Source organism: Paenibacillus sp. lzh-N1 (genome assembly GCF_002872435.1).
GTDB classification, from domain to species: Bacteria; Bacillota; Bacilli; order Paenibacillales; family Paenibacillaceae; genus Paenibacillus; species Paenibacillus polymyxa_C.
In genome coordinates, this window is the sequence record NZ_CP025696.1 from 2,865,343 (window position 1) to 2,923,013 (window position 57,671).

The 57,671-nt window shown below is 47.4% G+C and carries 54 protein-coding genes and 1 riboswitch (1 of these 55 running past the window's edge); of the genes, 38 read left to right on the plus strand and 16 right to left on the minus strand.

Annotated elements, in window-relative coordinates; all coding sequences use genetic code 11:
* The first annotated feature begins 156 nt into the window (after positions 1-156).
* Positions 157-477, plus strand: coding sequence for a hypothetical protein (locus C0638_RS13030; protein ID WP_013372898.1), 321 nt, complete (start codon positions 157-159; stop codon positions 475-477).
* Between the two features lie 161 nt (positions 478-638).
* Here the strand turns inward: C0638_RS13030 and C0638_RS13035 are convergent, their stop codons facing one another.
* The 3 genes from C0638_RS13035 to C0638_RS13045 all read right to left on the minus strand — a co-directional run bounded on the left by C0638_RS13035 (position 639) and on the right by C0638_RS13045 (position 2,605).
* Positions 639-1,496: a 1,4-dihydroxy-6-naphtoate synthase gene (locus tag C0638_RS13035; RefSeq protein ID WP_013372897.1), complete on the minus strand. Its 858-nt coding sequence runs from the start codon at positions 1,494-1,496 to the stop codon at positions 639-641.
* A complete protein-coding gene (locus C0638_RS13040; protein WP_058712383.1) occupies positions 1,497-2,156 on the minus strand; it encodes a futalosine hydrolase in 660 nt (219 codons plus the stop codon).
* A 203-nt stretch (positions 2,157-2,359) separates the two neighbouring features.
* Positions 2,360-2,605, minus strand: a complete 246-nt coding sequence (locus C0638_RS13045) for a hypothetical protein (protein WP_025674119.1) — start codon at positions 2,603-2,605, stop codon at positions 2,360-2,362.
* 307 nt (positions 2,606-2,912) lie between these two features.
* Between C0638_RS13045 and ppk1 the strand changes: the two genes are divergently transcribed.
* Entirely contained in the window at positions 2,913-5,021 is a 2,109-nt protein-coding gene (gene ppk1, locus C0638_RS13050; protein WP_102163540.1) for a polyphosphate kinase 1, read from the plus strand.
* Here the strand turns inward: ppk1 and C0638_RS13055 are convergent.
* Positions 4,981-6,516 carry a Ppx/GppA phosphatase family protein gene (locus C0638_RS13055; RefSeq protein ID WP_013372892.1) on the minus strand — a complete coding sequence of 512 codons (1,536 nt, stop codon included), beginning with the start codon at positions 6,514-6,516 and terminating at the stop codon, positions 4,981-4,983. The genes ppk1 and C0638_RS13055 overlap by 41 nt on opposite strands.
* Positions 6,517-6,736: 220 nt before the next feature.
* Here C0638_RS13055 and C0638_RS13060 point away from each other — a divergent pair, with 220 nt between their 5' ends.
* Both C0638_RS13060 and C0638_RS13065 read left to right on the plus strand, forming a co-directional pair.
* On the plus strand, positions 6,737-7,393 hold the full coding sequence (locus tag C0638_RS13060) for a YheC/YheD family protein (RefSeq protein WP_013372891.1): 657 nt from the start codon (positions 6,737-6,739) through the stop codon (positions 7,391-7,393).
* A 282-nt stretch (positions 7,394-7,675) separates the two neighbouring features.
* Positions 7,676-7,819, plus strand: coding sequence for a sporulation histidine kinase inhibitor Sda (locus C0638_RS13065; RefSeq protein WP_007431918.1), 144 nt, complete (start codon positions 7,676-7,678; stop codon positions 7,817-7,819).
* A 159-nt stretch (positions 7,820-7,978) separates the two neighbouring features.
* Here C0638_RS13065 and C0638_RS13070 read toward each other — a convergent pair whose 3' ends face one another.
* On the minus strand, positions 7,979-8,983 hold the full coding sequence (locus tag C0638_RS13070) for an NAD(P)/FAD-dependent oxidoreductase (protein ID WP_013372889.1): 1,005 nt from the start codon (positions 8,981-8,983) through the stop codon (positions 7,979-7,981).
* Positions 8,984-9,219: 236 nt separating this feature from the next.
* Here C0638_RS13070 and C0638_RS13075 point away from each other — a divergent pair, with 236 nt between their 5' ends.
* The gene (locus tag C0638_RS13075) at positions 9,220-10,410 is read left to right on the plus strand and encodes an NAD(P)/FAD-dependent oxidoreductase (protein ID WP_058711979.1); all 1,191 of its coding nucleotides are present in this window, start codon (positions 9,220-9,222) and stop codon (positions 10,408-10,410) included.
* A gap of 123 nt (positions 10,411-10,533) precedes the next feature.
* Here the strand turns inward: C0638_RS13075 and hemQ are convergent, their stop codons facing one another.
* Entirely contained in the window at positions 10,534-11,313 is a 780-nt protein-coding gene (hemQ, locus tag C0638_RS13080) for a hydrogen peroxide-dependent heme synthase (RefSeq protein ID WP_058711980.1), read from the minus strand.
* Positions 11,314-11,657: 344 nt separating this feature from the next.
* Between hemQ and C0638_RS13085 the strand changes: the two genes are divergently transcribed.
* The 4 genes from C0638_RS13085 (at position 11,658) to uvrC (ending at position 16,906) form a co-directional block, all read left to right on the plus strand.
* Positions 11,658-13,175, plus strand: coding sequence for a replication initiation and membrane attachment family protein (locus C0638_RS13085; RefSeq protein ID WP_013372881.1), 1,518 nt, complete (start codon positions 11,658-11,660; stop codon positions 13,173-13,175).
* A gap of 98 nt (positions 13,176-13,273) precedes the next feature.
* Complete coding sequence (gene dnaI / locus C0638_RS13090; RefSeq protein WP_013372880.1) at positions 13,274-14,221, plus strand: primosomal protein DnaI; 948 nt, start codon at positions 13,274-13,276, stop codon at positions 14,219-14,221.
* A 124-nt stretch (positions 14,222-14,345) separates the two neighbouring features.
* Positions 14,346-14,663 (plus strand): thioredoxin, encoded by a 318-nt coding sequence (gene trxA / locus C0638_RS13095; RefSeq protein ID WP_010347861.1) that lies wholly within the window; start codon positions 14,346-14,348, stop codon positions 14,661-14,663.
* A gap of 158 nt (positions 14,664-14,821) precedes the next feature.
* On the plus strand, positions 14,822-16,906 hold the full coding sequence (gene uvrC, locus C0638_RS13100) for an excinuclease ABC subunit UvrC (RefSeq protein ID WP_058711981.1): 2,085 nt from the start codon (positions 14,822-14,824) through the stop codon (positions 16,904-16,906).
* On the opposite strand, the gene C0638_RS13105 is transcribed toward uvrC, so the two are convergent.
* The gene (locus C0638_RS13105) at positions 16,875-18,605 is read right to left on the minus strand and encodes a CPBP family intramembrane glutamic endopeptidase (RefSeq protein ID WP_058711982.1); all 1,731 of its coding nucleotides are present in this window, start codon (positions 18,603-18,605) and stop codon (positions 16,875-16,877) included. The two genes, uvrC and C0638_RS13105, sit on opposite strands and share 32 nt — an antisense overlap.
* Before the next feature lie 261 nt (positions 18,606-18,866).
* Positions 18,867-19,019, plus strand: a riboswitch (cyclic di-AMP (ydaO/yuaA leader).
* Positions 19,020-19,427: 408 nt separating this feature from the next.
* On the opposite strand from C0638_RS13105, the gene C0638_RS13115 reads away from it, so the two are divergent.
* Entirely contained in the window at positions 19,428-20,768 is a 1,341-nt protein-coding gene (locus C0638_RS13115; RefSeq protein ID WP_058711983.1) for a TrkH family potassium uptake protein, read from the plus strand.
* Between the two features lie 18 nt (positions 20,769-20,786).
* Entirely contained in the window at positions 20,787-21,464 is a 678-nt protein-coding gene (locus C0638_RS13120; RefSeq protein WP_013372875.1) for a potassium channel family protein, read from the plus strand.
* 5 nt (positions 21,465-21,469) lie between these two features.
* On the opposite strand, the gene C0638_RS13125 is transcribed toward C0638_RS13120, so the two are convergent.
* A complete protein-coding gene (locus tag C0638_RS13125; protein WP_058711984.1) occupies positions 21,470-22,375 on the minus strand; it encodes a LysR family transcriptional regulator in 906 nt (301 codons plus the stop codon).
* A gap of 226 nt (positions 22,376-22,601) precedes the next feature.
* On the opposite strand from C0638_RS13125, the gene C0638_RS13130 reads away from it, so the two are divergent.
* The 9 genes from C0638_RS13130 (at position 22,602) to C0638_RS13175 (ending at position 30,570) form a co-directional block, all read left to right on the plus strand.
* Positions 22,602-23,276: a succinate dehydrogenase cytochrome b558 subunit gene (locus C0638_RS13130; RefSeq protein ID WP_025674087.1), complete on the plus strand. Its 675-nt coding sequence runs from the start codon at positions 22,602-22,604 to the stop codon at positions 23,274-23,276.
* Between the two features lie 92 nt (positions 23,277-23,368).
* On the plus strand, positions 23,369-25,114 hold the full coding sequence (sdhA, locus tag C0638_RS13135; protein WP_013372871.1) for a succinate dehydrogenase flavoprotein subunit: 1,746 nt from the start codon (positions 23,369-23,371) through the stop codon (positions 25,112-25,114).
* Between the two features lie 19 nt (positions 25,115-25,133).
* Positions 25,134-25,901 (plus strand): succinate dehydrogenase iron-sulfur subunit, encoded by a 768-nt coding sequence (sdhB, locus tag C0638_RS13140; RefSeq protein ID WP_013372870.1) that lies wholly within the window; start codon positions 25,134-25,136, stop codon positions 25,899-25,901.
* A 169-nt stretch (positions 25,902-26,070) separates the two neighbouring features.
* Positions 26,071-26,880 (plus strand): AAC(3) family N-acetyltransferase, encoded by an 810-nt coding sequence (locus tag C0638_RS13145; protein WP_013372868.1) that lies wholly within the window; start codon positions 26,071-26,073, stop codon positions 26,878-26,880.
* Positions 26,881-26,946: 66 nt separating this feature from the next.
* The gene (locus C0638_RS13150) at positions 26,947-27,891 is read left to right on the plus strand and encodes a metallophosphoesterase (RefSeq protein ID WP_058711985.1); all 945 of its coding nucleotides are present in this window, start codon (positions 26,947-26,949) and stop codon (positions 27,889-27,891) included.
* Positions 27,892-27,996: 105 nt separating this feature from the next.
* Positions 27,997-28,737 (plus strand): metallophosphoesterase family protein, encoded by a 741-nt coding sequence (locus C0638_RS13155; protein ID WP_058711986.1) that lies wholly within the window; start codon positions 27,997-27,999, stop codon positions 28,735-28,737.
* 52 nt (positions 28,738-28,789) lie between these two features.
* Complete coding sequence (locus C0638_RS13160) at positions 28,790-29,398, plus strand: GNAT family N-acetyltransferase (RefSeq protein ID WP_058711987.1); 609 nt, start codon at positions 28,790-28,792, stop codon at positions 29,396-29,398.
* A gap of 294 nt (positions 29,399-29,692) precedes the next feature.
* On the plus strand, positions 29,693-29,968 hold the full coding sequence (locus C0638_RS13165) for an MFS transporter (protein WP_058711988.1): 276 nt from the start codon (positions 29,693-29,695) through the stop codon (positions 29,966-29,968).
* A gap of 233 nt (positions 29,969-30,201) precedes the next feature.
* Positions 30,202-30,570, plus strand: a complete 369-nt coding sequence (locus C0638_RS13175) for an alpha/beta fold hydrolase (protein WP_233902202.1) — start codon at positions 30,202-30,204, stop codon at positions 30,568-30,570.
* 53 nt (positions 30,571-30,623) lie between these two features.
* On the opposite strand, the gene C0638_RS13180 is transcribed toward C0638_RS13175, so the two are convergent.
* The 3 genes from C0638_RS13180 to C0638_RS13190 all read right to left on the minus strand — a co-directional run bounded on the left by C0638_RS13180 (position 30,624) and on the right by C0638_RS13190 (position 33,327).
* The gene (locus C0638_RS13180; protein WP_058711989.1) at positions 30,624-31,364 is read right to left on the minus strand and encodes a GTP pyrophosphokinase; all 741 of its coding nucleotides are present in this window, start codon (positions 31,362-31,364) and stop codon (positions 30,624-30,626) included.
* Between the two features lie 190 nt (positions 31,365-31,554).
* Positions 31,555-32,364 (minus strand): histidinol-phosphatase, encoded by an 810-nt coding sequence (locus C0638_RS13185; protein ID WP_025674075.1) that lies wholly within the window; start codon positions 32,362-32,364, stop codon positions 31,555-31,557.
* Between the two features lie 60 nt (positions 32,365-32,424).
* The gene (locus tag C0638_RS13190) at positions 32,425-33,327 is read right to left on the minus strand and encodes a LysR family transcriptional regulator (protein WP_013372859.1); all 903 of its coding nucleotides are present in this window, start codon (positions 33,325-33,327) and stop codon (positions 32,425-32,427) included.
* Between the two features lie 424 nt (positions 33,328-33,751).
* Here C0638_RS13190 and C0638_RS13195 point away from each other — a divergent pair, with 424 nt between their 5' ends.
* The 5 genes from C0638_RS13195 to C0638_RS13215 all read left to right on the plus strand — a co-directional run bounded on the left by C0638_RS13195 (position 33,752) and on the right by C0638_RS13215 (position 38,534).
* On the plus strand, positions 33,752-34,210 hold the full coding sequence (locus tag C0638_RS13195) for a chemotaxis protein CheX (RefSeq protein ID WP_025365744.1): 459 nt from the start codon (positions 33,752-33,754) through the stop codon (positions 34,208-34,210).
* A 40-nt stretch (positions 34,211-34,250) separates the two neighbouring features.
* Positions 34,251-35,030: an SDR family NAD(P)-dependent oxidoreductase gene (locus C0638_RS13200; RefSeq protein ID WP_013372857.1), complete on the plus strand. Its 780-nt coding sequence runs from the start codon at positions 34,251-34,253 to the stop codon at positions 35,028-35,030.
* A gap of 121 nt (positions 35,031-35,151) precedes the next feature.
* A complete protein-coding gene (locus tag C0638_RS13205) occupies positions 35,152-36,543 on the plus strand; it encodes a DEAD/DEAH box helicase (RefSeq protein ID WP_040102951.1) in 1,392 nt (463 codons plus the stop codon).
* An 18-nt stretch (positions 36,544-36,561) separates the two neighbouring features.
* Positions 36,562-37,308: an ABC transporter ATP-binding protein gene (locus tag C0638_RS13210; RefSeq protein ID WP_013372855.1), complete on the plus strand. Its 747-nt coding sequence runs from the start codon at positions 36,562-36,564 to the stop codon at positions 37,306-37,308.
* Between the two features lie 2 nt (positions 37,309-37,310).
* Positions 37,311-38,534, plus strand: coding sequence for an ABC transporter permease (locus C0638_RS13215; RefSeq protein ID WP_058711990.1), 1,224 nt, complete (start codon positions 37,311-37,313; stop codon positions 38,532-38,534).
* A 121-nt stretch (positions 38,535-38,655) separates the two neighbouring features.
* Here the strand turns inward: C0638_RS13215 and C0638_RS25690 are convergent, their stop codons facing one another.
* Positions 38,656-38,772, minus strand: coding sequence for a hypothetical protein (locus tag C0638_RS25690; RefSeq protein WP_013372853.1), 117 nt, complete (start codon positions 38,770-38,772; stop codon positions 38,656-38,658).
* A gap of 206 nt (positions 38,773-38,978) precedes the next feature.
* On the opposite strand from C0638_RS25690, the gene C0638_RS13220 reads away from it, so the two are divergent.
* Complete coding sequence (locus tag C0638_RS13220; RefSeq protein ID WP_102163542.1) at positions 38,979-40,256, plus strand: ATP-binding protein; 1,278 nt, start codon at positions 38,979-38,981, stop codon at positions 40,254-40,256.
* A gap of 104 nt (positions 40,257-40,360) precedes the next feature.
* Here C0638_RS13220 and C0638_RS13225 read toward each other — a convergent pair whose 3' ends face one another.
* Entirely contained in the window at positions 40,361-41,659 is a 1,299-nt protein-coding gene (locus C0638_RS13225; RefSeq protein WP_025674060.1) for an aminotransferase class I/II-fold pyridoxal phosphate-dependent enzyme, read from the minus strand.
* A gap of 185 nt (positions 41,660-41,844) precedes the next feature.
* On the opposite strand from C0638_RS13225, the gene C0638_RS13230 reads away from it, so the two are divergent.
* Positions 41,845-42,630 carry a helix-turn-helix domain-containing protein gene (locus C0638_RS13230; RefSeq protein WP_102163544.1) on the plus strand — a complete coding sequence of 262 codons (786 nt, stop codon included), beginning with the start codon at positions 41,845-41,847 and terminating at the stop codon, positions 42,628-42,630.
* 141 nt (positions 42,631-42,771) lie between these two features.
* Here C0638_RS13230 and asd read toward each other — a convergent pair whose 3' ends face one another.
* Together asd and C0638_RS13240 are read right to left on the minus strand one after the other, a co-directional pair.
* On the minus strand, positions 42,772-43,569 hold the full coding sequence (gene asd, locus C0638_RS13235; protein WP_013372848.1) for an archaetidylserine decarboxylase: 798 nt from the start codon (positions 43,567-43,569) through the stop codon (positions 42,772-42,774).
* An 88-nt stretch (positions 43,570-43,657) separates the two neighbouring features.
* Positions 43,658-44,785, minus strand: coding sequence for a YheC/YheD family endospore coat-associated protein (locus C0638_RS13240; RefSeq protein WP_102163546.1), 1,128 nt, complete (start codon positions 44,783-44,785; stop codon positions 43,658-43,660).
* Positions 44,786-44,991: 206 nt separating this feature from the next.
* On the opposite strand from C0638_RS13240, the gene C0638_RS13245 reads away from it, so the two are divergent.
* From C0638_RS13245 to C0638_RS13260, 4 genes are all read left to right on the plus strand, one after another.
* A complete protein-coding gene (locus C0638_RS13245) occupies positions 44,992-46,155 on the plus strand; it encodes a glycosyltransferase family 4 protein (protein ID WP_102163547.1) in 1,164 nt (387 codons plus the stop codon).
* A 114-nt stretch (positions 46,156-46,269) separates the two neighbouring features.
* Entirely contained in the window at positions 46,270-47,052 is a 783-nt protein-coding gene (locus C0638_RS13250; protein ID WP_058711994.1) for a WIAG-tail domain, read from the plus strand.
* A gap of 337 nt (positions 47,053-47,389) precedes the next feature.
* Positions 47,390-47,980: a sensor domain-containing protein gene (locus C0638_RS13255; protein WP_025675933.1), complete on the plus strand. Its 591-nt coding sequence runs from the start codon at positions 47,390-47,392 to the stop codon at positions 47,978-47,980.
* A 4-nt stretch (positions 47,981-47,984) separates the two neighbouring features.
* Positions 47,985-49,775, plus strand: coding sequence for a helix-turn-helix transcriptional regulator (locus tag C0638_RS13260; protein ID WP_040102955.1), 1,791 nt, complete (start codon positions 47,985-47,987; stop codon positions 49,773-49,775).
* A gap of 161 nt (positions 49,776-49,936) precedes the next feature.
* Here the strand turns inward: C0638_RS13260 and C0638_RS13265 are convergent, their stop codons facing one another.
* On the minus strand, positions 49,937-51,715 hold the full coding sequence (locus tag C0638_RS13265; RefSeq protein ID WP_040102956.1) for a M4 family metallopeptidase: 1,779 nt from the start codon (positions 51,713-51,715) through the stop codon (positions 49,937-49,939).
* A 556-nt stretch (positions 51,716-52,271) separates the two neighbouring features.
* Here C0638_RS13265 and C0638_RS13270 point away from each other — a divergent pair.
* The 7 genes from C0638_RS13270 to C0638_RS13300 all read left to right on the plus strand — a co-directional run.
* Positions 52,272-53,210 (plus strand): glycosyltransferase family 2 protein, encoded by a 939-nt coding sequence (locus C0638_RS13270; RefSeq protein WP_016324685.1) that lies wholly within the window; start codon positions 52,272-52,274, stop codon positions 53,208-53,210.
* Positions 53,207-54,142 carry a glycosyltransferase family 2 protein gene (locus tag C0638_RS13275; protein ID WP_040102958.1) on the plus strand — a complete coding sequence of 312 codons (936 nt, stop codon included), beginning with the start codon at positions 53,207-53,209 and terminating at the stop codon, positions 54,140-54,142. The genes C0638_RS13270 and C0638_RS13275 overlap by 4 nt, the downstream gene beginning before the upstream one ends.
* Positions 54,139-54,939 carry a glycosyltransferase family 2 protein gene (locus C0638_RS13280; protein ID WP_013372837.1) on the plus strand — a complete coding sequence of 267 codons (801 nt, stop codon included), beginning with the start codon at positions 54,139-54,141 and terminating at the stop codon, positions 54,937-54,939. Before C0638_RS13275 ends, C0638_RS13280 begins: the two co-directional genes overlap by 4 nt.
* The gene (locus C0638_RS13285; protein ID WP_013372836.1) at positions 54,936-55,667 is read left to right on the plus strand and encodes a sugar phosphate nucleotidyltransferase; all 732 of its coding nucleotides are present in this window, start codon (positions 54,936-54,938) and stop codon (positions 55,665-55,667) included. The genes C0638_RS13280 and C0638_RS13285 overlap by 4 nt, the downstream gene beginning before the upstream one ends.
* Positions 55,668-55,739: 72 nt before the next feature.
* Positions 55,740-57,203: a glycosyltransferase family 2 protein gene (locus C0638_RS13290; RefSeq protein WP_040102960.1), complete on the plus strand. Its 1,464-nt coding sequence runs from the start codon at positions 55,740-55,742 to the stop codon at positions 57,201-57,203.
* A 118-nt stretch (positions 57,204-57,321) separates the two neighbouring features.
* Entirely contained in the window at positions 57,322-57,609 is a 288-nt protein-coding gene (locus C0638_RS13295) for a hypothetical protein (RefSeq protein ID WP_013372834.1), read from the plus strand.
* A gap of 29 nt (positions 57,610-57,638) precedes the next feature.
* Positions 57,639-57,671, plus strand: the start of a protein-coding gene (locus tag C0638_RS13300) for an alpha-helical endospore appendage domain-containing protein (protein WP_013372833.1). 300 nt of this gene lie beyond the right edge of the window; only the first 33 of its 333 coding nucleotides appear in the window; its start codon is at positions 57,639-57,641; its stop codon lies off the right edge, out of view.

The window sequence follows — 57,671 nt, forward strand, 5'->3', positions numbered from 1 at the left end:
CAAGTTGGGAAATGAAAACGGACTTAATGTGTTATACTTAGTATATCAAAGGACAAGAGTCTAAAACGACCGGTAAGGCCCTTTCTTTGAAGAGCCTCTGAAGGGTTCAACGTTTATCCAAAATAAATGGTCAAAAGGAAAAGGGGAAATGCTAACGTGAGAGTGAATTTGAAATTTACGAACAAAGGGCAAGTTGCAGTTGAGAAGTTCAACAATGAGGAGCTTATCGAAATCTTTAGCCGCTACATTAAAACGTTATGCAAGAAGTATGATATCTCGGTTACGGTACCTGAGGATCTGAATGAGCAGATTTTGGAAGAGGGCACCGTAAAGGTCGTGTTGGATAAGATTAATTGTGACATGGACGCTTTTTTCAAGGAGCTGAGTCGGGATATCAAGGTCCCCCTGGTCAAACGATTGGGTACCAAACTGGATAACGTGTTTAAGACCGAGGTCGTGGAGCAAGAACAGAGCTAAGAATAGAGATCAAGCGAGATCTCATGAAGATTTGCATCATGAATTGAAATCATAAAACCTCCCGAATGGGGCGCATGGCTAGGCAATGTGCTCGTTCGGGAGGTTTTATATGTTTAAGCTGCTTTATTCAGGAGATAACATGCATGGCATGTCTGCGCCTTTTAACGTGTTGTTGTGGACGTAAGGCGCAGTTTGGCTAAATCAAACGAAGGCACCAGCCCTTCCTGTGCGGCGCGACCGAGCAAGGCTTCGATGGCGGCATAACCGCTATCGCCCAGATTAGCGGTAAAATCGTTCACATACAGGTCGATATGCGATTGGGCAACATCGGGTGATAGCTCTTGCGCATGAGACAATACATATTCACGCGAAGCTTCGGGATGTTTCCAAGCATATTCGACAGAGGCGCGTATCCAGTTGGTGATCGCATCCAGATCCAGCGTACGACGGGCAATAATAGCTCCGAGGGGAATTGGCAGTCCTGTATCTTCTTCCCACCAGTTCCCCAGATCAACTTGCTTGCTAAGTCCATAGGACGGATATGTGAAGCGTGCTTCATGAATCACCAATCCCGCATCTATATGTCCGTCACGGACAGCAGGCATAATTTGGTCGAACGGCATCACGACAATCTCGCCGACACCCCCAGGCACATGCTTGGCCGCCCATAGGCGGAACAGCAGATAAGCAGTGGAACGTTCACTTGGAACAGCTACACGCTTGCCGGACAGGGCTTCCGGACCTTTGACGGTGGAATCTTCCTTGGTCAGCACGAGCGGCCCGCAACCCCGGCCCAGTGCGCCGCCACAAGGCAGCAGGGCGTACTCATCCAGCACCCAAGGAAGTGCAGCGTACGAAATTTTCATGATATCAAGTCCGTCTGGTGTGATCGCCAGATTGTTGGTGATGTCGATATCGGCGAATGTAATGTCCAGCGCGGGTGCGCCCGGAATTAATCCATGAGCCAAGGCATGGAAGACAAAAGTGTCGTTAGGACAAGGTGAAAAAGCAATTTGCATCTATATAACCTCCGTTAATGTAGAAAATGCGGCTTCCAACGCTTGCAAAGCCTCTTTAATTCGCCAGGCTGCACGGTCACGCGGACCAACAGCATTGGAAATCGTGCGAATCTCCATCATCGGCAGCTCGAACCTGTTGGCCGCCACGGCAACGCCGTAACCTTCCATCGCTTCGACAGCAGCTCCGGGAACGCGTTTGGCTAGGCGTTCCGCTGTTGCCGCCGTGCCGGTGGCCGTCGAGACGGTCAGGATCGGTCCGGCGACGGCCGTCTGGCCAGCGTCACGCAGCGCCTGAACGAATCGCTGCGTGGTGGCAGCGTTCACGGCAATGCGGCTGGAGCCAAAACCCAGCTCGTCCACGCTGCTGAAACCCTCTGCCGTCTCTGCCCCCAGGTCGGCGGCAATAATCGCGTCAGCGACGACGACGCTCTCCAGTGCAGCGGCCTCCACGAAGCCGCCCCCAATTCCGGCGCTAATGACCAGACGGTAATCGCCTGTAGCTAGTGCCAGCGCGGTTGAAGCCGCTGCGGACGGAGCGCCTACACCAGCCAGTTCGACCACAAAGCGTGTGTCGCCTTTCAGGCCGCGCAGCACAGCCTCCCGTTCGCCTTCAACCGCGGTCATGACCAGGATGCGCCCATCTGATGTTGTATGCTCCATCGGTTGATTCCCCTTTAAATTTAGGTAATATGCTTTCTTATCATACTGCTTTTCCAAACGATGTTCAAAAAAAAGTCGACAAAAAAAGCGCTCTATGGCGCTTTTTCGGAGAAACCTGCAAGATTCAACAGATATGAAAATTGGTAGTTTAAACATATAACCATTCTAATCTGGAAGAACAGCGCAGACATAGCATATAATAATTATATCGGCTGATCCTTCGTGATTAGCTGAAACATTGTGATATTGCGGTCATAATGGCTTGGGGTCCCATTCTGATTGCGCACCCGAATCATCTCGCTGCTGAACAATTCGATATAGCCACAGCCTATCTCACAGTATACGCCTGCAGGGTCTTCTTGCCAGACCGAAACGAGGTGTTGAGACAGCGCCGCGGTAAAAAATTCGATGTTTTTTTGCAGTACACGTGGCGTTTTCTTGGGTTCCATAACGTAAATCCTCCCTATATCATGCCATTTGAAAATCAGCAATTGAACGTGGCTACTAAGTGGTTATTAGACATCATAATGAACTTAAACAACTGAAAAAGGTACGGTTCGTCCTTCTACTCTATGAAACAGACGTAAACACTGTACCGCTTAATGCTATTTTTGTAAAGCATCCGTTTGACCTTTTCGACATCCATTGTGTGTTTACACACATTTTACATTGCGTTTACACTTCTGTGATGCTAGTGCGTTTCATCTAATAGTACAATAAAGGGTAACTATACTGCATGAAATTGATGGAGGCCATATGTTGATAGAGAGTCAGAAGAAGGATAAAGCCGGGTCAGAACGTTACTTTAACCGAGATTTAAGCTGGATTGAATTTAATCGCCGTGTGCTCCAGGAGGCTCAAGATGCAGATACACCGTTGCTGGAGAGAGCCAAATTCTTAGCAATTGTGTCCAGCAATTTGGATGAGTTTATGGCTGTTCGTGTTGCAGAGACGCGCGAGAAGATCAAGGCTGGTTTTATGCAAAAGGATTTTACGGGATATACCCCCTCCGGTTTGTACAAGCGGCTGATCAAGCGTACCGTCTCGATGGTATCCGAGCAATATCGAACCTATCGTGATATTTCTCGCCTATTGACGAAAAAAGGTCTTTTGCTACTTGAATATAATGACTTAAATACGACACAGCGCAAGTCGCTGGATGCATATTTTCATGAAATTATATTTCCGGTGCTCACACCGATGGCGGTCGATCAGAGCCGTCCTTTTCCACTAGTTCACAATAAATACGTATATTTGGCAGTTGTCTTGAGACGTCCGGGAGATACGGAGGAGGATAAGCCGCTTTTTGCCATTGTGCAGGTGCCTTCCAATATTCCGCGTGTTGTTTCGGTACCGTTACGTTCGAATAGCAAGAAGAAATCATTTATTTTAATTGAGGAACTGATTAAGCATCATATACAAACGCTGTTTTCCGGATATATCCCCGAGGCGGTTCATGCCTTTCGGGTTACGCGTAACTCTGATTTGTCCATTAATGAAGAAGAGATCGAAGATTTGCTCGAAGAGATTGAAAAAGAGCTGCGTCGAAGACGGCGGGGAGCACCGGTCAGACTGGAAGTGGAGAAAGGGATTAACCCGTTTGCTCTGATGGAGCTTCAACGCGAATTCAAGCTGTTCGATCATGTATTTGAGATCGACGGGCCGTTAGATCTGACGTTTTTATCGTCTTTTGCCGATCATTTGGAGGGGTATTCGCATCTGAAGTTTCCGGCAATCAAACCATTGTATCCGGAAGAACTGCCTCCGCAAGAGGATATCTTTAACGTACTTCGCAAACGGGACGTGCTCGTGTACCATCCGTATGAATCATTCGATGCGGTAACTGATTTTATCATTGAGGCATCGGAGGACCCGGATGTAATGGCCATTAAGATGACCCTGTATCGTGTCAATGGAGAATCGAAGCTCATTCCGGCTCTGGCACGTGCAGCCGAATCGGGTAAGCAGGTGACGGTAGTGGTCGAGCTGAAGGCACGTTTTGACGAAGAACGTAATATTGCTTGGGCGCGTACGCTTGAAAAAGCTGGCTGTCATGTAGTCTACGGGTTGGTCGGCTTGAAGACGCACGCCAAAATTATTCTAATAGTACGCCATGAACGTAATGTGCTCAAACGATACGTGCATGTGGGAACTGGCAACTACAATGAAAGCACAGCTCGTGTATATACGGATATCGGGTTATTCACTGCGGATCCGGTGCTGGGTGAGGATGCCTCTGAGCTGTTTAATGAAATCACGGGTTTCTCGGCGCTCAAGACTCCGCAAGCTTTCACCGTAGCCCCGACGGGAATGAAAAATAAGCTGTTTGAGCTGATCCGCAGGGAAGCGGAGCACGCACTTGCAGGCAAGCCAGCCCGTATTATTGCCAAAATTAATTCTTTATCCAATCAGGAAATGATTGATGAACTATATGCGGCTTCTCAAGCAGGTGTAAAGATTGATTTAATCATTCGAGGGGTCTGCTGTTTACGCCCTGGCGTGGAGGGCTTTAGCGAGAACATTCGGGTTATCAGCATTGTCGACCGTTTCTTGGAGCATTCCAGACTGTTCTACTTTGAAAATGCAGGTCATTCGGAGCTATTCTTATCCAGCGCCGATTGGATGACTCGCAATCTGACTCGCCGGATTGAGCTGATGTGCCCGATTTATGACGACCGAATCAAAGAAATGCTGGTGGATATTTTACGTTTATCCTTGAAAGATAATGTAAAGGCGCGCCAGCTTTTAACTAATGGTAGCTATCAATTTGTAGCAAGAAACAACGAAGAGGCTCCCATTAGGAGCCAATTCGAAGCGATGAAGGTTAAAAACTGGAAGAAGGAAGAATGGACCACGACAACGTAAGATTCCAGGCCTTTTGGAAATCTTTTGCGACAGCCACCAGATCTCGTTGTTCCAGAATCGGTTCACTCCTGCTTTCCAGACGAATATGCAGCGCATCGTCTCCTGTTGTGGGATGGATGCTGGTGATGATGCCGGATTCGCTACGATCCATGCCGATTGCTAGCTGGAGCAGCGAGCCGAGCCGATGTACACGTTCTTCGTCGGAAGGCTCCAAAATATCTGCATGTGTACGCAGCAAGCGGGGGGTCCGATTTTTGGGGTGGTAATCAGCGATCAGCGCGGCTAGCACCGTTTCCCGGTGAGATAAACCGCCAATGCCTGCGTGCAAGATCCAGAACACGGAATGCTGGCGGAAATGATAGTAATTCAAGGCTGCGCCTGTTTTGTAAAGAGTTGCTGCAGTTAGTAACAAGCGTTTGTCCATAGCGATTGAGGTTCCCTCAGCTAAAGTGTCATAGAGCCGGACGGCGTACTCGTTAACCCGCTTGACATGCGCTTCGCTAACCGGGACAGCAAACGACAGGATATTGCGAATGGACGCGATGAGCGGGTTAGCCACCACAGGTTGCTCAGCGTTGACTAGCTCATGAAACAGGCCGTCTCGCAGACCCGCTCCACTGACCAAATACGCGGAGCCTTGAGCAGCTTCAAAGATCGTTTTCAATATAATGAGCCCCGGTACGATAATGTCGGCTCTGTCTTTGGACAGGCCGGCTGTTTTTTTGCGTTTTTCATAGGGCAGATGAGGCAGACTACTATAGAAATAATCGACATCTTCTATTGTCATTTCGTAATGGTGTGTCACAGGAAGCGAGTAATCCCGACGTTTCTGATTGATTTTAGCCAAAGTACGGAGAGTTCCACCCAACCCGATAAACGGCAGACCCGGATTGGAGAAGATCCAATCATGGTTTTGCAGTGAAGAACGGACAAAGCTCTCCATTTCCTCAATCTGTCCAGGAGACCATTCGCCATTCTTGACCTCACGTCCAAAGCGCCAATTCATATTGACTGCGCCAAAGGGAAATGAAACTGTATGCAGTCGTGTCCGATCACGGAACAGCGTAATTTCGGTACTGCCGCCCCCGATGTCAATAATAATTCCGTCACTCACATTCATTGTATTCACTACGCCCAGAAAACCGGCATAGCCCTCTTGCTCCCCGCTCAGTATTTCCAATGTTAGATCTGTCTCTTCCGCAATCCATTGAACGATTTCGTCCGAATTCGCCGCATTGCGGATGGCCGCTGTTGCTGCTGCACGCATTCGGACAACCCCGTGCATACGGCACACTTCCATAAATTGGCGTAACAATGGAGCGATGCTGCGTATTGCTTCTCGTTCCATACGACCGTTGGCCCCAACCTTTTCGCTCAGCCGGGCAGCTTCTTTGCATTCCTGCACAATTCGATAAGCTCCTGTCTCTGTCATTTCATAGATCACGAGACGTATAGAGTTTGAGCCAATGTCCATGATGCCAATTTTGCTATTCATGAGTTGACCTCCTTGTTGAAAGAAACCATTTGCCAGCAAATTCAACTGCTCCGTTCTAAATGGTATTCAGATTATTGTCATTGTACCAGTGTTGTCCGGTGCATGCTACCGTTCACCATGATCTTGTCGAAATAGACACATGATCCTGACAAACATCCAAGAATAGCACACCCCTATTGAGTATGTATAAGTATACCTGACGGCGAAAGGAGAGAATTAGATGAGACAACTTGCAAGCAAATGGCTAAAGACGAAGGCCCTCCTCCATCATCCACATACCGCCGTTTATATACCGGAAACCTGTCTATATAGTGAAGAACAATTGCGCATGATGCTGCGGCGGCATGCTTTTGTATTTATAAAACCCGTAAAAGGAGGCGGAGGGGGCGGAGTCATGCGCGTGGCAAAGGAGGGGAGGGGCTATACCTGTACGCGTATGGAACAAACACATCGGTTCAGCCATTTTAGTGCGCTTGTAGTCGGAATCGATAAGCTCCGAATCCAACGTCCGTATCTCATTCAGCAAGGTATTCAACTAGCAAGTATCCAAGGTAGACCTGTTGACTATCGAGTCAAAGTCGTAAAGGAAGGGGGAAAATGGGAGTTTCGTGCAGTGGTGGCGCGTCATGCTCGCCCCGGACTGGTCATAACGAATTTGTGCAAAGGAGGAACTTTGTTGAAGGGAACCGAGGCACTTCGGATGATATATCCGCGACGGCTAGCTATACGAAAGCGGCGGGAGATCGTTGAACTTACACAGCACTGTATTCCTATACTCGAAAGGAGATTTCCCGGGATCGGACAACTGGGATTTGATTACGGGCTTGATTGGAATGGACGGATATGGATTTTAGAGGTAAACACAAGACCTCAATAAATTCATGTTTTTTTCAAAAAGTTACCATTATAATCTATTAACAAGATGCTAAATATAATATATTTGTATAAACATAAAAAAAATTTTTTTTGCGTTTAATCGCCAAAATTCTGTGTATAAATATTGTCCACATTATCCCCTGTCACATATAAGGGTTAACGACACTTACCAACAATTTATACACAGGATTTCCACAATTGACTGTGGATAACAGAACGCTTGTTCCGTTTTTGGTATTTTGATAGAATAGATTTTGAAATAAAAGGAAAGGTTGTGTCGAGGATGGCTATGCTGACGGATGAAATGCTTTTGGATTCCTATCAGATGGCAATCGAGCTTAAACTTGAATGTGACTTCATTGCACTGTTGCTGGCTGAAATTCACAAAAGAAATCTAGAGATGAATACAGCCGTAGTCCTTCATTAGACCGGACAAGCTCTCGTACTGCGACTGTAAAGTCATTCAGGGTTCGGATGACTTTACGGACAATCACTGCAACGAATAGGCACACCGTAAAAAAGGGTATTTCACTCCAGAGATTCAAACCTGGAGTAAAATACCCTTTTTTGTCATAGTCTAAATTAACTACATTTTCATGTTACTGCTGTGACCGGGAGACAACTTGGCGTCAGGATCTACATAGACCTTGGCGTTGTTGACTGCCGTAGGGGCTTCACCAAAGCCAACCGCGATCAGCTTGAGCTTGCCTGGATAGGTGGTGATGTCTCCTGCAGCGAAAATGCCAGGAATATTCGTCTCCTGACGAGAATCGACCACGATGGAGTTACTTTCGATTTCAATTCCCCATTCAGCAATCGGGCCAAGTGTGGATACAAATCCAAAGTTAACAATGACATCGTCCACTTCGATTTCCTGAGTTTCTTTGGTTTTTACATGAGCAAGAGTGACCTTCGTAATCGTATCTTCCCCATGCAATTCTGCAATTTCCGTTGGTGTAATAACGTTTACTTTGGAAGCGAGGAGGTTTTCGACACTGTGTTCATGCGCGCGGAATTTGTCACGGCGGTGAATCAATGTAACCTGTTCTGCAATCGGTTCCAGCATAAGGGCCCAGTCTACAGCAGAGTCACCGCCGCCACTGATTAGCACCTTACGGCCTGCAAATTTGCTCAGGTCGCTGACAAAGTAATGCAGGTTCGTTTTTTCAAAACGATCGGCACCTGGAAGCTCCAGTCTGCGCGGCTCGAAAGCACCCACGCCAGCGGTAATGATAACCGCTTTACCATGATACTCGCCACCTTTGTCTGTTTTGACGATGAAGTGGCGTTCTTCTTTCTTCTCTAACGATACAACTTTCTCTTCTAGCTGCACCTCTGGATTAAAATGGTTCATTTGTTGAACCAAATTGTTGACCAGTTCCTGTGCAGTCACTTTAGGAAAGCCAGCAACGTCATAAATATATTTTTCAGGATAAAGGGCTGCAAGCTGGCCGCCCAGTTGGGGCATACTTTCAATTAAGGTGACGGATGCCTGACGCATTCCTCCGTAAAAAGCGGCGAAAATACCGGCTGGACCGCCTCCGATTATGATCAGATCGCGGATCTCCGCACCTGTGGATTGAGCTGTCACTCTAAAAACACCTCCGAAAGGGATAGTATGAATTGTAGATATTGAATCAGCCGCATAGAGGTTCAGATAGCCGCCGAACGTATGATTCACTGCTTATCATTATAAACTGCCGGGTTCCTCTTGCAAAGTTAAAGCGATTAATATTTGATGAAGACTTTCCTATGAGTATAAATTAACCGTGTTGAGAGAAAAGCTGTGAATATTGAATGATTATGTATATCGGAAGGGGTAGAAGCATGAGCAGTATTCCCAAAATTGTCATTGTGGGCGCTGGATATGGCGGAATATTGACGGCTCAGCAATTGCAAAAGGAGCTCAAGCACAATGAGGCAACTGTCACGCTAATCAACCGTCATGATTACCACTATATTACGACTCATCTTCACATGCCTGCGGCAGGAACGGATACGATTGAGCATTCGAGGATTCCGATTGCGCAGCTCATCGATGAGTTCAAGGTGGATTTAGTCAAAGGAACAGTTAAGGAAATCATACCAACGGAGAAAAAAATCGTGCTGGAGGATGGCTCGCTATCCTACGATTATTTGGTTATCGGACTAGGTGGGGAGCCGGAAACATTCGGTATTCCAGGGATGGATCAATTCGCGCTGACGATTCGCAGTATTAACTCTGTGCGCCTGATTCGAGAGCATATTGAATATCAGTTGGCCCTATATAAAAATGATGGTAAACCAGGTCGCCTAAATTTCGTCGTAGGGGGCGCTGGTTTTAGTGGCATTGAGTTTGTAGCGGAGTTGGCGGATCGTCTGCCACAGCTGGCTAAAGCTTACGATATCGATTTTAATCGAATTCAAATCATTAACGTTGAGGCAGCTCCTACAGCATTACCAGGGTTTGATCCTGAACTGGTGGAGTATGCGATGGATGTCCTCAAACGTAAAGGGGTTAACTTCCGTATTGGAGTTCCGATTAAGGAATGCCTGCAGGATGGTGTAATCGTTGGTGAGGGTGAGAAAATTGAAGCCTGCACGGTCGTCTGGACGGGTGGGATCCGTGGGAACGGTTTGATCGAGAAAGCCGGATTCGAAGTGATGCGTGGAAGGGTGAAAGTCGACGATTTTCTGCGTGCACCGGGTCACGATGATATTTTCATTATCGGGGACAGTTCTCTGATGTTTAATCCGGAAGGACGCCCTTATCCACCGACTGCCCAAATTGCAATGCAGCAAGGAGTGCTTTGTGCCAAGAATCTGGCCGCTACGCTCCGCAAAAAGGAGCTGCACAAGTTCGTATTCTCCAATAAGGGTACAGTTGCATCTCTTGGAAAGGGCGAAGCCGTCGCCGTAGTAGGTAAACGCAAAATCAAAGGCTGGGTGGCCGCACAGTTGAAAAAGATCGTAGATCTACGCTATCTGTTCATCATTGGCGGCATTCCACTGGTATTGAAAAAAGGGCGATTTTTCTAATCTCAGCCAAGTAGTCAAGATGCACCTAAAACAATAAGAACAGAAAAAGGTTTCCACGACTCCTACCAGAGCCTGGAAACCTTTTTTCTATTGCTTTGCTTTTCTTTTCTATTATTAGAGTTCCTACAGCTTCAGCATGTCTTCAAATGTTTCTTCGTTCAACACGCTGCCGACATAGAAGGAACCAAATTCACCGTAACGGGCACTTACTTCATCAAAACGCATTTCATAAATTAGCTTCTTGAATTGAAGTGCGTCGTCGGAGAACAGGGTTACGCCCCATTCCCAATCATCGAAGCCGATGGAACCTGAGATGATTTGCTTTACTTTGCCAGCATAGCTGCGCCCAATTAAACCGTGGCTGCGCATCAAGGTGCGACGTTCGTCCATCGAAAGCATGTACCAGTTGTCATCCAGGTCACGTTTCTTGTTCATTGGATAGAAACAAATATAACGAGCCTTGTTTAATACAGGTTTCAGGCGTGCGACAATTTGTGGATTTTGCATTGGATCTTCTTCCTTGCTCAAATAATTACTCAGTTCGACCACACTTACATAAGAATAAGTTTTGGTCGTATATTTGGCGAAGGTTGTTTTGTTGAACTCATTTTCCAGTTTATTGAGGTCTTCCAGCGTTTCACGCAGGTGCAGCATAACAAAATCAGCCTTTTGTCCGACTATAGTATAGACAGCCGAGCTGCCCAGGCCTGCTTCCTCGGTAACGCTCCATTCCTTCATAAACTCTTGAAGCTCGTCCAGTGCTCCCGCGCGCTCTTCATCGTCTGCGGTTTTCCATTCCGTCCAGTTGATGGACCGGAAATCGTGAAGCGCATACCAGCCTTCCAGTGTGGAGGTTACTTCGTTGGGTGTTGCTGGGGTTTGTTGAGGTTGATGTTGATTCACGATCTACACTCCTTTACGATCTGTAAATGTAATCGGCTTAGCCGAAATATGTGTACTTCCGTATATCGTTCCTGTATCCAATACGTGATGTTTAACCATTATATTGTAGCTCAATTTGGAGCTTTTCACCAATGAAAGAAGTGTGAAGAATATTATTTTTCCATGATGCAGGTCACAAAAGTCATAAAATAGTTAGTATTCTCGAAAAAAGAAGAACTCGGACGAATACGGCTGCCAAAAAGGAGGACAATTGCCCTTATTTTGTTGGTCCCACCCGAGGGCAAGTATGATAGAATAGTAAAACATCTTGGAGAACGTTATGTCAGGAAAGGAAGAATGTCGGAATGCGGATGAAAAACCTGCTGCACTATACTGAGAACCACCGCTACTGCGTTTATCGGGAATTTGGCTTGAGCGCACTGGATGAATTGATGCTGGGAAGTGTCTATCAGCCGATGGTAGGCGCATTTGCGGTCAGTCTATATCGACTGTTGTTCCAGCATGTGCCAGTCGGACAGATCGGTTATTCGCCGTTGGAACAGCAACGTCGACTTTTTCTGACACTGGGACTGGAGCCAAGTGAGAAGGGACGCAAGTATTTGATTGAACAGACCTCCAAGCTGGAGGCTGTCGGTCTGTTGCAGACGTCCAGGCTGTATGCGCCTGAAACGGACGATTATATGTATGAATATGAGATGCAGCCACCGCTCGCACCTGCTGAATTTTTCAGAACGCAGCACCTCACCCTTTTGTTGAGAGACAAAATCGGTAAGTTTGCAGTGCTTTCTCTGAGAGAATCGTTGTGGAGCAGGGAATCTAGCGAATGGTCGCAATCTTCCCATAATAAAGAGAATATTTCGGTTCCGTTTTATGAGCTGTTTGAGCTGAACACCCATGTTATCGATTATGAGCTGGAACAGGCGCTGTCCGAGGTGTCCACGAGCCGTCAGACTGGAGCATTAGCGTCCGAATCGGAGGAAGCATTGAACTATGCCGATATTATTCTTCGTTTTCCGCGTGAATCCGCCAATCGCAAGCACGTGGAACGTCTTCGATTTGAACACGAGCAATTAGGTATGGTCAATTACGTGGTCCGTAAATTTGATCTCTCTGTACAGGATATTAGCCGCTTGCTGGATGAGGACGGCATTTTTACCGAAGCAGGTGACTTATTGCTCGACGAGCTTCAGCTTCGGGCTAGCCAGCACTCCAGGCAGGAACGGAAGCGTCAGGAGGAACAGCAGGTGCAGGCCGCCAAGGTGGTTGCCTTGCGCCAGAGGGAAACTTCCACACCTGAAGAGCCGCCTGCAGAGCAGGCTGTGGAAATGGAATTTTATGTAGAGGTACCACCACAATTCACAGCCAAGTGTGACATTCACCAATATAATATGATGCTGCGCAACGAGCCTTATCGCCGTTTGCTGCAAACTTTTTTCCCCGGCACGGTTCCCGGTAACCTGCTGGATATATTCGAGAAGATAGATATCAGCTATAAGCTGCCTGGTGAAGTCATCAATGTGCTGATCCATTATTTAATGTCACTGCTCGTATCGGGGAGCGATCAACGGATTAACCGCAACTTTGTCGAGGCCGTTGCCTCCAACATGCTGTTAAAGCAGGTAAACACTTACGAAAAAGCCGTTCAATATATAAGGGATCAAGCCAAGGTAAAAGGAAAACAGTCTACTGCTTCTTCTTCCGGAGGCAGATCCCGCACGTATGCCAAAAACAATGGGCCTGCCAAGCCGTCTATTCCGATCGTACAAGATCAACCTTCCGAGGAATCCGTATCCGAGGAAGAACTGGATGAACTGCTTCGCCTGGCCGAACGATTGCAATCCGGCAAGCAAAAAAAGGTATAGTGGAAGCCAATTCAATAATGTGTCGACTTTATGGCGGTCGGCAGCGAAGCGTCTCTCCCGCTCCATAACTCTGCACATTTTAGAAAGGAGGAGTGTCCTTGGAATCACTCGGTGATTTGCTACAGCAGATGCAGAACCCCTCGTTTCGCCAACGCACTCGCAGCGTAGCCGATCAGGTTCTAAATGATCCGTTGGTGAAGGAATTTTGTGCTGCCCATCCTGATGTGGACGAAACGCAATTGCGACTTAATATGAGTATGCTCTTTCAGTATACCCGGGATCGTCGAAATTGCGACAACTGTCCGGGATTGGAACGGTGTCCTAACGATTTTCAGGGTCACTTTTGCAAGCTGGGCGTGGAGTACCCAAATGGAACAGCGGAAATGGTGGACATTCGGACCCCGTGCGCCAAGCTGGTTGCTTCTCAGCATGAACAACGGGTGCGCGAGCGAATTAAAAGCTTTTATGTAGATGAGCGCGCGCTGTTGGAAGGCTATAATGCCGTTGAAATTGCGCGCAAGGATTTGCAACGCGTGCCTGCAGTAAATCAGGTATTCCGCTATATTGAGGAAACCAAAAGTCAGGGTTTATTAAAAAAAGGGCTGTACCTAGAAGGTACGTTTGGTACGGGAAAAACCTTTTTGATGGGCTATCTGTTGCACGAGTTGGCTCTGTCGGGTTTCAACGGTGTGATTGTGTACATGCCTGATTTTGTTGAGGACTTAAAATCCATGATTCAGGATGGACAGAAGCTCAAAGAAACGACTGAAATGCTTAAAAATTGTGATCTACTTGTATTTGACGATATTGGTGCTGAAAATTTGAGTCCATGGGTACGGGACCATGTAATGGGCTCCATTTTGAATTACCGAATGAACCGCAAACCGACCTTTTATACTTCCAATTACTCGCTGCAAGGGCTAGAGAAGCATCTTAGCTTTACAAGCAAAGACGGAGAGGAAATGTACAAGGGACAACGCTTGATGGACCGGATTCGTCCTTTTGTAGATGTCATTACCGTCAAGGGGAAAAATCAGCGAGGATAAGCGGTTATCTGCCTGCTCTTTTGATATCTTACAATTAAAAGACTATTGTGATATAATTAAAAGTGTCGAAACAGACATTACAGGTTATAATAATGTTGACTTTTCTATAAAGGAGGAACATACAATGGCAATTGTTAACGTGTCCGATCAATCCTTCAACGCAGAAGTCGAAGGCACAGGAACCGTTTTGGTTGATTTTTGGGCGCCATGGTGCGGTCCTTGCAAAATGATCGCTCCAATTCTGGAGGATCTGTCCACAGAAGTTGGCGATAGTGTCAAAATCGCGAAGGTGAACGTGGATGAAAATCCAGAGTCTGCTTCCCGTTTCGGCGTGATGAGTATTCCTACCCTGATCGTCTTCAAAGACGGACAGCCTGTTGATAAAGTGGTAGGCTTGAACTCTAAAGAAGCATTGAAAAGCATGCTTACTAAACACCAATAATCATGGAATGTGACCCATGCTCCTGCGGGGGCTTGGTGGAGCGCCATGAACAGTCAATGCCTCCGGTTATATATACCGGGGGCGTTTTTGTGCATTATTCCTATATAATATAAGTATTAGTTGAGCAGTCATTAAGAATGGAAGGAGGAACCGGGCGAATGAAATCCTATGCGGAGGACTTGCAGAACCAGGAGAAGGCGCTGGAGAATATACGGCACAAATTAGCATTACTGCCGGATGCATCAGGCTGTTATCTGATGAAGAACAGTGAAGGCACCATCATTTATGTCGGCAAGGCCAAAGTGTTGAAAAACCGGGTCCGTTCCTATTTTACAGGTAGCCATAACGGCAAGACGCAACGACTGGTTGCCGATATTCGTGATTTTGAATATATCGTTACAGGCAGTAATATGGAGGCGCTCATTCTGGAGTGCAACCTTATTAAAAAGCACCAGCCGCGTTATAACGTGCTGTTGAAGGATGATAAAACCTTTCCGTACTTGAAAATTACGAACGAGGCACACCCCAAGCTGGAGGTAACCCGTCGCGTTCTGAAAGATAAAGCGAAATATTTTGGACCGTACCCTAATTCCTACGCGGCACATCAGACGAAAAAGCTGCTGGATCGTATGTATCCGCTGCGCAAGTGCGGTGTGATGCCAAAAGAAGTGTGTCTGTATTATCACATGCATCAGTGCTTGGGACCTTGTGTGAAAGAGGTTGAGAAGGAAACATATGACCAGATCAGTCAGGAGATTGGTTCCTTTTTGAGTGGAGGACATGAGGAAATTAAAAAGGATCTCCAACGTAAAATGCAGGAGGCCGCAGAGGAATTGTACTTTGAGCGTGCCAAGGAGCTGCGGGATCAGATTATTAGCATCGACGCGATGATGGAAAAGCAGAAAATCACCACATCTGATGCGAAGGACCGGGATGTATTCGGCTTTTCGGTAGATAAGGGCTGGATGTGTGTACAGATTCTATATGTCCGTAAGGGTAAAATGATCGAGCGCCATATGTCGACTTTCCCTTTCTACGGTGAAGCTTACAGTGATTTTATGTCCTATGTGACGCAATATTACAGTGACAACCCGGCAGTACCGCAGGAGATATTGTTGCCGGATTCTCCTAAGCTGATGAAAGCAAAATCGGCTGATGTTGATCAACCGATTGCAACAGAAACTGAGCTTTACAGTGCAACTACAGCTGAGACTACCGGGATTACAGATGAGGAAGCAGTACAAACGGAGTCAGACCGTTCTGCTGACCCACTGCGGGTAGCCGAAGCACGAGCAGCTTATGCAGAAGGAACGAATCAAGCTCAAGTTGGTGACCAAGAAACCGGGGAAACAGAAACAGAAACTCAACTATCCGGTGGACTGGAGGACCCATCTACGGCAGCTCTCGCTCTGGCTGAATGGTTGGATATAAAAGTACTTGTGCCACAGCGTGGGCTGAAAAAGCAAATGACGGGTATGGCGACGGAAAATGCACGTGTTGCTCTGGATGAGAAGTTTAAGCTGATCGAGCGGGATGAGGAACGGACATCCAAAGCTGCAAGCAATCTGGGACGTGCCATTGGGCTGGATAGTCTGCATCGGGTAGAGGCGTTCGATAATTCCAACATTCAGGGTTCTGATCCAGTCTCGGCCATGATCGTCTTTATTGATGGCAAGCCTGCCAAGAAGGAGTATCGAAAATACAAGATCCGTTCCGTGCAGGGACCAGATGATTATGAGACGATGCGTGAGGTTATTCGGCGTCGATATGAACGTGTGCTGAAGGAAAATCTTGAACGTCCCGACTTGATCATTGTCGATGGTGGGCGTGGACAAATTAAAGCGGCAACCGATGTATTGGAAAATGAGTTGGGTTTGTTTATACCTGTGTGTGGTTTGGTGAAAGATGCCAAACACAGAACTTCCCAACTACTGATGGGAGAAACATTTGAGGCCGTGACACTTGCACGCAATAGCGAGGAATTTTATCTGCTGCAACGGATCCAGGACGAGGTTCACCGTTTTGCCATTACGTTCCACCGCGAGCAGCGCGGCAAATCTATGGTAACTTCCCAGTTGGACTCCATTCCAGGCATCGGCGAGAAACGGCGTAAGTTGCTGCTCAAGCATTTTGGATCGCTCAAAAAAATAAGAGAGGCCAGCGTCGAAGACTTCCGGCCTCTCTCTATTGGGGATAAGCTTGCTCGTCAAATTATAGCTGCCCTTCGGGAGGAGGAGTCGTAGAATACGGCTCCTCTTTTTTCATGGGTTCAAACATGATTCGATTAGGCTTTTTGGGACTAAACCAGTAAATGATGTAGCCTACAATAGCCGGAAGTAAGATCCAGAATAGGCCGGCGCTCACATTCACGGTGTCTCCCAGACTTATCACACTAAGTCCCATTAATATGCTGTCAAAAATAACGTGGCTGAACATAGCAGCGATAAAGCCGTAACGCAAGAACACGAAACTAAACAGCAAACCAAGAAAAGTCAGCTCAATAGGTCTGGAAATCACCGGATAGATCGGATAAAGCGTATGTCCCAGTGCCCAAATAAGCGTAGTGATCAGACAAGCAACAAACGTATTCTTGACTATTTTTTTTACCATCGGAATACCAAATAGACGGTAAACAGTTTCTTCTCCAATACCTGCCATCCAAGCCATAATCGGCAATAGCCATGGATAAGCCATATTGTAAGGGGACTGCGTGGCGTCTGTAGTGGAGAACGTATTAAATGTGCGCTCCAATACAAAGAACAAAATGGATTGTACGCCCAGTAAAATGAAGGCCCACAAGTAACCGACATACATACTGCGAAGCACATACAGTCCGTAGCCTGGCTCTTTAGCACGTGGCCATGCATTTAGTCCAACCTGACGCATAAGCCCGTCACCGCCTACCAAGGAGAAATAGATAGCTACAGCCATGAAGAAGGTAACACCAACCTGGAATACCATAAGAAATAAAAGCATGCCCTTACTGCCTGCTTCAGCTTGCAATAAAGGTAGCATGTTCATTGTCCCAGCTATACTAGCAATAAAGTATACAATGGACAGAGAAATACCACGAACAAATGAAGTATGTCGTCGAGTGAGTGACGCATACACAATGGCAAGTACGCCCAGGACAAAGCTAAATAGGGCATAACCCGCATAAGTCATCCAATTCGCCCAGTATGTTTGCTTTTTAACATAGTCGGTATAGGACGAAGGGGCCGAAAAGCTTTGGGTAAACGAGCGAACATCCCCGTCTTCAAAAGTAAAAGCCAGCGTAAGTACCGAGGCGCCGATTTTCTTTTCGTCCACGGTATATTTTAATCCACCTTCCCCCTCAGTGGTCGCGAGCTTCAATTCAGATGGCTTAAAGCCAAAGCGTTTGATCCATATTGCTGCAGCCTGTTCCTTGGCTTCGAGCGTCATGTCACCCTCAGCTACACGTACAAGTCTGCTTCGTGCTTGTTCATCTGTAGAAACATCAGCCTGTGTGTAATTGGTGCTGGAGGTGATCCGTTTAAAGCTAACGACCTTCCCAGTGGATAAATCCACATGGATTTGCAGCTTGCCCTTCGCTGAGGAGTCAGGCAAATCAACCCGAAAGGTTTCATAAGGATAATTTTTTTTCCATGTACGATCGTACTCTTGAACCAATTTTTCTCTGGATAAATAACCGTACAAATCTGTTTCAGCCTGATAGGTTACGACGGGCTTCTCTGGCTGTGATTCCGTATAGCCCAGCTCGGAACGGGCAAAGTCCAGGGCGTGTATGACCGCTTCTTGTTTGCTGATGACCTTTGCATTCATCAATGATTCCGGACTTGGATTGCTAATTGAGGGAATAAGCAATTGAAAGATAAAAAAGCAAATCAGGCCAACCCCGCCCAGCAAGCCTAATTTTTTGAAGTTGGCCGTGAGCACGACCGGTTTCCCGATAGGATTCATGAGTTTCCTCCTTAATCTGTAAATAAGAACATCCATTAAAGATATCATACTGCACAGGTTCCCGCCAACAGACCAGCGATATTCATGAAAATAGAGTGAAAGCACTTTAAAGTTTTAATAAAATTAGATAAGCTGTGATTAATCGATGTCTATTCGCGAATTAAAGCCAATTTCACGTTTTTTCGGCGAAATCGGTTTTGTGATCTGGATAGAGAAGGATTATAATCTTGAGGCAATGCCTATGAAATATATGGGTAATGATATACATTTAAGCCGAATTTCTATGAGAAAACGGGGGAACCATGTTACTGGGGTGAATTTTACAGCCGATCCTGATGGACCGGAAGTGTAAATAGGGCATACTGTGCTGTCCGAATCCGTCAGCTAACCTCGTAGGCTGTGGGCAGGAACCAAGTCAGGCACTCGGTTTTCCGGTGTCTTTTTTTGTGTGTATAAAAGTGTTTGGATTGGTTAGACCGCTGCGGGTTCAGATTATTCTTCCAATTGCAGTTATCCCCGGATTTTTTTGATTGTATAAACCCTTTAATGGTTAAAATCCGGAGATAAAGGCAAACGCTTCGCTTCTTCAGAACAATTCTGCCCCCTTCGCTGCTGCTCGCCAATAGCACAGGGAGCCGAGTAGTGTTTGACATGCATTCTTCCTGTATTCAGGGAATGCTAATTATAGCTACTTAAGGTTTGGAAAATCAAAAAAATCAGGGGCAACGACGATCGGAAGATAAATGGAACGCGTAGCGGGCTTACACCGTATTAAGTCACTGTTTTTATAGTTTTAAGGATTAGGAGAGAAGTGATGAATAGATGAATCCCAATGCACGCTGGCTTCGGCTTTCTCCACCGCAGATATTCGTTGCAGGCTTTGCCATTATCATTCTAATAGGTAGTTTATTGTTAATGCTGCCCATCTCTAATACAACAGGAAAACCACTTGCGTTTATAGACGCTTTGTTTACTGCCGCATCCGCGACCTGTGTAACCGGACTTGTCGTTAAGGATACAGGGCTCTTTTTTACAACCTTTGGTCAAATCGTTATCGTTGCGCTGATCCAGATCGGTGGTCTTGGCTTTATGACCATGGCTACCTTGATCGCGCTGGTGTTCAAACGTCGCATTTCCTTGCGGGAGCGCCTTATTTTGCAAGAAGCGATGAATCAGACCTCTGTCGAAGGAATTGTTGGATTGATCCGCAAGGTGCTATGGTACTCGCTGATGATTGAGGGAGTATGTGCAGCTATTTTTTCGATTCGCTGGTCATTTGATATGCCTGTCGGCAGGGCGATTTATTTTGGAATTTGGCATGCCATTTCCATGTTTAATAATGCTGGTTTTGATTTATTCGGTGAATTTCGCAGCCTGACAGGTTATGTATATGATCCGATTGTTAATTTTACAGCCATGTTTCTCATTATTTCGGGTGGTATTGGTTTTGTAGTGATGTCAGACCTGGCAGATTATCGTAAGCGTAAGAGACTATCCTTACATACCAAGGTGGTACTCAGCATGACAGCTGCTCTGATTGTCGTCGGGACGCTCGTCATTTTTGTATTTGAGTTTACGAATCCAAAGACGCTTGGCTCGCTTGATTGGGGTGGTAAAATGCTGGGTTCTTTATTCCAGTCCGTTACTCCACGTACCGCAGGTGCCAACACGCTGGACATTGCAGGCTTGCGGCAGGCTACGCAATTTTTTATCATCATACTCATGTTTATTGGAGCTTCGCCTGGCTCCACTGGGGGCGGGATTAAGACCACTACATTTGCCCTGCTCATTGGAGCGGTGTTTTCGATGCTGCGGGGACGGGAAGATATTGTGTTGTTCCGGTACCGACTTGCGCAGGCACGAATTTATAAGGCTTTGACCATTACCTTGCTGGGGCTGCTGTTCGTGATTGGGGTGACGATGATTCTGTCCGCAACCGAAGATCATCATTTTCTAATGATCTTGTTCGAGACAGTGTCTGCATTTGGTACAGTAGGGCTGTCTATGGGGCTTACACCTGATTTGTCAGTTGTAGGCAAGCTGGTGATTACTCTGACGATGTTTGCAGGCAGGCTGGGTCCACTCACGCTAGCTTATGCACTGGGACCGAAAAAGGGTAAGGAATTGTATCGTCATCCAGAAGGTAAAATAATTATAGGGTAAGGGAGTTTTCGAGTAGATATGAAAACGCAGCAGTTTGTAGTCATTGGCTTGGGACGGTTTGGCTCAAGCCTGGCTTTGCAATTGGTGGATATGGGGTGCGAGGTGCTGGGCATTGATCGGAATGAGGATGTTGTAGACAGTATGAGTGAGATCCTGACACATACTGTCGTGGCGGACGCTACAGATGAGGATGCGTTGCGGTCACTGGGCATCCGTAATTTCGATTGCGGCATTGTTGCAATTGGTGATGATATTCAGGTAAGCATCCTGACCGCCATTTTGCTGAAGGAGCTGGGTGTGAGAAAAGTCGTAGCCAAAGCTATATCTGTACTGCATGGGCGTGCGTTAGAGAAGCTTGGGGTGGACCGAGTCATTTATCCGGAACGAGATATGGGTATTCGGGTAGCGCATCAGCTGGTCACGCCTAATCTGCTCGATTATTTGGAGCTGTCCAAGGAATACAGCATTGTGGAACTCAATGTGCCTGCATGTCTGAATGGCAAAACGTTAGCAGAATTAAATGCTCGTACCCGCTTTGGTTGCAGCATCGTGGCACTTCATACGGCGAATGGTATCTTGATCGCGCCGACAGCTATGGATCGGCTGAAAGCAGACGATATTATGGTCATTATCGGCTCCAATGACAATATCGGCCGCTTTGAGGATGAGGTCGTTAATGTCAATGAAGAGGGTTAAATTCTCTACACCATACGGTAGCCTGCAAACGATGCACGTGTCTCGCTAATCCAGCGTCGTGCTGTCGGGCCGAGATCGGCCGTTTCTGAGTATATGAGGGAGGTCGTTCGGCGTGTCTCCTTCAAATCAGGCAAGTACAATGCAGTAAGTCCATTATCTCGCAGTAGTTCGCTGCGCAAGTAGGATTTGGGCAGCAAAGCGGATGCCTTGCAGGTTGGAAGCAGGCGTACAATCGCCTCGAAGGAGTCGATTTCCATGCGGATATCCGGCATAATGCCGCTGCGCTGGAACAAGTCATCCGTCAGGCTGCGGTACCAGGTTCCTTTGGAGAAAATGATCATCGGCAATCCTTGCAGGTCCTTCATTGAAGCCGTTCCTGTCTTGACAGTTAATTCATGTCCGATGGGGACGACTAGCTCCAAATGATCGTCAAATAACGGAATGCAGCGTAATCCAGCTTCATGAATGGCAGACCCGACCACGCCGGCGTCTGCTTTTTTGTCGCGTACAAAGGCGACGATTTCATGCGTTTTGCCGGTGAGCAGCTTTAGCTCAGTCTGAGGATGCTTGCTCATGAAAGCCTCGACGAGGGTAGGCAACGTCGTTTGGAGTGTCGTAAGACTTGCGCCCAGAGTAAGCATGCTCTGGGCTTCATTTTTGTGCTGTGACAGCTTTTGTAAGAAGCGAAGCTGACGTTGCCGTTGCTCCAGCGCGAAAGTATATACAAATCGGCCAGTCGATGTAATTTCGAGCCGTTTGCCCCGACGATCAAAGAGATGGACACCCAGCTCTTCCTCCAGCTTGGCAATTTTGCGAGACAGGGCGGGTTGGGACAAATTCAGCAGTTTGGAGGCTTTATTCAAGCTGGACTGCTCGACAACGACGGCAAAAGCGTTCAAATCCTCAAACAAATCTTCCACTTCCTCTCTATATGCAAAAAAGACATAATAATTAATACGTATATTGCAATTCCATTATAAGCCGAAAAGGAGTAACATGAAAGCGACACAAGATGTTCACACTTTTGTTTTTCCTTATAAGGGACACCTTGTTGAACATTCCCTGTCGGGAACTGTCATTTTATATGTTATATTACTATTGAAAACGCTATTATTGGGAGAAGGGAGCATGACCTAGATGAGAGGATTTTATTCCAGAAAGCTGCATTCGCTTCTTGGCGTCATTCCGTTGGCTCTATTTTTTGTTGAGCATTTGGTGACGAACTTCACAGCGGTGGAGGGCGGTAAGGAAGGTTTTAATCGCAGCGTGGCCTTCCTGAATGGTTTGCCGCTGGTTATTGTGTTAGAAACGTTATTCATCTACTTGCCATTACTGTTCCACGGAATCTATGGCTTGTATATTGCTTATCAGGCTGATCCGAATGTCAAAAGGTTTGGCTATTCGCGTAACTGGCGCTTTTTGTTCCAGCGTATTTCCGGAGTCATTACGTTTGTATTTATTATCTGGCACGTATACGACACACGCTTTCAGGTGGCCCTGGGTAATGTCACTCATGAGGAGCTAGGCGGCGTAATGCATGGCATAGTGACGAACCCGGTCTATTTTATTTTGTATTTAATCAGTGTCGTTTCGGCATCATTTCACTTTGCTAATGGACTGTGGGCATTTATGGTCAGTTGGGGGATTACCGTGGGACCACGTGCCCAAAAAGTATCTTCCTATATCTGTATGACCCTGTTCGTGGTGGTGTCGATTGGCTTCGTTGCTTCCCTGCTTGCATTCCGTAGCGCGGAATTCCAGGAAACGGCAACAGCCTTGGTGCATTGCAGCGCTTTTAAACAGCTACTGTAAACGAGTTATTTAAATTATACATTGTGTTGAGATTCTATTCTGAATGGTAAAGGGGATTTAGTACAAATCCTGAAAAGAAGGAGTGAGCAGAAATGGCAGCATCCAATATTATTGTCGTGGGCGGCGGTCTGGCAGGTCTAATGGCTACGATCAAGGCGGCAGAGGCGGGAGTCCACGTTCATTTATTTTCTTTGGTTCCGGTCAAAAGATCCCACTCCGTTTGTGCGCAAGGTGGCATTAACGGTGCGGTAAATACCAAAGGTGAGGGAGACTCACCCTGGATTCACTTTGACGATTCAGTCTACGGCGGTGACTTTCTGGCAAACCAGCCGCCGGTAAAAGCGATGTGCGAAGCGGCTCCGGGAATCATCCATCTCATGGACCGTATGGGTGTTATGTTCAATCGGACACCAGAAGGACTGCTGGATTTCCGCCGTTTTGGCGGTACCCAGCATCATCGCACAGCCTTTGCTGGTGCGACGACAGGACAGCAGCTCCTGTATGCTCTCGATGAGCAGGTACGACGCTGGGAATCTGCTGGTTTGGTGACCAAGTACGAAAACTGGGAGTTTTTACAGGCTGTACTGGATGATGAAGGCATCTGTCGAGGGATTTGTGGGCAAGATTTGCGTACGATGGAAGTGAAGACTTTTGCAGCGGATGCCGTTATTCTGGCATCTGGTGGTCCCGGGATTATTTTCGGTAAAACCACAAATTCCGTCATTAATACCGGCACGGCTGCCGGTGCAGTGTATCAGCAAGGCGTTCGCTATGCGAACGGTGAGTTTATACAGATTCATCCAACGGCTATACCTGGTGACGACAAGCTGCGTCTCATGTCCGAGTCGGCACGGGGAGAGGGCGGTCGCATTTGGACGTATAAAGACGGAAAGCCATGGTATTTCCTTGAAGAAAAATATCCGGCTTATGGAAATCTGGTCCCTCGCGACATTGCGACACGTGAAATATTCAGCGTATGCGTTGATGATGGACTGGGTATTAACGGCGAGAACATGGTCTATCTGGATCTGTCTCACAAGGACCCGAAAGAGCTGGATGTAAAGCTGGGCGGCATTATTGAGATTTATGAAAAATTTGTCGGCGACGATCCGCGTAAAATCCCAATGAAAATATTCCCGGCTGTTCACTATTCAATGGGCGGCATGTGGGTCGATTACAACCAAATGACAAATATACCGGGTCTGTTCGCAGCTGGTGAATGTGAGTTCCAGTATCACGGAGCGAACCGCTTGGGTGCAAACTCACTGCTGTCGGCCATTTATGGCGGGATGGTGGCTGGACCAAAGGCTGTGGAATATATCAAGGGCTTGAAAAAGTCTGCACAGGATGTAGCTTCTTCGGTATTTGATGCCGCAGTCAATCAGCAGACGGAGAAGTATGAGCGTATTTTGCATATGGACGGAAAAGAAAATGCCTATGTTCTTCACAAAGAGCTGGGTGAGTGGATGACGAACAATATGACCGTGGTTCGTTATAATGACAAGCTGGAAGCTACGATTCACAAGATCAAGGAGCTGAAGGAACGTTACTCGAACATTAACATTAATGACGCTTCGCGCTGGAATAATGCGGGTGCGGCGTTTACACGGCAGTTGTGGAATATGATGGAACTGGCTGAAGCGATGACCAAAGGGGCGCTACTGCGCAACGAAAGCCGCGGGGCCCATTACAAGCCGGACTTCCCGGATCGCAACGATGAAGATTATCTGAAAACGACGATTGCAGATTGGACACCGGAAGGACCACAAATTTCGTATGAAGAGGTCGACGTTTCACTGATCAAGCCGCGTGTTCGAGATTATTCCAAGAGCAAGTAACAGAAGGGAGTGTATTTAGATGTCGGAGCAAGCAGTGAAGTCGAATAAAACAGTGAAGTTCGTGGTTACTCGTCAGGATGAGCCTAATGCTAGTTCCTATACGGAAGAATTTGAATTGGCCTACAGACCGGGAATGAACGTGATCAGCGCGCTGATGGAAATTCAGCGTAACCCGGTAGACAGCCAAGGTAAAGAGACGGCTCCGGTGTGCTGGGAGTCAAACTGCCTGGAGGAAGTATGTGGAGCTTGTTCTATGGTGATTAACGGCAAGCCACGTCAGGCGTGCGCAGCGCTCGTCGATAAGCTGGAGCAGCCGATTACGATTGCGCCCATGAGTACATTCCCGGTAGTACGGGATTTGGTCATTGACCGCAGCCGGATGTTTAACGCGCTCAAGAAGGTCAAAGCGTGGATTCCGATTGACGGTACCTACGATCTGGGACCGGGTCCTAGAATGGCAGAGAAAAAGCGTCAGTGGGCATATGAGCTGTCCAAGTGCATGACCTGTGGTGTCTGTCTGGAAGCATGCCCGAACGTCAATGAGAAGACGACGTTCATCGGTCCTGCGGCGATATCTCAGGTTCGCCTGTTTAACAGCCATCCGACAGGGGAAATGAATCAGGAAGAGCGCCTGGATGCATTGATGACGGACGACGGGCTAGAAGGCTGTGGTAATTCGCAAAACTGCGTACGCTCTTGCCCGAAAGGCATTCCGTTGACAACTTCTATTGCCGAAATGAACAAGCAAACGACTAAGCATATGTTTAAGCGCTGGCTGACTGTGTAGCAGAGTCAGCCCATAGGTTGTACTCAAACAGGCTTCTTCCCAACCGGAGAAAGCCTGTTTTTTTGCGCTCAGGAATGATGGAGGGTAACATGGAGGAAGGAGCGAGGGACAGCACTTATGGTATAATTATAATATTGTGTATCGTTTTGGAGAAAAGGAGGCTGGACAGGTGACTGTGCAACCGATAACGAATCGACCTGTCACGAGGTCGGATGTAATGAAAGGATTAAAGGAGCTGGGAGTTCAGAGCGGCATGACATTGCTTGTTCACTCGTCGATGCGCAGCTTTGGGCGCTTTGTTCCAGGCGGGGCCTCCACCATTCTTGCCGCATTAACCGAAGCGATTGGCCGGGAAGGGACGCTGGTGATGCCAACACAGTCACACGACTTGACAGATCCGTCCACCTGGATGAACCCGCCTCTGGATGAGTCATGGTGGGAACTGGTACGTGAGGAAATGCCTGCTTATGATCCGGCCTGGACGTTGACCGGAGGGATGGGCGTCATTGTAGAAACGTTCCGTGGCCTGCCGGGAACAGTGCGCAGCGGACATCCGCACGTTTCTCTGGCGGCATGTGGACCTGCTGCTATAGGCTTGCTGGAAGCGCATGAGCTTGATTTTGGGCTGGGTGAGCATTCGCCCTTGGCGAAGCTGTATGAGGCAGATGCCTATGTACTGCTGCTGGGCTGCGGACATGACAGCAACACCTCCTTACATTTGGCAGAATATCGAACAGCCTACAATGGACGTGAAGTTGTCACGCATCAAGCCCCTATGATGGTGGATGGGACCAAAACGTGGGTGTCTTTTCAGGATTATAATATTACCTCGGATGATTTTGAGCAGCTGGGACTTGATTTTGAACGGGAATGTCCCACATCCTTTATGCGGGTGAACATTGGAGAGGCTTCATGTTTTTTCGCAAGGCAACGGGATTTAGTTGACTATGCAGAGCAGTGGTTGTCCACTCATCGCTAAAGCTTCTGAACAGTAGGGGATTCTGAGAAAATGAGATAGAGGAATAGATCGCAAGGGGGAACGCATATGGAAAAGACGCCGCAAATCCGCCGCGAGAGTCAGGATGGCCCACATCAGGAGGCCGCTATCCCTCCCGGTTCTTCGCGGCGTTCCTTATCAAATGAGCCAGCCAATCCTTCCCGCCGCCGTTTTTTGAAAAAGGCGGCTTTAGCCACAGCAGGAACTGCACTATTGGCTGGAGGATATGCCTCCTTATGGGAGCCTAATCATTTGGAGATTACACGCTTCAACTTGTCTCTCCCTCGTCTTCCGTCTGCATTTGACGGAATTAGGGTGGTGCATTTCAGCGATGTGCACTTGGGGTTTCACATGGATGAGCAAGATCTGAGCGAGCTTGCGGACCGAATAGCAGGTCTGGAGCCGGATTTGCTCTGTTTTACAGGCGATATTGTAGATGATTATTCCGTATCGATGAAGGCTGCTGTTCCAGTTATGGCTTCCATGCACGCTACCCTTGGTAAGTTTGCTATTCTGGGCAATCATGATTATAGAGGCTTACCCGCCGGCGTTCAGGAGCTATATCCAAAAACCGGATTTACACTGCTGAGAAATGAGCATGCGGTTGTAGAGCGCGCGGGACAACGTGTGGCCATTGTCGGCTTGGAGGATAACATCATGGGCAAGCCCAATCCGCAGCGTGCAATCCACGGACTGCCTGATGGGATGTGCAAGCTGCTACTGATGCATGAGCCGGACTATGCAGATGTGGCGGCACAAATGTCCTTTGATCTTCAATTGTCAGGACATACACATGGGGGACAGGTACGTTTGCCTGTCATTGGAGCACCGATGCCGCCCCCTGGTGGACGCAAGTACATTCAGGGATTATTTCATGTGGGAACGGATAGAATGCCACTGTATGTCAGCCGAGGCATTGGTATGACACATTTGCCAATACGGGTAATGTGCAGACCGGAGCTTAGTGTTATTACGTTAAAATCTGGAAAATAGGTCATAATCTTTTTTTCATCTTCATCATATATGTTGGAACTACATAATGTTGGCTTGAATGTAGTGTAGAGATGTAGCCGTTTCGGACAAAGGAGTGAGATTCAGATGGATCGTATTGCTGTCATTTCAGATATTCATGGCAATTGGCCTGCTTGTGAGGCGGTGCTGGAGGATATTGCTTCCCGAGGCATTAGCCGTGTGTTTTGTTTGGGGGATCTGATCGGCAAAGGGCCTAGCCCGTGCGAGGTTCTGGATGCTATCCGTCAACATTGTGAAGTCGTCGTTCGGGGCAATTGGGATGAGCTGGTTAGCATAACGGATGATCTCAATTTTAGCTGGCAAGCCGAACGTTTGGGTGCAGAGCGAGTGCAGTATTTGGCGCAGTTGCCGTTTCATTATGATTTCAGAATGAGCGGACGTCGTATCCGCTTGGTGCATGCCTCGCCGCAAAGTGTGTATCACCGCGTACAGCCATGGGATGAGCCAGCCAAAAGGCTTGCCATGTTCGATCCGCTAGCTGAAGAAAGTGGAAAAGTACCTTTTGCTCCAGAGGTTGTGGGATATGGGGATGTGCATAATGCCTTTATCCAGCATTTTCAGGGAAAAACACTTTTTAACGTTGGGAGTGTCGGGAATCCGTTGGATATTACCCAGGCTTCCTACTGCATTTTAGAGGGGCGATGGGGAGAGGAGCAGCTCACGCCTTTTTCCATTCATTTTGTACGCGTACCCTATGATATAGAATTGGCAGTAAAACAAGCAGAGGAGGCAGATGTGCCTTCTTTGGCATATTATATTCGAGAGCTGCGTACCGGAATTTACCGGGGAATTCAGGACCTGGTTTAAGTATGGAAATATGCATGGCTAAAAGCAGAATCCATCCGCAGGAGGGAACATTGTGCTGACCAGAGAAATGCTTCGTCTCGGATTGCCGGAGCTTTACACTCGCCGAGTCCGATTGCGCCAGCTAAAAGCGGAGGATTATCCTGCGCTGGAGCGGATCTTATCCGATCCATTGGTAATCCAATATGTGAATCGAATTCGCAAGCCAGTCTATGCAAGAATGAGACGCCTGGTTGCGCAAATTAAAATATCAGCTGACTCACTGGATTCCCTGCATTTTGCGGTGGAATGTCATCGGAGAATTACAGGAGAGAGCAATCTGCATGATGAATTCAACGAACGGTCCTCCTCATCGTTGCTCGGTATTGTTTCTTTTCAGCAATGGAATGAAAGAACGGGTGAGGCACAACTGGGCTATATTCTGGATCGGCCTTTTTGGGGACAGGGACTGGCTACAGAAGTCGTAGGAGAAATGCTGAAATTTGGTTTCGAGTCTTTGAAGCTCAAGCGGATCGAAAGCCGTTGCCAAGAGAATAACCAGGCTTCTATGCGTGTGCTTATGAAAAATAAGATGCGCCTGCTGCGCACCATTGGTGCCTATGATCCCTCAGGAGAGGTGCCGAGTGTATTGGTATTTTCGCTGACCCAAGGGGATTATGCGTAGAAATAACATTGGAATATTTTGTTACAAAGATGAAATATAACTGCAAAACAACTCTAACACAGGACGGGTACAATACAGACATGACCCCCTTTTGAATAATATATGTTGCTGGGACCCGATCATTCGGGTCCTCTTTTTTTTGTTATCCTATAGTTAGAACCAATCAGGAAAGAAGGGCTAACTCACGATTCCGCCTCATTTGGGTAAGGGAAGGGATCGTTACATCTAGATACAATCCATTTATGTCATATTCAAAATATCATGCTACTAGGTGTATAGAGTCTAGGTCTCGGGATGAACACAACGCCACTGGCCCATGTCGCCCTTGGTGCTGTATCGGCTGAAGAGGCAGGAACGGGTTTAGGCTTGTTTACGACCTTTATGTACTTGGCTAATTCGTTGGGTGTCGCTTTGATCGGTATCTTGTTCTTATCCTCGCTCAATCACACGCTTTCAGATGCTAATCTGTCCGATTATATCAGGGCATTCATTATTTCTGTGGCGGTGAGTGGCCTTCTTGCCTTGGCTGCGCTCATTTGTATTTCATTTTGTTACAAAAATGAAATATAACTGCAAAACTACTTTAATATAGACTGGGTACAACATAGATATGACCCCCTTTGAATCATATAAATTGCTGGGACCCGAAGCTTCGGGTCCTCTTTTTTTTATAATCCATAGGTACGGTTCAGGCTGGTTACCAGCTCTGGAAGCCATTCATTTAGGGAGAGAAAGGAGTATCCCTCTGACTGGGCTTTGGACGTATCCATGTACCACGATTGTGTAATACCGAATGGAGACATGTGCTCGTTATTGGCTGTAGTGGAGTCACATGTCTTGAGGGGGCAGATGAGTTTGAGCCGGAGGGGCTCATCCAAAACGAATGTTATGAAATGATCCATCAAATGATGGAACGCCATGAGGAAGCGCATCAAGGTAATTGGCAGGAATTTATGCGTCATAGCGCTCAGGATTGGCGCCAATATCCGCAATTGACACGTAATGAGTTAAGCTGCATTACGTGCCCTGCATTACTTATTGCTGGTGAACATGACGACTTTGCCACAGAAGAGCAGCTTCAGGAATTATGCTTATGGGTCCAAGATTCACGTTATCTAGTTGCTCCGGGTTGTATCATCGACCCCACATGCTTAGAGAACAGCCCATTTTAATCAATGATTCTATTCTTCAATTTTTGAATAAACATGCTATTGGTTGATCAAAATTATTCCCCTAGAAGCTTCAAAAAATTGGCTGGCACCGTAATTTGCTGTTTATTAATCATAATCTTTCGAAGCTCTTCCATAGAGTCTTCTTCACCTCTGGCATCTTTAATCTCCTTGATTTCACGATGCAGACGTTCCATTTGCAGATCCAGCGCATTAGCGGAATCCGCCGCGTTCTTTAATTCACGTGTCAGACTCTCGGGAACAGACTGGTTGTATTTATAAAAGATTTTATGCTCCAGGCTTGCCCAAAAATCCATCGCAATGGTTCGAATCTGCACCTCTACGCAGACTAGTTCCTCACAGTCCGACATGAATACAGGAACTTGAACCAGCAAATGCAGACTCTGATAACCGTTCGGCTTGGGATTCTTGATGTAATCCTTGATTTCCAGCACCTTGAGGTCACTCTGTCTCTGAAGCATGTTACTGACATCATAAATGTCAGAAATAAAAGAACAAGTAATACGTAAGCCCGCGATATCCTTGATAGAATCTTTGATAGCATCCAGCGATAACTCACTATTTTTACGAAGCATTTTGTTCATGATACTCTCAGGAGATTTAAGGCGTGATTTGGTATGCTCAATAGGGCTGTAATCGTGCAATGCTTGAAATTCCTGCTTTAATATTTCAATCTTGGTTTCCATTTCGTCGAGTGCAAACTTATAGATGAGCATAAATCGCGTGATATCATGCTTTAGCTTTTTGAGCTTGTCCATAGGATCTTCCAATTGCATATGTAATTCTCCTCACACAAAGATGTTGTTTATTTAAAATAATGGAGTTGTACGGTTTAAGGCGATTGGTAGCAGAGCGAGGATTTGAATCTGGAGAAGCGTAGTGTTCGCCTTTGCAATGGGATTGTTACCCCATATAAGGATTTCTCAAGAATCCCATTGCAACAGCGATTCCCACCCTTAATACATTTTAAAGCGCCACAGGAATTTTACGTTTTTCTTTAAAATAAACCCATTCCCGGAAGCCGATATCCTTCAGCATCGCTTTTACGTCTTCCCAATCGTCGCCTACCCGTGAAGGCTTATGGGCATCCGAACCAAAAGTGACCTCCACACCAAAATGGTGCGCTCTTTCTAAAATAGAAGCAGAGGGATACCATCCGCCACTCAGCTTGGTTTTACCTGAAGTATTAATTTCAATCGCTACATTGGATTCCGCAATCACTCGCAAGGTTTCGTCAATGGCTTCATCGGCAGGAATGTCTGAAAAGGCAGGGAAATTCCCCTTCATTGCGTCAATATGACCTAAAATCTGAAACATGCCGCTTCGCGCAGATTGCTGAATGAGCGCATAGTAGGCTTGTTTGACCTCGACTTTACGAGCGTCACTTAATTTTTTCCAACGGTTGCGGTTAAAAATGCTATCCCCTTCGACATTGTGAATCGACCCGATAAGGTAATCAAATGGATAAGGAGCCAAAGTAGAACGATACAATTCAGCAAAATCAGGGAAATAATCCGTTTCCAATCCAAGGAGCACGTCAATACGGCCCTCGTATTCCTGCTTAAGCTCCTGTACTTCTTTTACATATTCAGCAAGCTGTGACTTAGCCATATAAATTTTAGGAAAAGCCTGATCCTTTTCGCTACATAGGAAGGGGGAATGGTCGGAAATACCAATAGCTTGTAAGCCTGATTGAATACCTGCTTCGATGTAATCCCGAATGTTGCCGTCTGCATGACCGCAGCGGAAATGATGGGTGTGCAGATCAAATTTCATGGACTGTCTTCCTTTCGTAACCAAGGTTTATATTGTGTATGTTGTTCATAGCGAATTACGTTATTCAGAATTGGTGAAATTCGTCTCCGGCATCCCCTTCAGATCGCTCAAAAATTGCTGCATTGCTGAGTTTAGATAACGGCCGGACTTATAAATCACCCCTACCGGATGACTAACTTCCAGCTCGGGAATATGGATCATTTTTAATGTGCCTGTACGCAGTTCAGAAGTGACTGACAGTCTGGAAATTATGGCAGCTCCGAGATTGATTTCGACCATCCGTTTGACTTCCTCACTGCTGGACAACTCGATCACGACATGGGGCACAATTTGGTGCTTTTTAAAAACATCGTCCACGAATTTCCGTCCTACCGTATCGGGAGAGAGCAGAATGAGCGGAATTTCCCGAAGGGCTTCAATAGTAGCGTGTGGTTGCGAGGCCAGCGGATGTGTAGGAGACACGACAAGCTCAAAAGAATCATAATACAGGACTGAAGTGCTTAGATTGGGATTACGTTCGATCAGATAACCGATACCAACATCAATAAGTCCGTTCTCCACCTGCTGATAGATCATCGAGGAGGCCATGGATTGAATGGAGGTTTTGATGAGAGGGAACTGATCCTGAAAGTAGGAGAGCACACGCGGTAAAATTTGAATGGCGATGGATGTTGTGGTACCCAGCGCAATGTGACCCTGCGGTGTTTCGTTCAAGTCATACAATCTCTGTCTTAATTCCTCAACAACCTCCAATATGCGCTCGGCGTGTTCCAAAAAAACAACTCCCCGGTCGGTCAGGGTGACGGGCTGGTTGCGGTCAATCAGAATGGTTTTGAACTCATCCTCTAGACTTTTGATTTGGGCGGACACCGCCGGCTGCGTCAAATTGAGAAGTTCTCCGGCTTTACGGAAGCTCATCGTTTTGGAAATCATGATAAGTGTTTCAAGTTGACTGATGTTCATGAAGTTCCTCCTCTCTTTTCTTTAGCTTGTCGCAGCTGTATAAACTGAGTTTAGCCAATCTACTTGTTTATATGTAAAACCATCGTTATGCTTTATTTCATTAGATTATAGGTTATTCGAGCAGGAAGGGCAATGAATCGAAGCAGTACACCGTAAAGTGTGGTATATTGGGAAATAAAGACTAAAGTCCTGATATACTTTAAAAATAACCAGTCTAGATTCGGCTTATAGTAAAGATATAGGACATTATTCACATTTTTTGTGCTTTAGCTATAAAAAATTGCCGGACTGCTGTCGATAAGTGATAGAGAGAGTATTTTATTGCAGGTTGAGTCGTTATCCAGCATTATTTAAATAAAAATTCAAATTTAAATGGGACTTTTGTTGTGTGTCTAAAAGCCCATCGTAAAGGGGCGCAATGATCGTGAAGGCAGAAGTGATAAATCCTTTTTTGGAGTCGGCGAGACGGGTCATTGAACAATTGATCCAAGTATCTCCTTTACCCGGAAATCTCGGTGTGAAAAATGTCGAGTTGGTGGACGACCATATTTGGATTATGATCGGGATGACCGGACAGCTTAGCGGAAATATTGTGTTCGGCCTGAATGAACAGGTGGCGCTACGTATGGTATCGGCGATGATGGGCGGATTTGTGTTGACTGAAATTGATGAGATGGGAAAAAGCGCAATTTCGGAATTGGGCAATATGATTAGTGGCAATGCCAGTACAATTTTGTCCAGTCAGGGAATTGTCGTGGATATCACCCCTCCGCAGGTCATGAAATCAGAAAACTTGACCACTTTTGTGCCCCAGCGCGCCCTTTGTATTCCGCTTTCGGTGGAAGGAATCGGTGAGCTGGATATTCAGGTGATGATCTCTTAATATTAAAGGAGTAAGTTTCTTTAATTGTGGAGGGATGACCATGAGTACATTGCAGGATAAGGTAATTGTGATTACAGGTGCATCCAGTGGGATTGGCGCCCTTTGCGCTCAGTTGTTGAGCGCAAAGGGCGCGATTCCTATTTTAACAGCACGCTCGCAGGAGCGATTGAAGCAAGTATCTGCGGGAATCAGCGGCAGGCATGAGCTGATCCCATTGGACGTTACCTGCCAGGAGCAGGTAGAGGCTGTTGCTGCACGGGTATTGGAAGAATACGGACGGGTTGATATATTGCTCAACAATGCAGGTTACGGAAAGTTTGAGTATTTTAATGAAACCGACCTGACAGAGTTTGAACAAATGATGGACGTGAACTATATGGGGGTTGTTCGCTGCATCAAGGCGTTTCTGCCGCAAATGACAGAGCGGAACGATGGGCAGATTGTGAATGTAGCATCGATGGCCGGTAAAATCGGGACAGCCAAATCGGCTTCTTATACGGCCACAAAGCATGCGTTGCTCGGTTTCAGCAATGCGCTCCGGCAAGAACTGCGCGGAAGTGGAGTGACCGTAACGACGATTAACCCCGGGCCGATTGATACACCGTTTTTTGAGCTGGCAGATCCTTCAGGGGGTTATGTGCGGAATGTTGGCTGGTTTATGCTAAAACCTGATAAGGTAGCACAGCATATCGTAAGGGCGATGGAGCTCCGCAAGGAGGAGGTTAATCTGCCACAGTGGGTATCTCCTTTTCTCAAGCTGTATCAATTAGCTCCCAGACTGATCGACAGGCTGGGGCATGGTGTGATGAATAAGAAATAATAGATGTCCCGTAGCCATTAGGTGTGGTGAGGGACATCTTTTATTTTTGTGATTTGGTAACAGGGCTATTTTCGCATATAATGGAGAGTAACGAATTTACGTATAGGGGTTGGACCTTTTCATGACATTGAATTTTGAAGCGCTTGGCGTTGAACAAGATCTGTTAGACAAACTGACCGAGCATGAAATTACACAGCCTTCGCCAGTTCAGGCAGAGGCTATACCGGAAATAATGAAGGGAAAGCATGTATTGGCGCGCTCACAAACCGGTACAGGAAAAACACTGGCTTATTTGCTACCGCTGCTACAAGCCATTGACCCACAGAAAAAGGCTACGCAAAAGCTGATACTGGCTCCAAGCCAGGAATTGGCCATGCAAATTGTACGTGAGGGTCAGCGCTACGGAGAGCATCGTGGAATCCGTGTACTAGGTCTGATTGGTGGGGCGGCAATCAAGCGACAAATCGAAAAGCTAAAGGATCATCCACAGCTTGTGGTAGGCACACCAGGACGTGTACGGGAACTCATCGCTTCGAAAAAGCTGAAGATGCACAATATTACAACTATTGTCATTGATGAGGTGGATCAGATGTTCCAGCTCGGCGGAGCCGGCGATGTGACCCATATACTGGGCTCTGCCCAGCGTGATCGTCAATTGGTATTCCTGTCCGCAACGCTGAATAATGAAATTCAGTCATTGGCACAACGGGAGATGCCTGATTACGTAGAAATCGGGATTGATCCTGACCAGAAGACGGCCAGTGGACTGGAACATTACTACTTTGTATCCGAAGAACGGGATAAGGTGGATATGCTGCGCCGTCTGGTACGGCATTTTAATCCGAGAAAAGCGCTGGTGTTCGTAAATACGACCAATGCCATCGGGGAAATTGAAGCCAAGCTCAAGCACATGGGCCTAACTACGGCATCCTTGTATGGAGATGCAGATAAAGTCACGCGCAGCAACGTGTTGGCTCGGTTCCGCGAGGACAAGCTCAAAGTGCTGGTCGCTTCGGATGTGGCAGCCCGTGGTCTGGATATTGAGGGGCTTGAAATGGTCATTCATTTTGACCCGGCTACGGATAGTCAAGCTTATGTTCACCGCGCAGGGCGGACAGGACGTATGGGACGCAAAGGACTGGTGGTGTCGGTGGTGACCGACCGCGAAACGTTCATCATGCGTAAGTTTTCCCGTGAGCTGGGAATCGATATTGCAGAGCGTGCGTTGTACGGAGGTCGAGTTGTAGTGCCGCGCCCGGCGGATGCCAAGCGTGCCCCTGTAAGGCCATCTGAGACTAGATCCATTTCCAATGGAACGGTGACGGAAAACCGCAAGACACCTGTTCGGACTGAAGCAGGGCGTCCAGGCAGGAATTCCGTGAACGGTTCAGCTCCAGGCAAGAGCAAAGGAGCAGCCTTATCCAAAGCAGGAAAGGCACAGCGCGAGCGTGATCGTAAAAACAAGGGTGCGCCAAGATGGCTGAAGGAAAAAGGATCAAAACCGAACGAGTAAGGGAGAAGAGGGGAAGCCATGGAACAACAGCCTGTGTTGCAAATTAACGGACTGACCGGTGGATACAGCGCCAAACGCCCGGTGCTGCATCAGATTTCGCTCGATGTGAAGCCGGGCGAAATGGTGGGACTGATCGGTCTGAACGGGGCCGGGAAAAGCACGACCATGAAGCATATTTTGGGACTGATGACACCGCAGGCCGGAGAAATTCGCGTACAGGGGCATAAGCAGGATGAGAATCCCGAAGCGTATCAGGGAGCTATTGCTTTTGTACCTGAAGCTCCAGAGCTGTATCCTGAAATGACAGTGATGGAGCATATGGAGTTTACGGCTAGAGCATACGGAGTCAGCGAAGCAGATTTCCGGACGCGCAGCGATCAAATGCTGGACTTGTTCCGTATGCGGGATAAAAGCGGAAGTATGTCGATGCATCTCTCCAAAGGGATGCGCCAGAAAGTGATGATTATGTGTGCATTTTTAGCGGGGCCGCCGTTGTATGTCATAGATGAGCCTTTTTTGGGTTTGGACCCGCTCGGCATTCGTTCCCTGCTTGACTTTATGTTGGAGATGAAGCGTTCGGGTTCGTCTATTTTGCTCAGTTCTCATATTTTGTCCACGATTGAAAATTATTGCGATCGTTTCATTGTGCTTCATCAGGGTGCCATCATCGCTCAGGGGACGCTGGACGAAGTGACAGCACAGGCGGGTAAGCCGGGCATGCCGCTGGAAGATGCATTTTATGAGCTGGTACAGGGCAGGGAATGAGCATGGATTTGCAACGTTTGCATAAAGAAAGACGTCTAGCGTTTTGGGGACAGGTGCTGCCTTATCTGGGCTATGTCATTCAGAGCGGCCTTGCAGTGGTCTTCGGCTTTGCGCTGATTGCCTTTGCCGCATGGTACACGTCCTTGCTGATGCATATTCCGCCGGATTTGCCCATCCGCTGGATCATGCTTATTGTAGCTATTCCAATTGCGCATGCGAGCTTTCGAACGTATTTGAATGAGGCAGATATTGTCTTCCTTCGTCCCCAGGAGCACGCGATGCCCCAGTATTTCAAGGCCAGCCGGATTCGAGGCGTGGTATATAAAATATTCGGTTTGCTGCTGCTGTCCATTATTTTGTGGCCGCTGTATATCCGCAGTGATGCTGCGCCTAAGCCGCTGCTATTGACTCTGCTGCTGTTCGTGCTGCTGAAGCTGCTATTTAGCTACGGCGGCTGGCAGGAGCTTCGCATGGTATCGGTTGGCGGGAGCGTAGGCTATCGTCTCCTGCGGTGGGTTCTGGCTGTGCTGATGATAGCCGCATGGCTATGGCAGCCTCCGCTACACAGCTTGCCATTTATCGTGTTGGTTGGCGTGGTGTACGTGCTTGTTCTGCGTTTACCGGTCAAGCTGCTAGTGGCTTGGGAAAAACTGATCCGCACAGAGGGCATGCAGGCTGCTCGCGTGATGCGTACGTTGGGCTGGTTTGTCGATGTGCCTGCCCTTACGCAGAGAGTGACGCCGCGCCGCTGGCTGTCCTGGCTGGGTGGTAACATACCTTGGAACAGAAGGGGAGCGTATCGTTACCTGCTGTTTAAGACGTTCTTGCGTACAGAGCCAGCAGGCATTGTCATTCGGTTAGGTATTCTGGGTCTGTTAATTATATATATCACCCATGCTAGCTGGATTGGTATTGCCGTATATTTATTTTTTATATTCCTCATAGGTGTTCAGATCACTTCTTTAAGACAGTATCACAGGGATTCGTTGTGGCTTCAGTTATATCCGATTCCTGCGCATAGTCGCCGTGCGTCTTTTCTTGACTTTGTTGTTCGGTTGACGTTGCCGGCTGCGGTGGTGCTGTGGCTTCCTTTTCTGGCAAAAGGAACGGAGGATCTACTGTCTACAGTGCTTATATTGGTTGGGGGAGTCCTTGTTGTGTTCCTGCTCCGTGGTACTCAAGCCAAAAAATGGCGTTTGGATGGACAGGATGAGGAAGAAGTGTGACCCATATCTGTGTGAATAAAGTAAAGGCTAATTCGCAAGCAGCAAAAGCTGAGCTGCCTGCGGATTAGCCTTTTTTGTACGTTCGCTGCTATGGTAGTCGTGGGTGCAGATATCCGTCTGCTTAAACGAAGATCGTTTTGCTGATGATAACTAATAAAATGAACAGTACCAAAATTGTTCCTGTGCTTGTGAATGCGCCATAACCACCATAACCGCCTCTTGTTTCTTCTGCTCCCATGCTCATTCTCCTCTCGGTCATTGTGATAAAGGATACATCGTATCTTATGAATTGGGTTTTTGGATTGCGTGGGCCAATGTTCTGGTGTGTTGCCGAATCGCCCTATATTTTTCATCAGATGCAGGAGATGAGAGAGGAAAAGGTACGTATTATCGAGAATAGAAGAAGTATGTAATCATTATCACTTGGAAAGTGGGAAAGACGAGATGCTGGTAGATAAGCTGCTCGTGAACATATTTCTTGTGTTTGTACCGTTACTCGTATATAGCGCTTTGTCGGATCATCGGCATAGGAAGCATACCCCGCTGCTTATGGGAGGGGTGCTGGGTGTTTCTTCTGTGCTTTGCCTTATGTTTTCGTACATTTGGTACGGATTATATTGGGATCTTCGCTATGTTCCTTTGATCCTTTCTGTTTTATATTTTGGTCCTACGGCAGGTCTAATGAATGTGACGCTAATGGTAATGGCTCGCATGTATGTAGGCCCTGAGTCTATGGTGGTGGGGCTTCCGAGCATGATGTTGTGTTATTTGGGACCTCTCTTGGTAAGAAACAAATTTATGCAGCTCAAAAGCATGTTGTTTCGAGTGGGCATGAATATGGTAATGAGTATATGGATTACTGGGGTCATGCTGATTTTTCTTTTAATACATTCTTGGATCAATGGCAGACTGGATGAGGATGAGATTGAGCTGATCCGTTCAATACTCTGGTTCGGTGTGATTCAATTCCTAAGTATTGGAGCTTCTTCTTTCTGGATGGAGTTTAGTTTGGAGCGAGAAGAAATGAGAAGAAAAATTAAATATGCCGAGCGTCTGAATACGTTGGGTGAACTGGCAGCCTCTATGGCCCATGAAGTACGGAATCCTTTAACCGTCGTAAAAGGGTTCCTGCAAATGGTCCAGTCAGGATTAGAAGGGAAAAATCGCAGATATGTTGCTTTGGCACTGGCAGAAGTGGATCGGGCTGAAAGAATTATTAGCGATTATCTGAACTTATCCAGACCGCAGATTGGAAACACAGAACGGATGGATCTGTCTGGCATGGTTCAACAGATCGTTTTGCTTCTGAAGCCAATGGCGACCAAGCAAGGCGTAAGGCTGTATACAGAGCTAAGGAATGAAATTTACATACATACAGATCGTAACCAGCTGCTACAGGCGTTAATACATGTGACGAAAAATGCGATTGAAGCTGCGGAAGATGGAGGCAGGGTATACATAAAGCTGACGGTTCAGGAAGAGCAGGCATGTCTAAGTATTAGGGATACTGGAAAAGGCATGAGCCAGGAGCATCTTGAACGAGTGGGTACATTGTTTTTTTCAACCAAAGAGGTAGGAACAGGACTGGGAACGGTCGTTTCCTTTCGAATTATTGAAGCCATGAACGGGAGTATACGCTATGAAAGTGAGCCCGGAGTCGGAACGGAGGTCGTCATCCTCCTACCACTGGCACAGGAATCTCTGCTCGCTGCGGAAGGATAATTGTGCGGACGTGTGATGGACAATAGTCAGCCAATCAAAAGCGGTATGCCCTAATATCTGGCATACCGCTAGTTATGCTATATATTTAACCTGATACAGACAGATTAGGCGTTTAACAAATCTTGTGCGCCACGATAAACAATGTCATATAGGTCTTCCAGATACTCTTCTTCGATACATGAGAACGCAATACGGAGATCGTATTCACCCAATGCAATCGTGCCTACCCCATATTGCTCCAGCAAATGAGTGCGCAGTCGTTCAGCAGACAAGCCGTTCAGCTTGAGACACATAAAATAGCCTGAATTGAAAGGATAGTAGCTCCATACATCCCCGTATTTTCCGCTATCGAGCAACGCTTTGACTTTATTAGCCCGCCCCTTCATAATTTGGAACTTTTCATTCTTCTGTTGCTCAAAATCGGGTGATTTGAGGGCATCCAGTACGAAGGTTTGAGACGGGTGAGGCCCGCTCGAAATCGTTGCCCGGATAATCCCTAGTGTTTTTTGTTCCAGCGCACTCAGTACATCCTGATGCTCTGAAGCAAAGGTAATAAATCCGACACGGAAGCCCCAAACGAATTCTTCTTTGGTAGCTCCGTCAATTTTGACTGGTAAAATTCTCGGATGAAGTCCGGCTAGCTGACCGAATAATGATTCATGCAGGGAGTCCTCGAAGAACAGGCCAAAATAAGCGTCATCTGTCACAACTACGACATTGATGCCTGCTTCCGCCGCTTCCTGAATGGCAGCGACAATAGCTTTACCCTCTTCAATGCCCGGTGTATAGCCTGTCGGGTTGTTCGGGAAGTTCAGTACAACGATCGCTTTGCCGTATTCTTTCTGCGCTAGTAGCGCCTCGCGTAAACCCTCACTATTAAAACGGTGATCCTCTGTGAACAACGGAAAATTCACCAAACGTCCATGACGGCGAATACCGAAAGTCAGTTCATAGTTCTCCCAGTTTTTATCTGGATAAATGACAGCATCTCCTTCATCCGTAAACAGGTCGGCAACGATGCTCAAACCGTGGGTCAGCGCGTTCGTAACTACAGGAAGGCCGTAGCCTTTTCCAGCCAGCGAAGGATTTTCTTTCAGCATTTTGTCACGCCATACGCTACGAAGTTCAGGTTTGCCCGCAGGGGGAGCGTAAGGATATAAATCCTTAGGACTATAAGCGGACAGCTTCTCCTGAATTACCTCCAAATGCATAGGGCCATTACCTTCAGTAGCAATCCCGATCGTAGCATTATATTTTTTAGCAAGTTTCCCTGCCTCGGCAGATTGACTCAAGATCCCTTCTTTTGGAAAATAAATCTCTTTACCTAAAAGAGAAAGCATTTGATATACATGCTCGTTGCCTGTCTGAATGTTTTGATTTAACTGCGCTGCCAGTGGATTCATTCCCGTTTCATCCTTCCAAGTCATTTTGATTACATATTATAGCATTACACACGGTAAGCGTCACGCACAAGCATTAGGGGGCATAAGAGCGTATTTTTTGCTTAATCGTGGCGCTGCGCTTATATTATAAAATAACGGGATAGGATAACAGGACAACCAGAGATGAACAAAGGGAGGTGCAGATTTTGCTGGATACATCTGCGTCATCGTTTATCCTGCTGCCGGCCTTTGCCAAAATTGTATGCGAGCCGGGCTGGAAATGGCAGGTACGCGAGAAGCCGATGCCAAACTATGATTTATTTTATGTATGGAGCGGAGAAGGGACGGTTGTATTAAATGGGGAAGCCTATCCGGTGAGTAAGGGCAGCTGCTTTCTGTTCAAACCGGGAGACGATACCCGTGCCACACATAATCCGCAAAAGCCGCTCATACTTACTTATATTCATTTTGCTCTCACCGAACAACCCAAGCAAATACCAGCCTGCTACCGTATGCTGGAGGAAACGTTCGAGGTGGAGCATATGCTGGCCAGATATGTCCGTCTGCGTCTGGAGCGTGCCTATGGGGCTGATGAGGAGGGCAGGCTGATCCTAAAGCAACTGATGATTCATTTGCTGCGTGCAGACCGGAAGGAACCGCAGGAGCAACAGGCCAGTAACCAGCTCACCGAGGTCATTCGAGAAACGGCTAACTACGTGCGGCAGCATCCGGGACTTCCTCATCGAGTCGAGGATTTGGCAGCACGTGCAGGGCTGTCACCGCGTTATTTTTCGATAAAATTCAAGGAGCTGCTAGGTATTTCTGTGCAATCTCATATTATCAGCATGCGGATTGAGCGCGCGCAGCACCTACTGCTACATGCCGGAATGAATGTGACTGAGGTGGCGGAGGCTTTGGGATACCGCGACATCTTTTTCTTCAGCCGCCAATTCAAGCAGTATACAGGAAAAAGTCCGTCTGAGATTCGATAAGGCTATTAACGCATGACGAATATAAAGGATAAATCAAAAAGGACCGGAGCAGTTACGCCGGGTCCTTTTTGATATGAGCCATTTGAATCATTCGATCCGAATGCTCAAATGTGCAGCTATTTTTTTGTTACAATCCTTCATTTATGCTTTAGAATCGTGTCGAAAGCTACCAAGACGTTGTCCCATTTTCACCACATCCCCCAGCTTCAATGCGGGGTCTGGCTCAAATGTGCCGTTTTCAGTCAGCAAAACGACGGTTGAGCCAAATTCGAAATAGGCGAGATCGTCACCTTTTGTCCATGAGACCGCTTTTTCATCCGTATATTTGATGCTGCTCACATTCATTGCGCCAACCTTGACGACCGCCACCTCACCATATTCGTGGGCCATGTACGTAATCTGTCGTTCATTGCGACTAAGAACTCCCCTCATATGCTGCAAGCCGAAGTCATTCACTGGGTATACCTTGCCGCGCAGATGCTCCTTTTCTACCAGTGTACCGGATACCGGTGCATGAATGCGATGGTAATCTGTCGGGCTAAGATACAGCACAAAAGCATAGCCGTGTGTGTATTTCTCAAGACGCGGAGAGCGGTTTAGAAGCTCTTCCAGCGTATAGTCTTGCCCCTTGACGTTCAAAAGAGTACCAGACGTAATTGGGCCGGTAAAAGTAATCCGTGCATCCACCGGACTGGTCATCACCTCGGCGTTCGTATCAATCGGGCGCATGCCCGCTTTTAATTTGCGTGTAAAATAGGCGTTCAGGGAGCGATATTCTTTCCAATCCTGTTCCGCCTCATGCGTCTGGATCTGGTACGTACGTATAAAGGTGGGGATAAAAAGTCGGCTTGCACCGCTTTGCGCGAAGGAGCCCACAATCCGGCACACCCACTTGCGCGATGATAGCTCCGTCATAAGCCGCAGCCACTGTTTTGCCATTACAGATCCCCCTTGTTCATTTCCGAGCCGTCTTGGCCGGAACCTGTCCGGCCGCTCTGAACTATATTGACACAGAATGTGACGTAAATCAATACAGGGGACGGCCTGGTGAACGTTCAGTGCCTGACGAAGACATTCGTTCGAGAAGCCAACGTGCGTAAGCCATTGGCTGAGCGTACGTTTCTTTCCAGACATTACTCATGCCTGCCTGGCTAAAGCCATAGCGCTGATCACGACCATTGCATTCGATAAAAACAATCTTGCCTTCATGGGTAATTCCCAGATCCAGTCCGACATCGGCCAGACGGGGCAGGTGTTGTGCCAATCGATGGACGATTTGCAATGAGAGTCTCTCTAGCTCATTCATCAGCCGGGCTATGTTTGAGTTTTGAACTGTCTCTGTTCGTGATAACACCTCTGGTAGGGAACAAGCCGTACCGCCTTGGGCTACATTCGAGACGAAAGTGTGGGATGGAGCAATTTTGGCAAACATGCCTGTCACCCCCCAGATTCCGCCATACCCACGCTGAACGGTCACACGGATATCGAATGGACGATTGTCGCACAAAGCAAGCGGAATGGTTTGCTGTACGATATGAGGCACATGCATCAGTCGCTTATGCAGAAATAAAGGGAGCTCTCCGACCTTCAACCGTAGGGTGGACCAACGTTCAGATATCGTTGGATGAGCACATTGCAATGTCCAGCTTCCGCTGGAATGCCTCAACCGCATAATTCCTCTACCTATGCTACTGCTACTGGGTTTAATTACAACATCCCCGGTTTGCTCCATCAAGGTACGGATGGAAGACAGGTTGCCTTGCAATGTTTTGGGAAGGTGGGGATGTAGCAGAGGATCTTCCTGTAGAATTGCATGTATATGGTCTTTGCCGAAACGGTTTTGTTCATTAAAAATATAGAATCCCTTGTGTACCAGCCTGTTGATATCGCGGGCATTTTCATTTTGCCGATAGAGAGTCCGATTGTGGATGACTGGCGGCAACGGAAGAGTCATCTGCCGATACTCGTTGCCGTTTTTAACAAAAGCCCGGCATGTTCCGGTCGACATATGAATATCTTCCAGACGAAGAAAGCAAGGGATTAGCTCGTAGCTTAACCCGGCTTCCTCGTAATTGGCGATAGATTCATAACGCGTCCTCATGACGGGAATGCCCCGGTAAGTTGCCGGGTTGAGCATGACGCCGACATGCAACATGAGTATGTCCGCCCTCCTTATCGTCAATCCAACTGACCATATTGTGATTCTAGTCCATCATATGTATCAAAGATCGGCCAGGCATGGACGCTAGCCTTGCGATATGCCCAAAGTAATAAGCCAAGCACCTTTCAGAGCAAGAAACGATATGATACAAGATGAGTGTTGAAGGGTGAGGGAATAAGGTAAGGAAAGTAGGTGAGGTGATGCAGAGGCTGAAGGTAGCAGTCATTACACCGGGATCTTTTGTTATACCTTCGCCCCGCAGCAGTTCTGTGGAGCGGGTAATTGCTCGTATGGTACCGCTGGCTAGCCATAAGCTTCAGGCACAGATCTATGGCATAAGAGGAGCAGAAACACCGGATCACGGCGATGTTGACGGAATTCCTTGTATGCGCTATACGCGGGGGGCAGGTTATATTCCCGAGGTAATCGCTGATTTGAAGAGATGGTTACCTGCGGTAATAGATGTACACAACCGCCCCACAGTTGCGTATGCCATTCGCGAGGCTTTGCCCGATAGCAAAATTGTGCTGACTTTGCATTCCACCACGTTCATCCGGGAGCCTCACCTCAAACGGAAGGACATGGGTAGGCTGCTGTTGTCGATGGATCGTATTATTGTGAACAGTGCGTATTTGGGGGCAATCGTGGCCTCTGACAGTCCCGATGCGGTCAGAGAACGCATCGTCATCAACAAGCTGGGTATTCATCCTGGCGATTTCCTGCCACGGTGGACTCCTGCAGCAGAAGCGATCAGGTCGGCACGATTGGACGATTTCGGCTGGTCAGGCCGCCGAATCGTGTTATATGCAGGCAGACTGATGCCAGGAAAGGGAGTTCATCGGCTGCTAAAGGCCCTGCAGCGTATCGTCCATACCTGTCCAGACGTGCTGCTGCTCATAGCAGGGAGTGCCTATTACGGTCACGACCGCCTCACGCCGTACACCGCAGCATTGCATCGGCAGATCCGTAAACTAAGGTTGGCGAGGCATGTGCACTTCCTCGGCTATGTGCCGCATCCGGCATTGGCCTCGTTATATCAGTTAGCCGATGTAGCCGTTGTTCCTTCTATTGAAGCTGAAGCCTTCGGGCTGGTCAATCTGGAAGCCATGGCGGCAGGAGTACCTGTGGTAGCATCACGAATCGGTGGTATTCCGGAGGTTATACAACACGGCAAGACAGGCTGGCTTGTTTATCCGTCACGCGGCGAGCAGGAAATGGCCGACGCCATCACCAGGTTGCTCCAGCAGCACGACTTACGGCGACAAATGGGAGAAGCCGGGCTGGACGAGGTACGGAGGCGATTTTTATGGCAGCACTCCGCCCAACGCTGGGCTCAATTTATAACAGACTGCGCAACTGAGTGACGTGGTCGCGGTTACGTGCATAGGCTATCTCATAGGCATTAGGCCATGATTCCCACCTGGGTGAATGAAGCGGAGCGACCGCTGGTTCACTCCTGTGTCAAAGGAGCGGTCATCATGAACCATCGCACGAACCATAGCCCTAAGGATAAAAAAATAGCACGGCGTAACCTTTCCAATACAGTCCCCTCTCCCCGTGTAAACAAGGAAAAAACGGCTTCGCCTGCTGGCAGTCCCAGACCCACTCAGCGTGGAACGGCAAGGGTACCTGTTCCCGTAGAGAAGGATACCCCGGTGCAAGCTATAGAGGAAGCAGCATGGAAAAAGCATAAGCTTCCCAAAACGCTGGAGGAAGCGATGCAGATGAATCGAGCATCTGTGCTGCTGCTGTCTGTGCCTGACTCAGATACCGAATACGGAACGGATCACGACATGGCGTCTATGAAGACGGAAGGTCAGACCGAGCAAGACTCGTTATTGGATTGCTCTATAACCAGTATTCATATTGCGGAAGGAAGACAGCGTTCAAAGCAGCGAATGCGCTTGCCAGAGCAAGATACCCATCTAGTTTCTCAGACTGAAAAAGAATTAGGTCGGAATGCCATTCATGTTGGCTCAGTGACCGATGACGGGACTACTGACAGTGAAGTGACTTTACCTCAATTTGGCAGCACTTCTTTTTATCTTTCTGCACAAGAAGTTACAAGCAAAGTGAACGTTGTGTTTGATAAGCCTTTTATAGACACGCAATATGCAATCACCGCCAATGCGAGCGTACCGGGAGTGATAGTGTCCGTCACACAACGACAGAGGCATTCGGCAGTGCTTACAGTGGAACGCAGACAACCGGGTCAGATATGTGAGGGATGGATTCTCTGGATTGCGATGGGGACATCATAGATAATAAATATACACAGCTTTTGTTTATGGTAATGTTAGAACAACCTCAGACACTGAAACAGGAATGAAAAAACGCCATTCTTTCCTATGATTATAAGGAAAGAATGGCGTTTTTTTACTTTTTTTTAATCGGCAGAGCATAATAGCCAAAAGCTAAATCGAGCGAAGGTAAAGGAGCTAATGCATGACATAAAAAAGAGCTTAGTACAGCTTGTTTTATAGTCATGACCTACAAATATGACACTTTGACACTACCGTATGTGACAGATAACAAGTTAGATTCGAAGGGCAATTCATAACGTATTAGCAAATAAAATAAAGAGTAGGAGAGAATCAAATGACGAAAGAATCAGCTCGCAAAAGGTTGCAAGATTTCTACTTTTTGTTGTTTACCTTCGGATCGGGACTGTTTTATTTTTGCTTCTATTTGGTCAGCATTACATTTGCGTTGGGGATGGCGGTTATCTTCGTGGGTATTCCCTTGTTGGCGTGTGTGTTGCGAACAACTCACACGTTTGTCCAATTTGAACGCATTCAGACGAAGGTTTATACGGATATATCGATAGAGCCAATCCTGACAAGGACAAACAGTGGAAGGGATAAATGGATGAAAGCGAGAGAAGCCATTCTTAATAGTAGCAATTGGAGGGCGGTTTTTTGGCTTATGCAGAAATTTTTTATTGGGGTGATCAGCCTTATATGTGCCGTTATACTGTACATAGCTCCGATCGTATTTATCGTTACACCGATACTTTTTCAACATCTTGATATATACTTATGGGGATTCGCTGTAGATTCATGGGAAAAGGCTATATGTGTCATGCTCGCTGGGTGTATTCTCGTCTGGATCAATACTCGCATTGGAAACAGCTTAGTTCAAATAGTCGGAATGTACACGCATTCCATGTTTAAAGCTATTAAGAGGTGATAATTTGTTTACAACCTGGAAACAATGGCTCTGGTATGACTGGTTATTGCTTTGTATACGTTTTGTCATCTGGTTTTCATTGATGATAACTACTATCCAACACCAAGACCATTTAACTGTGCCCCTTTGGATCATCGTTCTTTGGGAAATTGCCGCATTTTCAATACCTTGGATTTGTTTAATGTTCAGTTATCGCTACTATCTGCTTACTGAGATGGTTTTGTTTGGCGGAGTGTGCTTTTACTTAACCTTATTATTTCCGGCGGCATATCTTGCATTTTTAATGCCAACTTTCATGATCGCGGCAAATAGTGCTCATAAATCATTCCGTTGGTCGAGTTCTATCACGGTTGTTTTGTTTCCATTGCTCGTTGCAATATTTTCCCCAGGAACAGATCTATGGGCGATTATCCCACAAATCGGTCTGGCTTTTGCGATAGGATTTTCCTTCCACTTACTAGTTTCTAATTACCGCCAAAATGAAATTATACGCAATCAGAAGCTTGTGCTGGAACAGTACCTATCTCAGATTGAGCAGATTACTTTGTTAGAGGAGCGCGACAGACTTTCCAAAGATTTGCATGATACGATGGGGCATTCCTATACCTCTATCATTATGGGGTTGGAAATATTGCGTACGGAATTAGCAACAAAAGATGGAGAGCAGAAAATCGACTCATTATTGCAATTAGCCCGTAACAGTATGGAGGAAGTGAGAGCCTATTTGCATCAAATAGATTCACCACAAGAATCGCTTCCCTTGACTGTTACTTTGCAACAATTAGCAGAGGAGTTCCAGAAACATGCAAAAGTAAATGTACGCACTCGAATAATAGGGGAAGAGTACATAGTCTCCAAACAAGCAAAAATGACGCTTTATCGGTGCTTGCAGGAATCGCTGACTAATGCTGTGCGCCACGGACAATCCACCGAAATCATTGTGTCACTGCATTTTGAGCCGCAACAGACGAGATTGGATGTACAGGATAATGGTGACGGAGTGGAGGAGTGGAAGGATGGCTTCGGATTAACTGCAATGAAAGAACGTGCGACACAGTTACAAGGGAGAGTCACTGTATACTCCGAAAAGGGCGAAGGGACGTTCATCTCATGTGTGTTACCCAGACTGATACAATTGTCCGATGAACGAATCCGCTTGTGTATCGTCGATGATCATTCGTTTATCCGAGACAGTCTCCATACCATCTTGGACGGACAGGAGGACTTACAGGTAGTGGGGGTGGCTGAAGATGGAGAACAAGCAGTGGAATTGTGCAGAAGCCTGAATCCAGATTTGATATTAATGGATTTGGAGATGCCCAATCAGGATGGGATTCGTGCGACCAAAATAATCAAGGAAACATGGCCTAACATTCGCGTCCTCATCCTGTCAACGTTTCAGGATACAGAGAGGGCGAAGGAAATCATGCGAAGCGGTGCTGACGGATATTTGCTGAAATCCATAGAGTCGCGTGAACTGGCTGAAACGATTCGCCTCGTCTATCGGGGAGGCACGGTAATTAACCAAGATTTGTTCCATAAAATGTGGGACGGAAATGATGAAGAAGAGTCAGTCGGACCGAGGTCAGATGGAGAAGAGTATGGCTTAACGAAACGCGAACTAGAGGTTTTGAATCTTTTATCTCAAGGAAACCGTTATAAAACAATTTCTGAGAAACTTTACTTATCCAACGGCACCGTAAGAAATTACGCTTCCACTCTCTATGACAAGCTGGGAGTCAATAATCGAGAAGAAGCCGTGCAAAAAGCAAGAGATACAGGGTTACTTTTGTAAGAGAAAAGGGCGCCCCTTTGAGGGGGCGCCATAAATAAGGGGGGAAGGGATGCAGACTTGTACACTGCACCCCTATTTTCGTCCATGGTATGGCCAAGTAACAGTTGCACAACGGCAAAGGTTCAATGGACGAAAAGCATGAAGAGGAAAGTGTATATGATTTAGTTTACGCCTACAGCGTCAAAAGACTTGGCAGCTGCAGTTGCTTCTGCTGAGTCTGCCCCGTACAGATCTTTTGCAGCCTGAATCACAGCAGCACGTGCGTTGGAGAAGTCAGAGGAAGAAGTCAGGTAGTTCGTAAAGGCACTGTAGTAAATTTGCACCGCTGCATCGCGGCCAATTCCATTTACAGTTACGCCATGGAAATTACCGCCTTGTGCTAACAAGTAGTAAGCTTTATTGATAATACCGCTGTTGGTATGAACACCGCCGTTATCCGAGCTGCCTCTGTACAGATCTGAATAGTGATCTGGTTGATCGTACAGGGTAGGATCGGACATTGAGCGAAGGGCATCGCCTGCAATGTTTGGCGTATAAATATCATCGCCTACAAGCCAGTTTTTGCGCTGAATGTCATTACCGATAACGTCTGAGAAAGCTTCATTCAATGCGCCGGACTCTCCGTAATATTCCAAATTCGAAGTATACTCTGTGACACCATGCGTAAGTTCATGTCCTACTACATCGGGGTCCCCGCTGAAGGCGATAAATGTGCTACCGTCTCCATCTCCATAAGTCATTTGGGAGCCGTTCCAGAAGGCATTGTTGTAGCGGCTACCGTAATGGACCGTCGAACGAAGTTGCAGACCGCGTCCGTCAATGCTGTTGCGTCCAAATTTGGCTTTATAGTAATCATAGGTTTTAGCAGCATACGCATGGGCGTCCACACCAGCTGGATCATTCCATACATTATCGGCATCTGTCAAAATGGTACCTGGGATGCTTTGACGGTTGGAGGCCGTGTAAGTCACGATTCCGTTACCGCGTGTTGTATCTTTTAACTGGTAGCTACTGCCGGAAGCGGTAGTAGTGAACGATTTGGAATCACCAAGCACACCTTTACCTGTGCCTGTCGCTTCATTAATGATGTCATACTGGAATACGATGCTGCCGTCATTGGCATCAATAATGTAGCGGGTACGCAGTGGGGCAGGTTCTAAAACATTAACTTCTGTTACATAAACCAGCAGCAGGTCATCCCCTTTAGGGTAGTAGTAGAGTTCTGCTTTAGGATCTACTTCAGGTTGCAGATTAGCGATTTTGGCAATGGAACTTTTTTCTGGTTCCACCGCTTCAATTTTGCTATCTTTCAGGACAGATGCCTGATCAAGACTCAGCTCGTCCTTATCAACAGAAAGCGTTTTGTCGTTGTTAGCTGCTTCGGCGTAAGTATCTTTACTTACACTGCTTGGCTCCTCAGCGTCTTTAGAAATAGTATCGTCGGAGGTAGGGAGGGCTTCAATCCGTGCAGCTGCTTCTTTATATGCGGTGTAGACCGCTTCAGAAGCGCTGATTTTTGGAGTTGTACCTTGCGTAGCTTCTGCCTGCTGATCCTCATTAACCACCGCTCCTAAGTAAGAGGTGACCTCACCAGATTTGCCCACATGAATAGTTTGTTCAGCTCCATACACGGGAATTCCGTTTACATACTGCTTCAGTCGATAATGGCTTACACCGGATTTGTCGCTTGTGCGATCAACGATTCGGAATTGTTCACGTACACTGGAGCTATCCACACCCAGCAACGATTTCTTTTGTCGATTTAAATAGCTCCATACAATGTCATCCCCCGATACCGAGGTAGGTGCTTTCCATTGCTCGGCGTGGAAGGTCGGTGTAAGCTGAGCTGGCCCCGAAACGGAACTCTCCGCAGATGCACCAGACGCGACAGACCCTAATAACATAGCTCCTCCAAGAAGCGAAACCCATACTTTTTTCATTAAAATTCACTCTCCTCGATTAATGTCAGGATGAATTATCCTGTTTTGAATAAGGCATTACGCCATTTATGTAGGTCGTGTTGTCGTCTGGGGTAGAAGAATGGAACATGAAGAGAAATACCGAAGTGTTATTCATGAAGCGTGCGTGAAAAGAGGGTACTGCATTTGAAGCAAGTAGCCTAAAAAGGTAACAAACTCCTCCCTTCCTGTCGTATACAAAGATAGTGGAATAAAAGCGGATAATGGAAAAAAGTTGCCTTATGCAAAAAAAACAAAAGTTGATTTTTCGAACTCCCATCATCTGGCTCTGATATTAGCACAGAGAATGACGGACGAGAAGATCTATGTAACAAATTTATCCAAAATGATTCTTTAGACCCTAAAAACTCATTTATTTAATAGGAATAATAAGTTTTGTAAAATAAAGTCGAAAATTGCTGTGTCGAAAAGACTCCACGCTTGCCGTTACACACGGCGTTTGGACCGCATAGGTTATGTTGAACTGTCCTAATCATGCTGTTCATCTATACAGCAGCAAGGGGGGTGAGACGGGAGCATGAAAAAGCGTGGAAGAGCTGGATTCAAGATCAATCGGAGGAGGCATTCCAGGGCTTACTATCATTCTAAGATGTGGCTGCCATTCCGAATGCCGAACATGGATAAGAAGCCGATAACCCCTGATAAGAGCGAGGTTCTCGATACGGAGAGAGGGACACAGATCGGCGGAGCGCGGCCATCTGAACCGCCATCAGTGGGAAAGGTTCTCGTATCTGTCATTATTCCGGCCATGAATGAGCAAAGAACAATCGGAGCTGTGATTCGCGAAGCGCGCCATGTCCATCCACAAACAGAGGTTATCGTTGTTGAGAATGGATCACACGATAGAACGGCGAAGGTAGCTGCGGCGGCGGGGGCTCGTGTACTTTCCTTCCCGGAACCGCTCGGACATGATGTTGGCCGTCGTATTGGAGCGGAGGCAGCATCCGGACAGATCCTGCTTTTTCTGGATGGTGATATCGTCATTCCCTGCGTCAGACTTCGGCCATTTATACAGGCCGTATGTGCAGGAGCGGATGTGGTGCTGAATGATTACCATGGACCTGTGAATCGCACGCCCATACACCCTGTAGTTGAGGCAAAGCATGTATTGAATATCTTGTCGAATCGTGCTGATTTAGGGGGAGCCTCTATGACTGGTATTCCACATGCCATAAGTCAAAAGGCTTTAAAGGAAATAGGTCTAAAGTCCTTGGAAAAACCTCCGCTATTTCAAGTGATGTCCATCGTCTCCGGGTTGCGAGTGGTGACTGTACATGGAATAGCTGTCGGTAGAATGAACGCAACACGTAAAAAACAGAACGGCAAGGACCCGCTGGCAGGTGTAATTGTCCAGGATCACCTGGATGCCATTGCCTGGCTTACATCACGTCTGGGAGCACGTGCGGGATATACGGATTTGGAGCGCAAACGGATCAGAGATGAGGTGAAAACGTGACTAGAGCGTATCGCAGAAGAAAGCGTGAAGACCCGGGCTGGGGGCTAAGACGTGTACAGCGAAAACGAGAAACGACGGCTTCGATGCATAGCCGCCGGGTGAGAAAACCCACCCCTCGGGCGCAAGAAATATCCGAAGTCAATCTGACCGAGGAACGTGAAGCCCCCAGTGATATAGTATTGCAGGGGACTGCAGCAGCCGTGGTCAGCGTCTGTAATGAGGAGGCTACGATTGACCGGGTACTGGGCGAGCTGGAGAAACTTCCGCTTGCGGATATCATTGTCGTATTGAACGGCTGTACGGATGGTACGCGCTCCGCCGTAGCCAAACGTCATCCTGGTGCGACTCTCGTCGACGTACCGGATCGCCTGGGGCATGATGTTGGCCGTGCGATAGGCGCACGTCTGACGCAGGCTGATATTGTGCTGTTCGTGGACGGAGATTTGCCGATCCCAGCGTCTGATTTGCTGCCTTTTCTTCAAGCGGTCGATCAGGGAATGGATGTGGCGCTTAATGATCTGGGCAGACATTTGCCTCCTTATACCCAGCAGGACAGCGTAACACGGTGCAAAGGGTTTCTGAACCGAGTACTGCGCAGGTCGGATCTTGGCGCAAGCTCATTGACCGCTGTACCGCATGCATTATCACGACGTGTGCTGAATCAACTTGGGCCAGCCGTGCTTGCGGTACCGCCGAAGGCCCACGCGATGGCGATTCTGCATGGCATGATCGTGGCAGCAGTATATGCTGTCGATGTGATTAAAACAAATCGCAAGCGGACCTTCAATGTCGGGAAAGGGAACGCTATGGAGCAGTTAATCATCGGCGATCATGCAGAGGCGCTGACGGCAGTGTTTCAGGTAGCCGGGTATTCTCCGCTCGGGCCTGTTCCAACACGGGTAGACGTTGCCAAAGGGAGGAATGCACGATGAGTCTGACGAGCATCATTATTCCGACTTATAATGGCCTTCATTTATTAAAGCCGTGTATCGAGGCGATTCGAACACATACGATAGATGCACCGTATGAAATTATTGTTGTGGACAACGCTTCGAATGACGGGACGGATGATTTTTGTGCATCCGAGCGGCTAATCAGCATACGTCTTCCTGAAAACAGGGGCTTTCCGGCAGCTTGTAATATGGGGCTCCGTCTGGCTTCGGGCGATCAATTCGTCATTTTAAACAATGATGTGACGGTTACACGGGGATGGCTATCGAATATGTTGGCTGCTTTGCACAGTGAAAGCACAGTGGGACTGGTGGGACCGGTGACGAATTACATCAGCGGTATTCAGCAGATTCATGGAATAGAAGGAGATTTCGCCAGCTGTCTGAGGTATGCGGAGCAGAATAATGTAAGCAATCCCTCCAGATGGCAAGAGGTCAAGCGGCTAGTCGGGTTTTGTCTGTTGTTCCGGCGTGAGCTGCTGGAACGGATTGGATGGCTGGATGAACGATTCAGCCCCGGACATTATGAGGATGACGATTATTGTCTGCGTGCACGCGTACATGGCTATAAGCTGCTCATGTGCAACGACTGTTTTGTCTATCACCAGGGAAATGCGAGTTTCTCGCGCTCGGAAACTTCTTGGCTCGAAGAGCTGATCGAGCGGAACTATCGATTATTTATAGAAAAATGGAGCATAGATCCCAGAATGTTCATTGAAACTGGGAACGCTGCGATCCCATGCACTGAACATGCTGTCGAAGGAGGAAGGAAGATATGAAAGGGATTATTCTCGCAGGAGGAACCGGGTCGCGTCTTCATCCGTTGACTACATTACTCAACAAGCATCTGCTTCCAGTCGGCAAGTATCCCATGATCGTATATGGTATCGAAAGGCTACGGCAAGCGGGGATTACCGATATGCTCATTATTATTGGTAAACAATCGGCCGGACTGTACACTGATTTTTTAGGCAGCGGCAGTAATTATGGTGTCCAATTGACATACCGGATTCAAGAAAAAGCGGGCGGCATTGCGGAAGCACTCGAATTGGCAAGAAGCTACATGCAGTCAGAAGAGAAGTTCACTGTTTTGCTAGGTGATAATTTGTTCAAGGAAGACTTGGGACCTGTCATCGAACGCTTCAAACAACAGCCACCGGGGAGCGCCAGGGTCTTGCTGAAAAAGGTGGCAGATGCCCGTCGTTACGGGGTGCCCGTGTTTGATCCCGAGCGCCCGGAGAGTATTACGCGGATTGAAGAAAAGCCGCAGCATCCCCAGTCCAAATATTGCGTTACGGGTATCTATATGTACGATACTGCCGTATTCGATAAGATCCGGGAAATAGCGCCTTCGGCACGTGGTGAGCTTGAGATCACCGATGTTAACAACTGTTATGCTGCTGAAGGCAAGCTGGAATACGATATTTTACGGCGCTACTGGAGTGACGCAGGAACCTTCGATTCCCTTCAGGAAGCTGGAGTGAAAATGAAGGGACTTCTACCTTGATTTCAATGAAACACCATTCAGCCGGGCCAGGCATATAGTATAGGCATAATGCCACCCGGAGGAGTGAACGGCATGAAACGCCTGAGTACGCAAAGGAAACACAGCAAACGGCTCGGAAAGAAGGGCTATTGGTCAGGATATAACAGGGGCCAGGAACAAGGCAGGAAGTTGGGGCAGGCTTCGTTCGGCAAGATTTTTGAAGGCGTAAGTATTATCATTCCGTCCTGTAATCAGCTTCAACAGCTCCGTGCTTGCATTCACTATATTGAGGAGAATACGAGCCATCCTCACGAAATTATTGTGGTAGACTGCGGCTCGACGGACGGGACACCTACCTATTTGCTCCGTAAAAGCATCGCTGTACGCTATGCGCTGTTAACAAAGGATGTTCAGATGATCGGCAGTCTGAATCAGGGACTGATGATGGCAAAAGGTACAACTATTGTCGTACTGGACCCAAACTCGATGGTGACTCCTGGCTGGCTGGACCGGTTGATGAGCTGTTTATACAGCGATTCGCGTATGGGAGTTGTCGGTCCTGTAACGAATGGTCCATTCGGAGAACAGCAGGTTGAGGTTCCTGATATGAATAAAAATGAAGTGCGTCCATTTGCCATGGCCCATAATATTCCCAACCCGGATGCATGGCGAGAGACTGAAAGCCTGGCCGCATTTTGTCTACTACTACGTAGAGAAACTTTGGTAAAGACGGGATACTGGGACGAAGGCTGCCACAGTATTGAGGAAGCCCATGCAGATTGGTTGCTGCGCGTACGCTTGTTGGGGATACGCATGACAATTGCCGGAGATGCGTTTATCCATTTTGTAGAAAGTGATCGGGATACGGTTTATGGTTTTCCTCAAACGACCGAAAGAATCGGTTCAACGGAGGAAGGAAGCCGGAACCGATCCTTTTTTGTCCAAAAGTGGGGGGACGCGGATAAGCTGTTCCACCACCCGGAATTTGGAACAGCAGAGCCAGACGGCCAAGGATTATCAAGTAAGGAAGCACACTTATCAGCAGCAAGCTTTTATCCCGTCGGAGCGCTTGTTCAGGGACCGTCCGGTGCAGTATTTCGGATAGAGCCGGGAAGTAGGCGGCTGCTGCATGAAGCCAGTGCTGCGGGAGGTAAATACGTGCATCCCGTTAGAGTGTCTCAGCTTGATTTATTGGCGCTTCCCTTGGCAGATGAGCCGGAGGCGATGGTGTCCGGCGCCGCTGATGCCCCCCCTGTAGCTGTGGCGCATGAGGAACCCTTGCCTGTGCTGGCGGCTCCTGAGCTGGGAAACATGTCCATGTTGCCCACACTTCATATCCCGGCTCAACGCAAGCGATGGATCGAGTTACTGTATGCTGAAGGTGGGCAACTGTACCAAATCGGCAACGGTTGGAAAAGACCGTTTCTGACCCTCTACGCTGTGATGAGCTGGCGGGCTGAGGACTACCCAATTCAGTTTTTGTCCTCCGAAGAATTGTCGGCATTGACGGAGAAGCAACCTATTATTGCTCCACCAGTGCTACGAGGGCATTTGTGATGATCGAATAGGCTTTTTTAGGCGGAACCGACTACTCGCTGCGGCATACGCTGTAGTAGCGGAAAGCCCGTAGGTATTTCGTGCGTTCCGCACGGCGGAACACATAAAGGAGGGGCTTATGCATAACGAGTTAGATGATTTGCTGATCCATATTTCGCACTCGCAGCAGCAGATGTCGAGGTTGCTGGATGCGGAACGGCAGGTGGTCGTGCGCATGGCACAGATCATACATGAACTGCCGGATGAGGAGCCGCGTTTTGATGGAATTCCGGGCATTATTGATAGCTCGGGACAAGTAAACAAAAGCATTGTTGCCTATTTGAACGGTATTGCCGACCTTCAGGAAGCAATGGCTGAAATGCTCGTTCGTGTCGTGAAGGAGACGGCATACCCGGAAGAGGAGTAGTGTAACAATCGAGGGTAGGGAGTGAACACATGAGTAGGGAAAAAGCAATGATTCACATGCTG

Coding starts and splice junctions, on each gene's coding strand:
- C0638_RS13035 (WP_013372897.1), bottom strand. CDS start 1,496: ATGCAAATTGCTTTTTCACCTTGTCCTAACGACACTTTTGTCTTCCAT.
- C0638_RS13040 (WP_058712383.1), bottom strand. CDS start 2,156: ATGGAGCATACAACATCAGATGGGCGCATCCTGGTCATGACCGCGGTT.
- C0638_RS13045 (WP_025674119.1), bottom strand. CDS start 2,605: ATGGAACCCAAGAAAACGCCACGTGTACTGCAAAAAAACATCGAATTT.
- ppk1 (WP_102163540.1), top strand. CDS start 2,913: ATGTTGATAGAGAGTCAGAAGAAGGATAAAGCCGGGTCAGAACGTTAC.
- C0638_RS13055 (WP_013372892.1), bottom strand. CDS start 6,516: ATGAATAGCAAAATTGGCATCATGGACATTGGCTCAAACTCTATACGT.
- C0638_RS13060 (WP_013372891.1), top strand. CDS start 6,737: ATGAGACAACTTGCAAGCAAATGGCTAAAGACGAAGGCCCTCCTCCAT.
- C0638_RS13065 (WP_007431918.1), top strand. CDS start 7,676: ATGGCTATGCTGACGGATGAAATGCTTTTGGATTCCTATCAGATGGCA.
- C0638_RS13075 (WP_058711979.1), top strand. CDS start 9,220: ATGAGCAGTATTCCCAAAATTGTCATTGTGGGCGCTGGATATGGCGGA.
- C0638_RS13085 (WP_013372881.1), top strand. CDS start 11,658: ATGCGGATGAAAAACCTGCTGCACTATACTGAGAACCACCGCTACTGC.
- trxA (WP_010347861.1), top strand. CDS start 14,346: ATGGCAATTGTTAACGTGTCCGATCAATCCTTCAACGCAGAAGTCGAA.
- uvrC (WP_058711981.1), top strand. CDS start 14,822: ATGAAATCCTATGCGGAGGACTTGCAGAACCAGGAGAAGGCGCTGGAG.
- C0638_RS13105 (WP_058711982.1), bottom strand. CDS start 18,605: ATGAATCCTATCGGGAAACCGGTCGTGCTCACGGCCAACTTCAAAAAA.
- C0638_RS13115 (WP_058711983.1), top strand. CDS start 19,428: ATGAATCCCAATGCACGCTGGCTTCGGCTTTCTCCACCGCAGATATTC.
- C0638_RS13120 (WP_013372875.1), top strand. CDS start 20,787: ATGAAAACGCAGCAGTTTGTAGTCATTGGCTTGGGACGGTTTGGCTCA.
- C0638_RS13130 (WP_025674087.1), top strand. CDS start 22,602: ATGAGAGGATTTTATTCCAGAAAGCTGCATTCGCTTCTTGGCGTCATT.
- sdhA (WP_013372871.1), top strand. CDS start 23,369: ATGGCAGCATCCAATATTATTGTCGTGGGCGGCGGTCTGGCAGGTCTA.
- sdhB (WP_013372870.1), top strand. CDS start 25,134: ATGTCGGAGCAAGCAGTGAAGTCGAATAAAACAGTGAAGTTCGTGGTT.
- C0638_RS13150 (WP_058711985.1), top strand. CDS start 26,947: ATGGAAAAGACGCCGCAAATCCGCCGCGAGAGTCAGGATGGCCCACAT.
- C0638_RS13155 (WP_058711986.1), top strand. CDS start 27,997: ATGGATCGTATTGCTGTCATTTCAGATATTCATGGCAATTGGCCTGCT.
- C0638_RS13165 (WP_058711988.1), top strand. CDS start 29,693: ATGAACACAACGCCACTGGCCCATGTCGCCCTTGGTGCTGTATCGGCT.
- C0638_RS13180 (WP_058711989.1), bottom strand. CDS start 31,364: ATGCAATTGGAAGATCCTATGGACAAGCTCAAAAAGCTAAAGCATGAT.
- C0638_RS13185 (WP_025674075.1), bottom strand. CDS start 32,364: ATGAAATTTGATCTGCACACCCATCATTTCCGCTGCGGTCATGCAGAC.
- C0638_RS13190 (WP_013372859.1), bottom strand. CDS start 33,327: ATGAACATCAGTCAACTTGAAACACTTATCATGATTTCCAAAACGATG.
- C0638_RS13200 (WP_013372857.1), top strand. CDS start 34,251: ATGAGTACATTGCAGGATAAGGTAATTGTGATTACAGGTGCATCCAGT.
- C0638_RS13205 (WP_040102951.1), top strand. CDS start 35,152: ATGACATTGAATTTTGAAGCGCTTGGCGTTGAACAAGATCTGTTAGAC.
- C0638_RS13210 (WP_013372855.1), top strand. CDS start 36,562: ATGGAACAACAGCCTGTGTTGCAAATTAACGGACTGACCGGTGGATAC.
- C0638_RS13215 (WP_058711990.1), top strand. CDS start 37,311: ATGGATTTGCAACGTTTGCATAAAGAAAGACGTCTAGCGTTTTGGGGA.
- C0638_RS25690 (WP_013372853.1), bottom strand. CDS start 38,772: ATGGGAGCAGAAGAAACAAGAGGCGGTTATGGTGGTTATGGCGCATTC.
- C0638_RS13220 (WP_102163542.1), top strand. CDS start 38,979: ATGCTGGTAGATAAGCTGCTCGTGAACATATTTCTTGTGTTTGTACCG.
- C0638_RS13225 (WP_025674060.1), bottom strand. CDS start 41,659: ATGAATCCACTGGCAGCGCAGTTAAATCAAAACATTCAGACAGGCAAC.
- asd (WP_013372848.1), bottom strand. CDS start 43,569: ATGGCAAAACAGTGGCTGCGGCTTATGACGGAGCTATCATCGCGCAAG.
- C0638_RS13240 (WP_102163546.1), bottom strand. CDS start 44,785: ATGTTGCATGTCGGCGTCATGCTCAACCCGGCAACTTACCGGGGCATT.
- C0638_RS13245 (WP_102163547.1), top strand. CDS start 44,992: ATGCAGAGGCTGAAGGTAGCAGTCATTACACCGGGATCTTTTGTTATA.
- C0638_RS13250 (WP_058711994.1), top strand. CDS start 46,270: ATGAACCATCGCACGAACCATAGCCCTAAGGATAAAAAAATAGCACGG.
- C0638_RS13255 (WP_025675933.1), top strand. CDS start 47,390: ATGACGAAAGAATCAGCTCGCAAAAGGTTGCAAGATTTCTACTTTTTG.
- C0638_RS13265 (WP_040102956.1), bottom strand. CDS start 51,715: ATGAAAAAAGTATGGGTTTCGCTTCTTGGAGGAGCTATGTTATTAGGG.
- C0638_RS13270 (WP_016324685.1), top strand. CDS start 52,272: ATGAAAAAGCGTGGAAGAGCTGGATTCAAGATCAATCGGAGGAGGCAT.
- C0638_RS13280 (WP_013372837.1), top strand. CDS start 54,139: ATGAGTCTGACGAGCATCATTATTCCGACTTATAATGGCCTTCATTTA.
- C0638_RS13285 (WP_013372836.1), top strand. CDS start 54,936: ATGAAAGGGATTATTCTCGCAGGAGGAACCGGGTCGCGTCTTCATCCG.
- C0638_RS13290 (WP_040102960.1), top strand. CDS start 55,740: ATGAAACGCCTGAGTACGCAAAGGAAACACAGCAAACGGCTCGGAAAG.
- C0638_RS13295 (WP_013372834.1), top strand. CDS start 57,322: ATGCATAACGAGTTAGATGATTTGCTGATCCATATTTCGCACTCGCAG.